Annotated in this window: 43 protein-coding genes and 3 pseudogenes (1 of these 46 cut by a window edge); 21 read left to right on the top strand and 25 right to left on the bottom strand. The window is 70.0% G+C overall.

The annotated features are described in order from the left end of the window. Positions 1-93: 93 nt before the first annotated feature. Positions 94-489 (top strand): annotated as a pseudogene (locus ACZ3IC_RS14600) (RNA-guided endonuclease InsQ/TnpB family protein); the annotation flags it as partial. A gap of 198 nt (positions 490-687) precedes the next feature. On the opposite strand, the gene ACZ3IC_RS14595 reads toward ACZ3IC_RS14600, so the two are convergent. From ACZ3IC_RS14595 to ACZ3IC_RS14585, 3 genes are read right to left on the bottom strand one after another with little or no spacing between them, the layout of a single operon-like run. Beyond that, positions 688-1,542: an ABC transporter ATP-binding protein gene (locus tag ACZ3IC_RS14595; RefSeq protein ID WP_467416066.1), complete on the bottom strand. Its 855-nt coding sequence runs from the start codon at positions 1,540-1,542 to the stop codon at positions 688-690. Beyond that, positions 1,539-2,618 carry a FecCD family ABC transporter permease gene (locus tag ACZ3IC_RS14590; RefSeq protein ID WP_467416063.1) on the bottom strand — a complete coding sequence of 360 codons (1,080 nt, stop codon included), beginning with the start codon at positions 2,616-2,618 and terminating at the stop codon, positions 1,539-1,541. The genes ACZ3IC_RS14595 and ACZ3IC_RS14590 overlap by 4 nt, the downstream gene beginning before the upstream one ends. After that, positions 2,615-3,625: a FecCD family ABC transporter permease gene (locus ACZ3IC_RS14585; protein ID WP_467416060.1), complete on the bottom strand. Its 1,011-nt coding sequence runs from the start codon at positions 3,623-3,625 to the stop codon at positions 2,615-2,617. Before ACZ3IC_RS14585 ends, ACZ3IC_RS14590 begins: the two co-directional genes overlap by 4 nt. A gap of 131 nt (positions 3,626-3,756) precedes the next feature. On the opposite strand from ACZ3IC_RS14585, the gene ACZ3IC_RS14580 reads away from it, so the two are divergent. Together ACZ3IC_RS14580 and ACZ3IC_RS14575 are read left to right on the top strand one after the other, a co-directional pair. Further along, a complete protein-coding gene (locus ACZ3IC_RS14580; protein WP_467416058.1) occupies positions 3,757-4,383 on the top strand; it encodes an HAD family hydrolase in 627 nt (208 codons plus the stop codon). A gap of 229 nt (positions 4,384-4,612) precedes the next feature. Further along, entirely contained in the window at positions 4,613-6,571 is a 1,959-nt protein-coding gene (locus tag ACZ3IC_RS14575; protein WP_467416055.1) for a transglycosylase domain-containing protein, read from the top strand. A gap of 50 nt (positions 6,572-6,621) precedes the next feature. On the opposite strand, the gene ACZ3IC_RS14570 is transcribed toward ACZ3IC_RS14575, so the two are convergent. Beyond that, positions 6,622-7,368, bottom strand: a complete 747-nt coding sequence (locus ACZ3IC_RS14570) for a class I SAM-dependent methyltransferase (RefSeq protein ID WP_467416054.1) — start codon at positions 7,366-7,368, stop codon at positions 6,622-6,624. An 87-nt stretch (positions 7,369-7,455) separates the two neighbouring features. Here ACZ3IC_RS14570 and ACZ3IC_RS14565 point away from each other — a divergent pair, with 87 nt between their 5' ends. After that, complete coding sequence (locus tag ACZ3IC_RS14565; RefSeq protein WP_467416052.1) at positions 7,456-7,893, top strand: DUF5753 domain-containing protein; 438 nt, start codon at positions 7,456-7,458, stop codon at positions 7,891-7,893. 11 nt (positions 7,894-7,904) lie between these two features. Continuing rightward, positions 7,905-8,096, top strand: a complete 192-nt coding sequence (locus ACZ3IC_RS14560) for a DUF397 domain-containing protein (protein WP_467416049.1) — start codon at positions 7,905-7,907, stop codon at positions 8,094-8,096. Here ACZ3IC_RS14560 and ACZ3IC_RS14555 read toward each other — a convergent pair. The 3 genes from ACZ3IC_RS14555 to ACZ3IC_RS14545 all read right to left on the bottom strand — a co-directional run bounded on the left by ACZ3IC_RS14555 (position 8,071) and on the right by ACZ3IC_RS14545 (position 9,222). Beyond that, positions 8,071-8,253, bottom strand: coding sequence for a hypothetical protein (locus tag ACZ3IC_RS14555; RefSeq protein WP_467416046.1), 183 nt, complete (start codon positions 8,251-8,253; stop codon positions 8,071-8,073). The genes ACZ3IC_RS14560 and ACZ3IC_RS14555 overlap by 26 nt on opposite strands. Positions 8,254-8,441: 188 nt before the next feature. Next, positions 8,442-8,693 (bottom strand): hypothetical protein, encoded by a 252-nt coding sequence (locus ACZ3IC_RS14550; RefSeq protein ID WP_467416043.1) that lies wholly within the window; start codon positions 8,691-8,693, stop codon positions 8,442-8,444. 304 nt (positions 8,694-8,997) lie between these two features. Continuing rightward, a complete protein-coding gene (locus tag ACZ3IC_RS14545) occupies positions 8,998-9,222 on the bottom strand; it encodes a hypothetical protein (protein ID WP_467416041.1) in 225 nt (74 codons plus the stop codon). Positions 9,223-9,432: 210 nt separating this feature from the next. Between ACZ3IC_RS14545 and ACZ3IC_RS14540 the strand changes: the two genes are divergently transcribed. Continuing rightward, the gene (locus ACZ3IC_RS14540; protein WP_072485776.1) at positions 9,433-9,816 is read left to right on the top strand and encodes a cold-shock protein; all 384 of its coding nucleotides are present in this window, start codon (positions 9,433-9,435) and stop codon (positions 9,814-9,816) included. 13 nt (positions 9,817-9,829) lie between these two features. Here ACZ3IC_RS14540 and ACZ3IC_RS14535 read toward each other — a convergent pair whose 3' ends face one another. From ACZ3IC_RS14535 to ACZ3IC_RS14520, 4 genes are read right to left on the bottom strand one after another with little or no spacing between them, the layout of a single operon-like run. Beyond that, positions 9,830-10,699, bottom strand: a complete 870-nt coding sequence (locus tag ACZ3IC_RS14535; protein WP_467416038.1) for a 1,4-dihydroxy-6-naphthoate synthase — start codon at positions 10,697-10,699, stop codon at positions 9,830-9,832. Then, positions 10,680-11,432 carry a futalosine hydrolase gene (locus ACZ3IC_RS14530; RefSeq protein WP_467416035.1) on the bottom strand — a complete coding sequence of 251 codons (753 nt, stop codon included), beginning with the start codon at positions 11,430-11,432 and terminating at the stop codon, positions 10,680-10,682. Before ACZ3IC_RS14530 ends, ACZ3IC_RS14535 begins: the two co-directional genes overlap by 20 nt. Positions 11,433-11,462: 30 nt before the next feature. Next, positions 11,463-11,942: a DUF2771 domain-containing protein gene (locus ACZ3IC_RS14525; protein WP_467416033.1), complete on the bottom strand. Its 480-nt coding sequence runs from the start codon at positions 11,940-11,942 to the stop codon at positions 11,463-11,465. A 27-nt stretch (positions 11,943-11,969) separates the two neighbouring features. Continuing rightward, complete coding sequence (locus tag ACZ3IC_RS14520; RefSeq protein WP_467416030.1) at positions 11,970-13,388, bottom strand: MFS transporter; 1,419 nt, start codon at positions 13,386-13,388, stop codon at positions 11,970-11,972. Positions 13,389-13,821: 433 nt separating this feature from the next. Between ACZ3IC_RS14520 and ACZ3IC_RS14515 the strand changes: the two genes are divergently transcribed. The 3 genes from ACZ3IC_RS14515 (at position 13,822) to ACZ3IC_RS14505 (ending at position 19,594) form a co-directional block, all read left to right on the top strand. Beyond that, entirely contained in the window at positions 13,822-14,757 is a 936-nt protein-coding gene (locus tag ACZ3IC_RS14515) for a DUF3027 domain-containing protein (protein ID WP_467416028.1), read from the top strand. Positions 14,758-15,278: 521 nt separating this feature from the next. Beyond that, positions 15,279-18,485 (top strand): sacsin N-terminal ATP-binding-like domain-containing protein, encoded by a 3,207-nt coding sequence (locus ACZ3IC_RS14510; protein WP_467416107.1) that lies wholly within the window; start codon positions 15,279-15,281, stop codon positions 18,483-18,485. 227 nt (positions 18,486-18,712) lie between these two features. Next, positions 18,713-19,594 (top strand): calcium-binding protein, encoded by an 882-nt coding sequence (locus ACZ3IC_RS14505; RefSeq protein ID WP_467416025.1) that lies wholly within the window; start codon positions 18,713-18,715, stop codon positions 19,592-19,594. A gap of 186 nt (positions 19,595-19,780) precedes the next feature. On the opposite strand, the gene ACZ3IC_RS14500 is transcribed toward ACZ3IC_RS14505, so the two are convergent. Both ACZ3IC_RS14500 and ACZ3IC_RS14495 read right to left on the bottom strand, forming a co-directional pair. Continuing rightward, a complete protein-coding gene (locus ACZ3IC_RS14500) occupies positions 19,781-22,261 on the bottom strand; it encodes an HAD-IC family P-type ATPase (RefSeq protein ID WP_467416022.1) in 2,481 nt (826 codons plus the stop codon). Positions 22,262-22,675: 414 nt separating this feature from the next. Continuing rightward, positions 22,676-22,999: a DUF2530 domain-containing protein gene (locus ACZ3IC_RS14495; protein WP_467416020.1), complete on the bottom strand. Its 324-nt coding sequence runs from the start codon at positions 22,997-22,999 to the stop codon at positions 22,676-22,678. Positions 23,000-23,219: 220 nt separating this feature from the next. Here ACZ3IC_RS14495 and ACZ3IC_RS14490 point away from each other — a divergent pair, with 220 nt between their 5' ends. After that, complete coding sequence (locus ACZ3IC_RS14490; RefSeq protein WP_467416018.1) at positions 23,220-24,674, top strand: NCS2 family permease; 1,455 nt, start codon at positions 23,220-23,222, stop codon at positions 24,672-24,674. Here ACZ3IC_RS14490 and ACZ3IC_RS14485 read toward each other — a convergent pair. Further along, entirely contained in the window at positions 24,667-24,882 is a 216-nt protein-coding gene (locus ACZ3IC_RS14485) for a ribbon-helix-helix protein, CopG family (protein ID WP_189280946.1), read from the bottom strand. The genes ACZ3IC_RS14490 and ACZ3IC_RS14485 overlap by 8 nt on opposite strands. Before the next feature lie 146 nt (positions 24,883-25,028). Between ACZ3IC_RS14485 and ACZ3IC_RS14480 the strand changes: the two genes are divergently transcribed. Further along, positions 25,029-25,469, top strand: coding sequence for a MarR family winged helix-turn-helix transcriptional regulator (locus ACZ3IC_RS14480; protein WP_467416014.1), 441 nt, complete (start codon positions 25,029-25,031; stop codon positions 25,467-25,469). Positions 25,470-25,563: 94 nt separating this feature from the next. Continuing rightward, positions 25,564-26,898 (top strand): MFS transporter, encoded by a 1,335-nt coding sequence (locus ACZ3IC_RS14475; RefSeq protein WP_467416011.1) that lies wholly within the window; start codon positions 25,564-25,566, stop codon positions 26,896-26,898. Positions 26,899-26,975: 77 nt separating this feature from the next. On the opposite strand, the gene ACZ3IC_RS14470 is transcribed toward ACZ3IC_RS14475, so the two are convergent. Beyond that, complete coding sequence (locus ACZ3IC_RS14470) at positions 26,976-27,560, bottom strand: Uma2 family endonuclease (RefSeq protein ID WP_467416008.1); 585 nt, start codon at positions 27,558-27,560, stop codon at positions 26,976-26,978. 100 nt (positions 27,561-27,660) lie between these two features. On the opposite strand from ACZ3IC_RS14470, the gene thpR reads away from it, so the two are divergent. Next, positions 27,661-28,233, top strand: coding sequence for an RNA 2',3'-cyclic phosphodiesterase (gene thpR, locus ACZ3IC_RS14465; RefSeq protein WP_467416006.1), 573 nt, complete (start codon positions 27,661-27,663; stop codon positions 28,231-28,233). Between the two features lie 238 nt (positions 28,234-28,471). Here thpR and pip read toward each other — a convergent pair whose 3' ends face one another. Beyond that, positions 28,472-29,449, bottom strand: a complete 978-nt coding sequence (gene pip / locus ACZ3IC_RS14460) for a prolyl aminopeptidase (RefSeq protein ID WP_467416004.1) — start codon at positions 29,447-29,449, stop codon at positions 28,472-28,474. A 67-nt stretch (positions 29,450-29,516) separates the two neighbouring features. Between pip and ACZ3IC_RS14455 the strand changes: the two genes are divergently transcribed. Beyond that, positions 29,517-30,026 carry a hypothetical protein gene (locus ACZ3IC_RS14455; RefSeq protein WP_467416002.1) on the top strand — a complete coding sequence of 170 codons (510 nt, stop codon included), beginning with the start codon at positions 29,517-29,519 and terminating at the stop codon, positions 30,024-30,026. Positions 30,027-30,617: 591 nt separating this feature from the next. Further along, complete coding sequence (locus ACZ3IC_RS14450) at positions 30,618-31,469, top strand: putative RNA methyltransferase (protein ID WP_467415999.1); 852 nt, start codon at positions 30,618-30,620, stop codon at positions 31,467-31,469. 254 nt (positions 31,470-31,723) lie between these two features. Here ACZ3IC_RS14450 and ACZ3IC_RS14445 read toward each other — a convergent pair whose 3' ends face one another. From ACZ3IC_RS14445 to ACZ3IC_RS14425, 5 genes and pseudogenes are all read right to left on the bottom strand, one after another. Continuing rightward, on the bottom strand, positions 31,724-32,107 hold the full coding sequence (locus ACZ3IC_RS14445) for a VOC family protein (RefSeq protein ID WP_467415997.1): 384 nt from the start codon (positions 32,105-32,107) through the stop codon (positions 31,724-31,726). A 422-nt stretch (positions 32,108-32,529) separates the two neighbouring features. Beyond that, positions 32,530-32,739: pseudogene (locus ACZ3IC_RS14440) on the bottom strand (hypothetical protein); the annotation flags it as partial. 5 nt (positions 32,740-32,744) lie between these two features. After that, the gene (locus ACZ3IC_RS14435) at positions 32,745-33,137 is read right to left on the bottom strand and encodes a hypothetical protein (protein ID WP_467415994.1); all 393 of its coding nucleotides are present in this window, start codon (positions 33,135-33,137) and stop codon (positions 32,745-32,747) included. A 508-nt stretch (positions 33,138-33,645) separates the two neighbouring features. Beyond that, positions 33,646-33,825 (bottom strand): DUF397 domain-containing protein, encoded by a 180-nt coding sequence (locus ACZ3IC_RS14430; protein WP_467415991.1) that lies wholly within the window; start codon positions 33,823-33,825, stop codon positions 33,646-33,648. Further along, a complete protein-coding gene (locus ACZ3IC_RS14425) occupies positions 33,822-34,598 on the bottom strand; it encodes a helix-turn-helix domain-containing protein (protein WP_467415990.1) in 777 nt (258 codons plus the stop codon). Before ACZ3IC_RS14425 ends, ACZ3IC_RS14430 begins: the two co-directional genes overlap by 4 nt. Before the next feature lie 118 nt (positions 34,599-34,716). On the opposite strand from ACZ3IC_RS14425, the pseudogene ACZ3IC_RS14420 reads away from it, so the two are divergent. Together ACZ3IC_RS14420 and ACZ3IC_RS14415 are read left to right on the top strand one after the other, a co-directional pair. Next, positions 34,717-35,130 (top strand): annotated as a pseudogene (locus ACZ3IC_RS14420) (hypothetical protein); the annotation flags it as partial. Between the two features lie 281 nt (positions 35,131-35,411). Further along, positions 35,412-36,020, top strand: coding sequence for a hypothetical protein (locus tag ACZ3IC_RS14415; protein ID WP_467415987.1), 609 nt, complete (start codon positions 35,412-35,414; stop codon positions 36,018-36,020). A 46-nt stretch (positions 36,021-36,066) separates the two neighbouring features. Here ACZ3IC_RS14415 and ACZ3IC_RS14410 read toward each other — a convergent pair whose 3' ends face one another. Together ACZ3IC_RS14410 and ACZ3IC_RS14405 are read right to left on the bottom strand one after the other, a co-directional pair. Then, entirely contained in the window at positions 36,067-36,735 is a 669-nt protein-coding gene (locus ACZ3IC_RS14410; protein WP_467415986.1) for a class I SAM-dependent methyltransferase, read from the bottom strand. Positions 36,736-36,789: 54 nt separating this feature from the next. Then, complete coding sequence (locus ACZ3IC_RS14405; protein WP_467415984.1) at positions 36,790-37,533, bottom strand: class I SAM-dependent methyltransferase; 744 nt, start codon at positions 37,531-37,533, stop codon at positions 36,790-36,792. 657 nt (positions 37,534-38,190) lie between these two features. Here ACZ3IC_RS14405 and ACZ3IC_RS14400 point away from each other — a divergent pair. Both ACZ3IC_RS14400 and ACZ3IC_RS14395 read left to right on the top strand, forming a co-directional pair. After that, positions 38,191-38,829, top strand: a complete 639-nt coding sequence (locus tag ACZ3IC_RS14400) for a TetR/AcrR family transcriptional regulator (protein ID WP_467415982.1) — start codon at positions 38,191-38,193, stop codon at positions 38,827-38,829. Positions 38,830-38,877: 48 nt separating this feature from the next. Further along, positions 38,878-39,537: a helix-turn-helix domain-containing protein gene (locus ACZ3IC_RS14395; protein WP_467415979.1), complete on the top strand. Its 660-nt coding sequence runs from the start codon at positions 38,878-38,880 to the stop codon at positions 39,535-39,537. A 45-nt stretch (positions 39,538-39,582) separates the two neighbouring features. Here the strand turns inward: ACZ3IC_RS14395 and ACZ3IC_RS14390 are convergent, their stop codons facing one another. Continuing rightward, positions 39,583-40,269 carry a GDSL-type esterase/lipase family protein gene (locus ACZ3IC_RS14390; RefSeq protein ID WP_467415978.1) on the bottom strand — a complete coding sequence of 229 codons (687 nt, stop codon included), beginning with the start codon at positions 40,267-40,269 and terminating at the stop codon, positions 39,583-39,585. 58 nt (positions 40,270-40,327) lie between these two features. Here ACZ3IC_RS14390 and ACZ3IC_RS14385 point away from each other — a divergent pair, with 58 nt between their 5' ends. Both ACZ3IC_RS14385 and ACZ3IC_RS14380 read left to right on the top strand, forming a co-directional pair. Then, complete coding sequence (locus ACZ3IC_RS14385; protein ID WP_467415977.1) at positions 40,328-41,329, top strand: WD40 repeat domain-containing protein; 1,002 nt, start codon at positions 40,328-40,330, stop codon at positions 41,327-41,329. A gap of 60 nt (positions 41,330-41,389) precedes the next feature. Next, a complete protein-coding gene (locus tag ACZ3IC_RS14380) occupies positions 41,390-41,917 on the top strand; it encodes a GNAT family N-acetyltransferase (protein WP_467415975.1) in 528 nt (175 codons plus the stop codon). A 107-nt stretch (positions 41,918-42,024) separates the two neighbouring features. Here ACZ3IC_RS14380 and ACZ3IC_RS14375 read toward each other — a convergent pair whose 3' ends face one another. Beyond that, positions 42,025-42,370 carry the 3' portion of a Uma2 family endonuclease gene (locus tag ACZ3IC_RS14375; protein ID WP_467415974.1) on the bottom strand. It continues 266 nt past the right edge of the window, so only the last 346 of its 612 coding nucleotides appear in the window; the start codon falls outside the window, past its right edge — the gene reads right to left on this strand; its stop codon occupies positions 42,025-42,027.

Genomic DNA, 42,370 nt, shown 5'->3' with positions numbered 1-42,370 from the left:
AAGCCCCAGAGGCTTGCTTGAGCCGGATGCGGTGAAAGTCGCACGTCCGGTTCTGAGGGGGCCGGGGCGCAGCAATGCGCTCCGGCTACCCGACTCGCCGTGGAGGACCTGGCGGTGAAGGGGCTCGCCCGCACGCGCCTGGCCAAGTCCGTCCACGACGCCGGATGGTCGGCGTTCGTGAGCATGCTGGAGTACAAGGCCGCCCGGTACGGGCGGATCTTCATCCGGATCGGCCGCTTCGAGCCCACCAGTCAGGTGTGCTCGCAGTGCGGCGTGAAGGACGGCCCCAAGCCCCTGCACGTCCGCACCTGGACGTGCGGGGCGTGCGGGGCCGTCCTGGACCGGGACATCAACGCGGCGGTCAACGTCGCCAGGGCGGCCGGACTGGCCGTGTCAGCCCGTGGAGCGCTGGTAAGACCGGGACTCGTCCCGGCACCGCGCAGCGAAGCGGGAACCCACCCGACACCACAGCCTTCAACGGCACGGTAGACGGGAATCGCCGTCCTTCAGGGCGGCGAGGATGTCAACGCTGAGCGATTCTCATGGTGGTGGGCCCCGCTCCCTACTTCGTCGGATTCGTCACCGTCTTGGTCGTGCCCGCTTTCTCCGGGTCGCCGTACGTCGACGCGCCGGGCGACCGCCCCGGCGGGCGCCCACCCGGGCCGGGCCGGAAACCGGGACGCAGGTTCACGACGCCGGCGTGGCCTGCCAGGGAGCCCCCGGTACCACGAGCGGCGAACCCGTCACCGGGCACGGGACGATCACCGCGTCCAGGCCGAAGACCTCGCGTACGAGACCGGTGGTGACGATGTCCTTCGGGTGGCCCTCGGCGACGATCCGGCCCGCCTTCATGGCGACCAGATGGTCCGCGTACCGGGCGGCCTGGTTGAGGTCGTGCAGCACGGTCACCACGGTCCGGCCGCGGGTGCCGTCCGCCGCCGGGGCGGTGAGCCGGCGCACCAGGTCCAGGACCTCCACCTGGTGCGCGATGTCGAGGTACGTGGTCGGCTCGTCGAGCAGCAGCAGATCGGTCTCCTGGGCGAGCGCCATCGCGATCCAGACCCGCTGGCGCTGCCCGCCGGACAGTTCGTCCACCGACCGGTCGCCGAGCGCGGTGATGTCCGTACGCTCCATGGCGTCCGTCACCGCCCGCTCGTCCTCCTCCGACCACTGCTGCCACCAGTGCTGATGCGGCTGGCGGCCGCGGGCGACGAGGTCGGAGACGGTGATCGCCTCGGGGGCCACCGGGGTTTGTGGCAGCAACCCGATCGACTGGGCGATCTTTCGCGTGGGGATCTTCGACAGCTCGGTGCCGTCCAGGAGCACGGCCCCGCCGCGCGGCTTGAGAAGCCGGCCGAGCGCGCGCAGGGTGGTCGACTTGCCGCAGGCGTTCGGGCCGACGATCACGGTGACCCGGCCGTCGGGAACGGCGAGGTCCAGCTCATGGACGACGGTGCGGTCCTCGTACGAGAGCGTCAACTCCTGCACGGTGAGCCGGCTGGTCGCGGTCGCCGCGGTGTCGGACGTACGGGTCGAGCTCATGCAGTGCCTCCACTACGGCCGCGACGGCCACCGTGACCGCGGATGATCAGCCAGATCAGATACGGGGCGCCGACCGCCGCCGTCAGAACGCCCACCGGCAGCTCGGTGGGCGAGAAGAGCCTGCGCGCCAGCAGATCCGCGAAGACCACGATCACCGCACCGAGCAGCGCTGAGCAGAACAGCGGAATCTGCGCGGTGCGGGTCATCCGGCGGGCGATCTGCGGGGCGAGCAGCGCCACGAAGTCGACAGGACCGGCCGTCCCGGTCGCCACGGACGCCAGGATCACACCGAGGGTGACGAGCCCCAGCCGTACCCGTCCCAGACGCACCCCGAGGGCCGTCGCGGTGTCGTCGTCCATCGAGACGGTGCGCTGGGCCCGGGCGGCCCACAGGACGGCCGGCAGGAGGATGAGCAGCGTCCAGCCGATCGGCGCGGCCTCGGCCCAGCCGCGGCCGTTGAGCGAGCCGGACATCCAGACCTGCGCCTGCTGGGCGACCAGGTAGTCGCCCTTCGTCAGGAACAGCGTGGTGACCGACCGCAGCGCGATGGCGATGCCGATGCCGATGAGGACGAAGCGGGTGGCGTGCAGCCCGCCGCGCCAGGCGAAGACGTAGACGAGCGCCGCCGCGGCCATCCCGCCGAGCACGGACAGGTACGGCAGCACGGTGTACGAGGTGATGCCGAAGGTCATCGCGCCGACCGTGAGCGCGCTCGCCCCCTGGCTGATGCCGATGATGTCGGGGCTGGCCAGCGGATTGCGGGCGACGGTCTGGATCAGCGCACCGGCGATCCCGAACGCCGCGCCGACCAGCAGCCCCACGACCATCCGTGGCAGCCGCAGCGTGCCGACGACCAGCTCGTCCGGGGACGGCTGTCCCAGGATCACCTTCACGACCTCACCGGGCGCGACGAAGCTCTCGCCGACGCAGAGGTAGGCGACACAGACGGCGGCCAGCGAGGCGACGAGGACGGCGGCGACGACGGCCGACCGCCGGTGCAGCAGGAACCGGCCCCGCGCCCCGATCCGTACGACGTGGTACCCGGCGGGCCTTACCCGGACAGTGGTGTCGTTCATGCGGGCACCGCCTTCCGGCGTACCAGTGCGACCAGGAACGGAACGCCGATCAGCGCGGTCATCACGCCCGCCGGGACCTCGCTCGGCGGGAAGAGGACGCGGCCTATGACATCGGAGACGAGCAGCATGACGGGCCCGATCAGTGCCGCCATCGGCAGCACCCAGCGGTGGTCGTTGCCGACGATCGCGCGGGCGATGTGCGGGACGGCGAGTCCGATGAACGCGATCGGGCCGGCCGCCGCGACGCCGGCACCGATCAGCACGGTGGCCCCGATGCCGCCGACGATCCGTACCGTCGCGACGTTCTGGCCGAGCCCCTTCGCCACGTCCTCGCCGAGCGCCAGCGCATCGAGCCCGCGGGCGACGGACAGCACGAGCACGGTCCCGATCAGCATGAACGGCCAGATCTGCTGGACCACTTCGACCTCTCGCCCGGCGATCGAGCCGGCCTGCCAGAAGCGGAACTCGTCCAGCGCGGACGCCTTGGTCGTCAGTACCGCCGTCGTCACCGCCACCAGCAGTGCGTTGATCGCGGCGCCGCCCAGCGCGAGTTTTACGGGGGTGGCGCCCCCGCGTCCGCTGGAGGCGATGGCGTACACGGCGACGGAGGCGATCGCGGCCCCCGCGAAAGCGAACCACACGTACCCCGTCAGGGTGTGGATCCCGCCGTACGCGATGGCCAGCACCACGCCCGCCGACGCGCCCTGGCTGATGCCGAGGATGCCGGGGTCGGCGATGGGGTTACGGGTGATGCCCTGGAGCACCGTGCCGGCGAGGGCCAGTGCCGCGCCGACCATCAGCCCGATCAGGGTGCGCGGCACCCGCAAGTTCCGGACGACTTCGGCGGAGTTGGAGTGCCCGCCGTGCAGCAGGGCGTCGAACACCTCGGACGGGGGTATGGAGCGGGCCCCCACGGCCAGGCTGAGAAGTACCGCCACCAGCAGCGCCGCGACGGCCGCCGCCGTCGCGAGTGCGCGTCTGGTGCGGCGTGGTGCGGCGGCTGACATCGGACCCAATCGAAAGACGAAGCAAAGTTAGGCTTGGCTAAGTCTAAGCACCCCCGATTTCGAGCCCGAGGCCCGTACCGGGACGGGTGTGACGTTCCGGTGCCGTGTCCGGCCCGGCGACAATGGACTCCATGCCCTCGCGCCCCCTGACGGTCGGCTTCGACCTCGACATGACGCTCATCGACACCCGACCCGGCATCAAGGCCGCCTACCTGGCGCTTTCTTCCGAGACAGGCACGCCGATCGACACGGATCTGGTGGTGAGCAGGCTCGGCCCGCCGGTCGACGACGAGCTGCGGAACTGGTTTCCGGCCGATGTGGTGGCCGCCACCGCCGACCGCTACCGCGAGATCTATCCCACACACGCCATCGTCCCGAGCCCCGCGCTGCCGGGTGCCCGGGAGTCGGTCGCGGCGATCCGTGAACGGGGCGGCCGGGCGATAGTCGTGACGGCCAAGCACCTGCCGAACGCCGAGCTGCACCTGGCGCACCTCGGGATCGAGCCGGATGCGGTGATCGGCGGTCTGTGGGCGGAGGCCAAGGGGGAGGCGCTGCGCGAGCACGGGGCCGGTGTGTACGTGGGCGACCACACCGGCGACGTACGGGGCGCCCGCACGGCCGGGGCGCTGTCGGTGGCGGTCACCACGGGCCCGTGCGACGCGCAGGAGCTCCGGGCGGCGGGAGCGGATGTCGTCCTGTCGACGCTGGCGGAGTTCCCGTCCTGGCTGGACGGGTACCTGGACGGGGACGCGGCGTAGGGCCTTCGGAGGGGGCGGATTCACTGAGCGCCGGGCGACCATGCCCCCGGACGCTCCCGCGGCGGGCTGACGACCCCGATCCACCTGGCTGCCGACGGCCGCTGTACTTCGTCCTCGGTTCGCCACCCGTGTCGGACGGGGCTCCGAGACAACCCGATCGCGATCCGGAACATCTCCTCTCACAAGCCCGCACCGCACCGGTGCGGGACGGTGAACGAGGAGCCGGAACATGGCCCGACGCCCCATCCGCCCGATCCGCCTTCGCAGGCTTCGTGTCGACTACCCCCGCCGGGGGAGAAGCAACTGGCGCCGCTGGGTCCCATCGTGGCGGCAGGCGCTGAGCGGGATCCTGCTCGGATCCGGAGCGCTGGCCGGGCTGTTCGCCGTGGTCTACGCATCCGTCGACATCCCGGACGAGAACGCCGAGGCGCGCAGGCAGGGCACCGTCTACTACTGGGCGGACGGCAGCCAGATGGTGAGCGTGGGCGCGGTCGATCGGCAGAACGTCACGCTCGCCGGCATACCCGATTCGGTGGAGCACGCGGTCATCGCCGCCGAGAACGAGACCTTTTACTCCGACTTGGGGGTATCGGCGAAGGGGATCGCCCGCGCGGCCGTCAGCATGGTCAAAGGCGGTGAGACCCAGGGCGGCTCCACCATCACCCAGCAGTACGTGAAGAACACCTATCTCAGCCAGGAGCAGTCGGCCACCCGGAAGTTCAAGGAGTTCTTCATCTCGCTGAAGCTGAGCAACAAGCGGAGCAAGGAGGAGATCCTTCAGGGATATCTGAACACCAGTTGGTTCGGCCGCGGCGCCTACGGCATCCAGGCAGCGGCGCACGCGTATTACGGAATCCCCGCGAAGGACCTCGACCCCAGCCAGGCGGCGCTGCTCGCTTCCCTGCTCAAGGGGGCGGAGCAGTACGACCCCGCAGGCGGCAAAGGCAACCACGAACGCGCCGTCGACCGCTGGGAGTGGATCCTCGACCGGCAGGTGGAGACCGGCACGATGACGAAGGCCGAGCGGGCCGCGTACCAGAAGTTCCCCGAACCGAGGCCGGCCGCCAAGCCGACCAGTCTCGGCGGCCAGACCGGCTATCTCGTCGACATCGCCAACAAGTACATCAAGAAGCGCTCGGGCCTCACCGACAAGGACCTCTTCCGGGGCGGCTACCGGGTGCACACCACCTTCGACAAGGCCAGGGTGGGGCAGCTTGAACGGGCCGTGCGGAGCGTGCGCAAGCGCGACCTCGACCCCAAGAAGCGCCCCGAGGACAAGTACGTCGAGGTCGGCGCCGCATCCGTGCGGTCCGACGGGGCCGTGGTCGCGGTGTACGGCGGAGCCGACGCGGTCACCCACTTCGCCAACAACGCCGACACCGCGGGCGTTCCCGTCGGCTCGGCCTTCAAGCCCTTCGTGCTGGCAGCGGCCCTTCAGCACGGCGACGGGATCACCCTGGACAGCGGCTACGACAGTGAGGGGCGTTTGATCAAGGACGGCCCGTACGCGGCACCTCCCGCCCCGCCGGGTGCCGGTCCCGGCCAGGTGATGGTCACGGCGCCGACGCCCCTGCGCGATGCGCTGATCAAGTCGTCCAACGCCACCTTCACTCTGCTCGGCAAGGACATCGGGCTGAAGAAGGTGAAGGAACTGGCGGTATCGGCCGGGCTGCACAAGGAGAGCCTGGCCCGTTTGGACAAGTCCTTTCCCCTCGGCACGTCCACACCGAGCGCGGTCAGGATGGCGGACGCGTACACCGCCTTCAGTAACGAAGGTATGAGGGCCGATCCCTACTCGGTGACCAGGATGACCCGGGACGGCGAGGCGGTCGAGGGCTTCGGGGAGCCCGAGCCGCGGCGCGCGATGGACGCCTCGGTGGCCAACGATGTGAACAACACCCTGGGGATGGTGGCCTGGACGCGGCTGAATCAGGACGGGAAGTTCGGCACGTTCGCCAGGACCAAGGCTGCCGACGACCTCTCGGCGGGCGCGACCGGCGAGGACGACCGGATGAAGTCGGCCTGGTTCATCGGCCACAGCAAGGGGCTGACCACGGCAGTCACGATGTTCCGCAGCAAGCCGGGTACCCCTCAACTGCTGGGAATGCAGGGCGTGGGCGGACCTGATTCGGAACGCGGCAATGTCTTCCCGCTCCGGATCTGGAGCGCCTACGCCATGGGGACGTAGGCCCACCCGCGTACGCGATCCGCGAAGGCCGTCAACGTGTCGCAGTGCCGTCAACAGGTGGCGACAGCCAAGCTGACCACGTAGTGCTCCTCGACCATCCGGTTCGGGAAGACCTCGACCAGGAGGTCGCGCTCCTTGGCAATAAAGGTGTTCGTCGCCTCCTTGCCGAGGACGAGGAAGTCGGAGTAGCTGGCGAGGTTGGCGAGATGCATGTCGAGAGGAACGCTTCGGGTCCACGGCACGTGCCGGTGGATGAAGCCGAACTCGGGCGGCAGTCCGCGGAATCGGGCCATGGGGTCGTGAGGGGTGTCATCGGCACCGAAAAGTCGGCGCAAGCGCGCGTCCTGGTCGGCGATCCACGGAATGGTGCTGTCCGAGTCGTTCCACCAGAGGGCAAGTGCACCACCGGTGCGCAGGACTCGGAGAGCTTCCGGGACGGATTTGCCCTGGTCGGTCCAGTGCCAGGCTTGGGCGTATGTGAGGACGTCGATGGAGGCGGAGGCCAGCGGCAGGTGGTTGCCGTCTCCGATCACAAGGGGGACCTCGGGCAGGCTGAGACGGAACTGAGAGGCCATCCCGGGGCCGGGCTCGACCGCGATGACGTTCGCACCGCGGTCCCGGAGAAGCATCGTCGCCAGTCCGGTGCCGGCCCCGACGTCGGCGACGCGGGCGCCCTCCAAGGGGAAGCCGGTGAGTTCCTCGACCGCGTCGAGCAGTTCGGACGGGTATGAAGGACGGTTCGCAGCGTAGCTGGCGGCATCCGTGTCGAACGAGCGGGCCTGCGAAGTGATGGTCATACGAACATTGTTGACGGCTGCAGGTACTTGGTGCCGTACTTTTATGCTCTTCCCCCGACGGTAAGTAGTCACCGGGAACGTCGGCGGATGCACCAGCGTGAGGCTCGCCGCCCACGTGAGGGCGGCGAACGGCGTGAGCACGACGAGAAGACGGCCGGGGCCGAGGCGATCCCGTACCAGGCACTCATTCATGAGGCCGCGCTGCGTACCGAAGTCGGCGGTCCGAAGACGGCACGGTCGCAACTGCAGCATCTCCTCGACATGAGCGAGCGGGACCACATCACCATCCAGGTCATCCCGTTCAAGGCCGGAGCCATCCCCGGCTCCGGCCAGTCCATCTACTACGCGTATGGCCCGGTCCCCGAGCTCGACACGGTCCACCTCGACCAGTCCCACGGCCTCGCGTTCCTCGATGCGGACACACAGCTTCGGAACTACCGGACCCTGTTCAGCAGAATCGAGGACGCGGCGCTGTCGCCGGAAGGCACCCGGGATCTCATCCACCACATCAGCCAGCACCTGTGAGGAGAGCATTCATGCCCACGTACGACCACTGGCAGAAGTCGTCCTACTGCGCCCAAGGGGACTCGTGCATCCACGTTGCCGCGCGTAACAGCACGATCGATCTCACCGAGAGCAGCGACCCCGCTGGGGCGATACTCCGCACCACGCCCGCTGCCTGGGCCGCCCTCGTACGTGCCGTCAAGGAGAGTCACCGCCATGGCTGACCCCCGCATCCCCGCCGACCTCACCTGGATCCGCGCCGCCCCCGAGGGCGAGGAGGGCCCCGGCCCCTGGAACGAGGCCGCAGTCGGCGACGGCGTCGGGCCCCAGTGTGAGGCTGAGGGGTACGGGCGGCGGCTCGTAGTGGGCCGGGGTGGTCACATCCGCCGCGCCTCAGTCCACCACACGGGCGACTCCGCGTGCACGCTCGACCCGAGCAACCGGTCCGCCTCACCCGGGACGTGGAGGTGCCTGGGTGCTTCGACCGACACAGTTCCTGTCCAGCAGCGGTGTACAGCTGAATGACGGACCCACCTGCCTTGGGTGGGCGCCCTCTGCTGCGCGAGTGTTCAGGCGGCCATGACGATGACGGGCAGGAGGAAGCCGAACAGCCCAGTGCACAGTCCCAGGGTGCAGGAGCGGCGAGAGGTTCCGGCGAAGAAGCCGATGGTCGCGAGGGTGACCGCCAGGGCGCCGAAGATGACGGGGATGCCGCCTCCTATGTAGCCGGCGGTTAAGGAAGTGAGGCAGGCGAGGATGCCGAGGGCGGACGAGGCGCCGCCGTAGAGCGACGCGGGGCTGTCGGTTTGTCCGGTGGACATTTCACTGCCCTTCTCTGCGGGGCTGCTACGCGGGAGCGGTATCCCGTGAGTCCCATCCTGGCAGTGCGGAGGGCCGCCTGCTGAGCAGTCAGGGATTTGCGGTGCTGCGGACGTCTTCGAGTCGTACGGCGGTGGTCGACCGTTCGATGACTGACCAGGGCATCACCACCGCGACTGGGACCTTCTCCGAAGCTGGTCGCCACCAAGACGGCCAGCGGCAAGGACCCGTCCGGACCTGGCCCCGCGCCGAAGACCGGGACCCGTCCGGCGCGAGGCCGAAACGGCCCGCCGGACGACCCCGGCATCACCGCTTCGGCGCCCCCGCCCGTACCGACCGCACCACGCCCGCCGCGGCGATCAGGAAGCCCACGCCCATCAGCATGCACAGCGACCACGCGATGGGCGGAAGCGGAGTGGTTCCGAGGAACAGCGGGGCCATCGTGACCAGCGTGGCCAGTGCTCCGATGAAGAAGACGATCGCGCCGATCCGGACGAGCCGGTCACCTGCGCCGGAAGAAGTAGTGCTCACCCCGCCAGGGTAGTTCCCGACACCGACGGCCCATCCTGCGGCCCGCGACGCGCAAGACAGGCACCGTTTCTGGACAGCAGTCCGGATGACCAGGCTTGACGAGGGGTACTCCACCTGGGGAGGCTTCTGCCAGCAGGGGAGCACAACCACTGGATAGCCTGACCTGCTGAGGCTTTGTTCCGGCATATGGGTTGAGATGGGGTGCGTGCTTTGCCGACTGGCAAGGTCAAGTGGTTCAACAGTGAGAAGGGCTTCGGCTTTCTCTCCCGCGACGACGGCGGTGACGTCTTTGTGCACTCTTCGGTGCTTCCCGACGGCGTCGACGCACTCAAGCCCGGCCAGCGCGTCGAATTCGGCGTCGTCGCAGGTCAGCGCGGTGACCAGGCGCTCTCGGTGGCGATCTTGGACCCGACCCCGTCCGTCGCGGCCGCGCAGCGCCGCAAGCCGGACGAGCTCGCGTCCATCGTGCAGGACCTGACCACCCTGCTGGAGAACATCACGCCGATGCTGGAGCGCGGCCGCTATCCCGACAAGGCGGCCGGCAAGAAGATCGGCGGCCTGCTGCGCGCGGTCGCCGACCAGCTGGACGTGTAGGTCCGGGCGGATCTCAGACGAACGACAGCGCATCCGGGCCGAGGGGCGGTACCAGCCCCTCGGCCGCCGCGCGGGTCAGCAGTCCGCGGATCGCCGCGTAGCCGTCCTCGCCGAGGTCGGCGGTGAACTCGTTGACGTACAGCCCGATGTGCTGGTCCGCCACGGCCGGGTCCATCTCCTGGGCGTGCTCCAGCACGTAGGGCCGTGACGCCTGAGGGTCGTCCCAGGCCATCCGTACCGAGCTGCGCACCGACTCGGCGAGCAGCTTCAGCATGTCCGCGCCCAGGGACCGCTTGGCGATGATCGCGCCGAGCGGGATCGGCAGCCCGGTCGTCTCCTCCCAGTGCCGGCCCATGTCGGCGAGGTTGTGCAGCCCGTAGTTCTGGTACGTGAAACGGGCCTCGTGGATGACGAGACCGGCGTCCACCTTCCCGTCGCGCACGGCGGGCATGATCTCGTCGAACGGCATGACGACGATCTCGCCGACCCCGCCCGGCACCACTTCCGCCGCCCAGAGCCGGAACAGCAGATACGCGGTGGAGCGCTCACTCGGCACGGCGACGGTCTTCCCCGTCAGGTCCGTGCCCGCCTCCTTCGTGAGGACGAGCGGTCCGCAGCCCCGCCCCAGCGCCCCGCCGCACGGCAGCAGCGCGTACTCGTCCAGCACCCAGGGCAGCACCGCGTACGAGACCTTGAGCACGTCGAGTTCGCCGTGCTCGGCCATGCCGTTGGTGATGTCGATGTCGGCGAAGGTGACATCGATGGCGGGCGCGCCGGGGACCCTTCCGTGCGCCCAGGCGTCGAAGACGAAGGTGTCGTTCGGGCAGGGCGAGAAAGCGATGTTCAACGGGCTGTGGAACGGCTTACGCGTCGTGTCGGTCATGGTGGGTCCAACCTTCCAGTACGGGTGCGAGCTTCCCGAACGCCCCAGTGAGCGCGGCCAGCGCGTCGCCGATGCGCCAGGCGTCCCGGTCGCGCGGGCCGACCGCGTTCGAGACCGCCCTCAGTTCCAGCACCGGTACGCCCGTCCGCTCGGCGGCCTCGGCGACACCGAAGCCCTCCATGGCCTCGGCGGCGGCCTGCGGATGCGCGGCGACCAGGGCGGCGGCGCGTTCGGCGCTGCCGGTCACGGTGGAGACGGTGAGGATCTCGCCGGTGAGCGCACCGGTGGCGGCGGCCACGTCCCGGACCAGCGCGGGCGAGGGCGTGAACCGGTCGCGGCCGAAGCCCAGACCGGTGACGGGCACGAAACCCTCGGGCGTCTCGGCGCCCAGATCGGCGGCGACGATGCCGCTAGCGACGACGAGCGAGCCGACCGGAGCGACGGGCACGAACCCGCCGCCGATGCCGGCCGAGACGACGAGGTCGTACGGGGCGGAGGGGGACGGGCCGGGCGGCATGGCCGCGGCGGCAAGACCGAAAGCCGTCGCGGCGGCCGCGGCGGCCGGTCCGGCGCCGCCCGCGAGCACGTCGACGACGTCGGAGCCACCGGGGCCGGCCACGCGGTGCACCTCGGCGCCGGGCACCTTGTGCACGGTCACGTCCGCAGCGTCTCCGAACGCGCGCGTGACCGCGTCCCGTTCTGCTGGGACAGCGGTCACGACGAGCACATGCACGGGGGAGGATCCTCCGGGGTCAGGAGGGGGTCAGGAGACCTTCTTCAGCTCGAACTGCCAGACGCCGGTGAGCTCCTTGCCCTTCGTCTCCACGATGCTGATCTGCGTCTTGTTCGTGGTCTCGCCGGTCTGGCTGGCGAAGAAGGCGCTGCCCGGGATGGACCGGTAGGTCTTCTTGTACGGCTCCTGCTCGGCCTGCTGGCCGTTGATGAACAGGGTCCAGCCGTTGTCCGCGATCTCCGGGTCGACACCGAAGCGGACCTTGTCGTCCATGGCGACCTCGACGGACTTCTCCGCCTTCTTGTTGAGGCAGTCCTGGATGTCGGACGTTTTGAGGGCATCGCCGTCGTTGTAGCAGGACGCCTCGGTGCTCACCGTGTTGCTGCCGACCGTTACGGTCGCGAGCGGCGTCGGCTTGCTGCAGGCGGAGAGGACAAGGAGTCCTGCGGACACGGCACCAAGAGCGACGCCGATTCGGCGGCCCTTACCGGAGAAGAACGCAACGGTCATGGGCCGAAGGTTATCGGTCGCTCCGGCTCATGCCACGCGGGGGTGCGGCGAGCCGCGCCGCGCGGCGCTCAGCAGACCCCGTACGGACGTGGCGGCACCCACGGTGAGGATGCCTGCGGCGACCGACATGCCCAGTACGCCGTTGAGGGGGAGGACGATGCCGATACCGCCACCGATCACCCACGCCATCTGGAGCACGGTCTCGGACCGGGCGAACGCGGATGTCCGTACCTCTTCGGGCACGTCGCGCTGGATCATCGCGTCCAGCGAGAGTTTCGACAGGGCTTGTGTGAAGCCCGCCGTCGCGCCGAGCGCGGCGACCATGACCGTGCTGAAGAAGAGCGCCGAGAGCACGGCGACGCCCAGGGCCAGGGCCAGCACCGAGACGACGATCACCTCCGGGCCGCGGGCCCGGAGCCAGGAGCCGACCGCCGTGCCGAGCGCGTTGCCCACACCGGCCGCCACGCCGACGATGCCGAGCGAGACGGCGGCGCTCTGCCCGGCGAGTGGCTGCTCGCGCAGCAGGAACGCCAGGAAGAAGATCAGGAAGCCGGAGAGCGCGCGGTGCGCGGTGTTGGCCTGGAGTCCGTTCAGTACGGATGGCCCCACGGACCGCAGCCCGGGCCGTTTCTCGCCGTTCTTCTCCCGTCCCTTCGTCCTCCCGTTCCCCCTTCCTTTCGCTTCGGGCCGGAGGGACGTCACGCCGTGCGGTGGCACCAGCTGGGCCTTGCGCTCACCCTTCGCGGAGTCGACCTTGTGCGGAAGCGTGAAGGCGAGGACGGTTCCCCCGATGAAGATCGTGCACGCGCCGTACAGCGGCCAGGCGGGCCCGATGGTCTGGAGCCCCGCCCCGATCGGGGCGGCGACACCGGTCGCCAGGAGCCCGGCCAGGGTGACCCGGGAATTCGCCTTCACCAGGGAGAAGCGGGGTGGCAGCAGGCGCGGCACGACCGCGCTGCGTACGACTCCGTACGCCTTCGAGCAGACCAGGACGCCCAGCGCGGCCGGATACAGCTCCAAACCGCCGGTGGCGACCGCGCCCGACATGGTGAGCGCGAGCACCGCACGGGCCAGCATCGCGGCGGCCATCGCGGCGCGGCGGCCGTGCGGCAGATGGTCGAGGAGCGGGCCGATCACGGGCGCGAGGAGGGCGAAGGGCGCCATGGTGATGGCGAGGTAGAGGGCGACGCGGCCTCGGGCCTCGTCCGTCGGTACGGAGAAGAAAACCGTCGAGGCGAGCGCAATCGTGATCATCACATCGCCCGCGCCGTTCACGGCGTGCAGTTCGATCAGCTTGCCGAGCCCGGACTCCCCGGCGCCGTGGGCGTGCGTCGCCTTCCGGATGCCTTTCGCGGTGCCGGTGAACGGGGTGTGGAGGGCATGACCGATCGTCCGGCCCGTCCTGCGGAGCGGGCCGGAATCCTTGTGCGACCTGGCGGAAGTCACTTCGTCATAGTGCCCCAGCCATGGCGGTCACGAACCGGGATCGGTAGGGGGCACGGTGCACTCCGCCCTGTCGGGCCAGTGACCGGCCCGGTCCGGGCGCGGCCGGCCCCGGGCAGTCCGGCCGGCGATGGTGAGGGCTCCGAGGCGTTCTTCACACGGGGCGCGGCGCCGGATACGGCTTTGTTTGGGACGGGCAGGTGGGCGGGGGGCGGCAGAGAGGGTAGCGTGCGTAGCGCGCCACCGGCGGTTGTTCTCGGCCGCGCGCCTATCGGCGATCCCGCAGAATGGGTAGCAGAAGGTGCGCCTGAGGCAGGCACAACGGGTGTGGACGTCGACGCGGCCCCCAGGTCCGCTCCGCCCGCAACTGTGATAGCCGAAATCGATGGATGTGCTGGCGCGCTCGTGAGACTGGCGTAGGAGAGAAGCGAGACCTGTGAGTGCTGCGACGACGCGAAGCCGTACGGCCCGTACCCCTGTCCCCGACCGTCTGTGCGCCGAGGCCGTAGACCTCGCCCGCGCGGCGGCCGAGGAAGCAGCCGCGCCCGGGGTCGTCGGTGAGCATGTGGCCGTGGTCTCCGAGGGAGACCGGGTCGTCACGCACTTCTTCGAGTGCGAGGAGCCCGGCTACCGGGGCTGGCGCTGGGCGGTGACCGTCGCCCGGGCGTCCCGCGCGAAGAACGTCACCCTTGACGAGACGGTTCTGCTGCCCGGCAGCGACGCGCTCCTCGCCCCTGAGTGGGTGCCGTGGAGCGAGCGGCTGCGCCCCGGGGACATGGGGCCCGGCGATCTGCTGCCCACCGAGGCGGACGACATCCGCCTGGAGCCCGGCTACACCGGCGAGGACGAGCCGCCGCCGAACTCCGCGGTCTCCGAGGTGTCGCAGGAGATGGCCGATCTCGTCGACGCGGAGGACGCGGAGCTGACGACGCGTCCCGCGACGGCGAGCCGGGGCTCGATCGCGGCGCTCGCGGACGAGCTCGGTATGCGCAGGGCCCGGGTGCTGTCGCGGTACGGGCTGCATACGGCGGCCGACCGGTGGGACGAGGCGTTCGGTGCGAAGACGCCGATGGCTCAGGCGGCTCCGGCGTCGTGTGTCACCTGCGCGTTCCTCGTGCCGTTGGCGGGTTCGCTGAAGCAGGCGTTCGGGGTGTGCGCGAACGAGTTCGGTCCGGCGGACGGGCATGTGGTGTCGCTGTCGTACGGGTGCGGTGGGCATTCGGAGGCGGCGGTGATGCCGAAGCCGCCGAAGCCGACGCCGCATGCGCTGGACACGATGCAGGTGGACGAGTATCCGTTGCGCCCGGCCCGGGACTCCGGCTCGGTCCCGGCGGAACCGGACGGCCCGACGGAGGACCTCGGCCACTCGTGACGGGGCCGGGGCCTCCCCGGCGCACCCGCTCACGGAGCGCGCGGGCCTGTCTGGCGTACGGCTTTGTCCTCAAGCACCGGACGGGTTTAGGTCAGCGTGCGGGCCTGCCTGGCGTACGGCTTTGTCCTCAAGCACCGGACGGGTTTGGATCAGTGTGCGGGCCCACCCGGCGAACGGTTTCGTCCTCAAGCGCCGGACGGGTTTTGGTCAGCGTGCGGGTCCACCCGGCGAACGGATTTGTCCTCAAGGGCCGGACGGGCTTGATGGTGCCGCCCGGGAAATTTCAGCTTGCCCGGGCACACCCCACCCGCACGGTCAGCCCCAGCCCGTCCCCGGCCACCCCCAGCCCGTCCGGCGATTGAGGACGGAACCGGGGCCCCGGTCGGCGGGGGCGGACGCGGCGCCCGCTGCGTGGAGCACCGCTCACGGCACCCCGTCCGGCGAGATGACCCGGTACCTTCAAGCGCACACTGGCGGCACGGGTAATGCGTAACCGGAAAGAGCGGAGTCAGAGCGTGAGCATGAATGCGACCGAGGGGGCCGATCCGTTCGGGACCGCACGGCTGCGGCGTGGCGTGCTCGACGCCTGGGGCGCCGGCCCCGCCAGATTCCGCGAGGACGCCAATGCCGAGGAGGACCTCGCGCTCGGCGGCTACCGCGACCGCCTCGTCGTCGAGCTGGCCCAGAACGCCGCCGATGCCGCCGCCCGCGCCCAGGTCCCCGGCCGGCTCCGCCTCACCCTGCACCCGGCGACCGCGGACGCCCCCGCCGTCCTCGCCGCCGCCAACACCGGCGCGCCCCTCGACGCGACCGGCGTGGAGTCGCTCTCCACCCTGCGCGCCTCCGCGAAACGGGAGGGTCACGAGGGGGCCGTCGGCAGGTTCGGCGTCGGGTTCGCCGCGGTGCTCGCGGTGAGCGACGAGCCCGCCGTCGTCGGCCGGCACGGCGGCGTCCGCTGGTCCCTCGCCGAGGCCCGCGACCTTGCCGCGCGTGCGGCCGTCGCCAGCCCCGGCCTCGGCGACGAGCTCCGTCGCCGCGACGGCCACGTACCGCTGCTGCGGCTCCCGCTGCCCGCCGAGGGCACCGCACCCGACGGGTACGACACCGTCGTCGTCCTCCCGCTGCGCGACGGCGGCGCGGAAGACCTCGTCGTCCGGCTGCTCGACGCGGTCGACGACGCGCTCCTGCTCACCCTGCGCGGCCTCGACGAGATCGTGATCGAAACCCCGGACGCCGTACGGACGTTGCGCCGCTCGCAGCACGGCCCGTACACCCACATCGAGGACTCCGCACACGGTACGCACCGCTGGCGCACCGTCGCCCACCACGGCCCCGTCACGCCCGCCCTGCTTGCCGACCGGCCCCGCGAGGAACGGCTGCGCCCCCACTGGTCGGTCACCTGGGCGGTCCCGGTGGACGCGGAGGGCGCCCCGGTGCGCCCCCGTACCGCCTCCGTCGTCCACGCGCCGACCCCCACCGACGAACCCCTCGGCATCCCCGCACTGCTCATCGCGTCGCTGCCGCTCGACACCACCCGCCGCCACCACGCGCCGGGACCGCTCACGGACTTCCTGGTGCAGCGCGCGGCCGACGCGTACGCCGAACTGCTCGCCGACTGGCAGCCGGTGTCCATCGACACCATCGACCTCGTCCCCGGACCGCTCGGCAAGGGCGAACTGGACGGCGCCCTGCGCGGCGCGATCCTGGAACGGCTGCCGCGCGTCGCCTTCCTGGAGCCCGCCGCCCCGCGCGGCGCCATCACCGAGACGCACCGGTGGGACACCTGGGACGCGGAGGCGGACGGTATCCGCGAGACGACCACCACCGCGCTGCGGCCCATCGAGGCCGAGGTGCTGGAGGGCGTCGGTGCCGAGACCGTACGGGTGCTTGCCGAGGTCCTGCCGTGTCTGCTGCCCGCCGGACTGGAGCGCCGCAGCGAACTGCGCACCCTTGGTATCGGCCGCGTCCCGCTGACCGAGGCGATCGACCGTCTCGCCGGTCTGGAGCGCGACCCCGGCTGGTGGCGGCGGCTGTACGACAGCCTGTCCGGCATCGACCCGGACCGTCTCTCCGGCCTGCCCGTCCCGCTCGCCGGTGCGCCGGAGGCACCGGACTCCGAGGTCACGGCCGCCCCCCGCACCACCATCGGCCCACGCCAGGTCCTTCTTCCGCTCCCCGACGCGCTCACCGGGCCCGTTCTGGAACGCCTCGCCCGACTCGGACTGAAGGTCGCGCACCCGGACGCCGCCCATCCGCTGCTGGAGAAGCTGGGCGCTCTGCCCGCCACGCCGCGCGCCGTGCTGACGACCCCTCAGGTGCGGGCCGCCGTCGCCGGATCGCTGGACGCGGGCGAGATCTGGGACGAGGACGCGCTGGACGCGGACGAGCTCGCCGAGACCGTCCTCACCCTCGTGCGGGACGCCGAACTGGCACCCGGCGACGAACCCTGGCTCGGCGCGCTCGCCCTCCCCGACGAGGACGGCGAGCCCGCACCCGCCGGTGAACTCGTGCTGCCCGGCAGCCCGTTCGCGGCCATCATGCGGCAAGGCGAACTCGCCCTCTGTAGCGAGGAGTTGACCGATCGCTGGGGCGTGCAGCCGCTCACCGCCTGCGGGGTGCTCGCCACCTTCGCCCTGGTGCGGGCCACCGATGTCGTCCTGGACCCGGACGAACTGGAGCCCCGTGAGGGCGACTTCGCCGAACCCGACGACGCCGGACTTCTCGACGCCGTGGACGTGTGGTGCGAGGACATCCTCGACCAGCTGCCGGACACCCCCGTGCCGCCGGTCGCCACCGAACTCGTCGCCGTCCGCGACCTGGACCTCGTCGACGACGACGCCTGGCCGCAGGCGCTCGCCCTGCTCGCCCAGCCGCCGCTGCGCGACGCGCTGACCCAGCCGGTGCGGGTGCTGCTGCCCGACGGCACGACGCGGTCCGTCCGCCCGTACACGGCCTGGTGGCTGCGTGACCATCCCGTACTCGACGGCCGCCGTCCGGCCGGTCTGCGGGCGGCGTCCGGCGACCCGCGGTTGGCCGGACTGTACGACTCCGCCGACGCGACCGGGTTCGACGATGCCCAGGTGCTGCGCGCCCTCGGCGTACGGACGTCCGTGACCGCGCTCCTCGACGAGCCGGGTGGTGCCGCCGAACTCCTCGGCCGGCTCGCGGACGAGGACCGTGAGGTCGGCCCCGTACAACTGCACTCCCTGTACACGGCCCTGGCCGATCTCGACCCGGAACAGGTCACGCTCCCCGACGAGTTGCGGGCCGTGGTCGACGGCGAAGTGCGGGTCGTCGACGCGGCGGACGCCGTGATCGCGGACGCCCCGGATCTGCTGCCGCTCACCGGAGGACTCCCGTTGCTCCCGGTCGCCCCGGCACGCGCGGCCGATCTGGCCGAGCTGTTCCAGGTGCGCAGGCTCGGCGAGAGCGTCGAGGCGGAGGTGACGACGGAGGGCGAGGAGCACCGGGTGCCGGACTCGGTACGGATCCTGCTCGGCGCCGGAACCCCGGACGCGTACATCGAGCACGGCGAACTGCGTGCGGGCGGCGTCGATCTGGACTGGCGCCGCACCCCCGACGGGACGGTGCACGCCGCCACACTGGAAGGCGTCGCGGCGGGCCTGGCATGGGCGGCGGGGCAGTGGCCGCGCCGCTTCGAGGTCGCGGCGCTGCTGGAGGACCCGTCCCGTACGGAGGAGCTGGCCCGGGACCGCTGGTTCGACTGAGAGCCTGTCGGGTGACCTCTGATCGGGCGATCGAAGGTCACCCGACAGGCTCCGAGACGAGGAGCCCCCGGCCACGGAAGGGGGATCTTCACAAGAAATTCAGCTGGCGTACAACCCTTCACCTGTGTCGCAGGTCTGGTCTTTCGAGTCAGCAGACTCACAGACCGAACGAGCCCCGTCCGGGTCGCACCACATACTCGCGGGGCCTTTCTCCACTGGGGAAACACATGCGCATTCGTGCCACTGTCGCTGCCGTTACCGGCGCCCTGGCTCTGTCCGCCCTGGCCGTCCCGGCCGCCCACGCGGATGGCCGGTCCGCTGCGGACCTGCACAAGCCGACGTCGGCCGCCGAGGTCTTCGGCACCACCGCCAAGGGTTCGTCGAAGGCCGCCGCGGCCACCACCGCGGCCACGGCGGAACCCGTCATTTCCAAGGTCGTCGTCAACGGCGGCAAGGACGTCGTCCTCGGCACCACCGCCTTGAAGACGATCTCCATCTCGCTCACCGCGTCGCACCCGGACGGTGTCGTCGACGCCTACGCCGACCTGTGGCACGGCACGGACCCGTCCTCGGAGGACACCATCGACGGGGCCATCCTGCCGAACGACGAGGCGACGTGCACCAAGGTCAACACGACGACCTCGACCTGCAAGCTGACGTTCACGATCGACCCGCGCTACCACCTGTGGAAGAACTCCCTGGCCGGCACCTGGCACGTCTCCGCGGGTGCCCTCGCCGGTAACTACACCGACGTCGCCTACACCGACTTCTACAGCACCGCCCGCGTGCAGCGGCTGTCGAGGCTGACGGTCAATGCCGCTCCGGAGCCCGTGAGGAAGGGCGGGACGATCACGGCCACGGGCAAGCTGTCGCGGGCGAACTGGGAGGACTACCAGTACCACGGCTACGTCGGCCAGTCGGTGAAGCTCCAGTTCCGCAAGAAGACCAGCAGCACCTACACTACGGTCAAGACGATCAAGACGAACAGCACCGGCAACCTGAAGACGACGGTCACGGCGTCGGTCGACGGTTACTGGCGCTACAGCTTCGCCGGTACGTCCACCACCCCGGCCATCACGACCGCGGGCGACTTCGTCGACGTGCGGTAGTTCCTCCGTACGCATAAGCACCACCACGCACCACTCCGGGCCGTGTCCGGGGGACGGATTCCGTCCTCCCGGGCACGGCCCGTTCGCGTCCCGTACCACCAGTTCGTCGAGTGAAGTAAGCAGGGGCATGAAGCAGCCGCACGACCAAGCAGCCGCACGACGAAGCAGCCGCACGACGACGAGGAACTACGCCGGGAAGCGGCGGCCGACCAGCCGCCAGGCGTACTCCAGGCCGACCGCCGCCACCGCCGCGATCCCCACCGCGGCCCACGGCATCGTCGTTCCCACCAGCTTCAGGGCGAAGAAGTCCTGCAGCCACGGCACCACCAGCACGATCAGGAACGCCAGCCCCATCGCCGCCACCAGGCAGATCCGCCACCAGGTGTACGGGCGGGCGATGATCACCAGCACCCACATCGAGACCAGGAAGAGCGTGAGCGTGGCCGCGCTGGTCTCCGCGCCCAGCTCGCCCGGACCGGAGTAGTGATCCCGGGCGATCAGATACGTCACGAAGGTGGCGGCGGCCGCGATGACGCCCGACGGGATCGCGTACCGCATGACACGGCGCACGAAGTGCGGATGTGCCCGTTCCTTGTTGGGGGCGAGGGCGAGGAAGAACGCCGGGACGCCGATCGTCAGCGTCGACAGCAGGGTCAGATGGCGCGGCAGGAACGGGTAGTCGACCTGGAAGCAGACCACCAGGATCGCCAGCAGCACCGAGTAGACGGTCTTGGTGAGGAACAGGGTGGCGACCCGGGTGATGTTGCCGATCACCCGGCGGCCCTCGGCGACGACGGACGGCAGTGTCGCGAAGCTGTTGTTGAGCAGCACGATCTGGGCGACGGCCCGCGTCGCCTCGGAGCCCGAACCCATGGAGACGCCGATGTCGGCGTCTTTCAGCGCCAGTACGTCGTTGACGCCGTCGCCGGTCATCGCGACGGTGTGGCCGCGGGACTGGAGGGCTGCGACCATGTCCCGCTTCTGCTGCGGGGTGACCCGGCCGAAGACCGCGTTCTCCTCCATGGCCGTGGCCATGTCGTCCGGGTCGGTGGGCAGCGTGCGCGCGTCCAGGGTGTTTTCGGCGCCCGGCAGGCCGAGCTTTCCGGCGACCGCGCCGACGGAGACCGCGTTGTCGCCGGAGATGACCTTCGCGGCGACCTGCTGGTCGGCGAAGTAGGCCAGGGTCTCCCCGGCGTCCGCCCGCAGCCGCTGCTCCAGGACGACCAGTGCGCTGGGTACGGCTCCGGCGGCGATGTCCGGCCCTTCGAGCTCGCCCTGTGCGCGGGCCAGCAGGAGCACCCGCAGCCCCTGCTCGTTGAGCTGCTCGATCTCGGTGAGCGCGGGGTCCCGGTCGGGCAGCAGCACATCGGGGGCGCCGAGCAGCCAGGCCGACGCCCGGCCGCCGCCCTCGTCGAACGCGGCGCCGCTGTACTTGCGGGCCGAGGAGAACGGCAGCGCCTGCGTACACCGCCACCGCTCGCCGTCCGGGTAGGCGTCGACGATGGCCTGGAGGCTGGCGTTGGGCCGGGGGTCGGACGCGCCGAGGGCGCCCAGCACGCGGTGCAGGTACGTGTCGTCCGCACCGTTCAGTGCCCGCACCTCGGTGACATCCATGCCGCCCTCGGTGAGGGTGCCGGTCTTGTCCAGACAGACGATGTCGACGCGGGCCAGTCCCTCGATGGCGGGGAGTTCCTGCACCAGGCACTGCTTGCGGCCGAGCCGTACGACCCCGATGGCGAAGGCGACCGAGGTGAGCAGCACCAGGCCCTCGGGGATCATCGGGACGATGCCGCCGACGGTCCGGGCGACCGACTCCTGGACATTGTTGCTCTCGACGACGAGCTGGCTGATGATCAGGCCGATCGAGGTCGGCACCATCATCCAGGTGACGTACTTGAGGATGGTGGAGATGCCGGTGCGCAGCTCGGACTGGACGAGAGTGAAGCGGGACGCCTCCTCGGCGAGCTGTGCGGCGTAGGCCTCGCGGCCGACCTTGGTGGCGGCGAACGAGCCGCCGCCCGCGACGACGAAGCTGCCGGACATCACGGGGTCCCCGGGCTGCTTCAGCACCGGGTCCGCCTCGCCGGTGAGGAGCGACTCGTCGATCTCCAGGCTGTCGGCCTCGGCGACCGTGCCGTCCACGACGACCTTGTCGCCGGGGCCCAGTTCGACGAGATCGCCGAGGACGATCTCGGAGGTGGAGATCTCGGCCGAGACGCCGTCGCGCCGCACCGTGGGTTTGGCCTCGCCGATGACCGCGAGGCTGTCGAGGGTCTTCTTGGCCCGCCACTCCTGGATGATGCCGATGCCGGTGTTGGCGATGATCACGAAGCCGAAGAGGCTGTCCTGGATCGGCGCGACGGACAGCATGATCAGCCAGAGCACGCCGATGATCAGGTTGAACCGGGTGAAGACGTTGGCGCGGACGATCTCGGTGACGGAACGGGACGAGCGGACGGGTACGTCGTTGACCTCACCGCGGGCGATCCGCTCGGCCACCTCGGCCGCGGTCAGCCCACGGGTGTTCACGGCCGCGGTCGGCAGCTTCATCGGGTGGACCGGATCGAGCTCGGACCCGGCGTCGATCAAGGCCGGCCCGGGACGGTCGAAGGGGCCGGATGCCTCAGGGGTCTGCTCGTCGAAGGAGTGGGTTGCCCGCTGCGTCATGGATCCGACGGTACGGGTGGATCGCCCGATTCACCCATCGGGGGTCCGAAGATCAGACCGGGGGAGGAGAGGAACGGTCCTGCGGCGGTGCGAGGCCCCGGCACCGCATGGCGTCGGCGTCTCGCGCTCCGGGGGTGCCGCATGGTGTCGGCGTTTCGTGCTCCGGGGGTGCCGCATGGTGTCGGCGTTTCGTGCTCCGGGGGTGCCGCATGGTGTCGGCGTCTTGCGCTCCGGGGGTGCCGCATGGTGTCGGTGGTTCTTGCGCTCCGGGGGTGCCGCACGGTGCCGGTGGTTCTTGCGCACCGGAGGCGCCACATGGCGTCGGCGCCTCGCGCTCCAGTAGCGCCGCATGGTGTCGGCGCCTCGCGCCTCGGGGCCCCGCGCGCCTCGGGGCCCCGCGGGCGCCGTAAGGCGTCAGGCCGTGGCGCCCGAGGTGCCCTCGGTGTCCGTACCGGTGCCGGATGCCGAAGCCCCGGCCGACTTCTCGGCGGCCCCGGCCGCCGTCCGCTTGATCGCCGCGTCGCGCCCCCGCACGTACCAGATGCCGATCAGGCCGAGTCCCGCACCGGCCAGACAGGTCCACACCCACCACAGATGCCCGTGGTCGTCGAACCAGCCGTAGAACGGGAGCTGGACCAGGAAGAGGACGAACCAGAGGATCGTGCCGCCCGTGATGGTGGCGACGACGGGCCCCTCCAGGGGTTCGGGTGCCTCGTGCTTCGGTGTCCACTTCGCCATGACCTCAGTGTATGGGGCCTCCTGTGGACCCCTTCCGTACCCCGTAAAGACGGCATACACAGAGGCCGTCGGGCTGGGCGGTCCAAGGGTCTACGCGCGGAGATAGCGATCTTCGCCTTATGTATTCATACTGAATCCGCTTGTGGCTGTCCCGAATTATTCGTGTAAAAGTCCAAAGCTGACCACTTTTTCTACTCCCTACGTACGACTGAGGTCATACATGTCCCCCTCGGCCACCGCTTCGGTCGATTCCAAGCAGCCGCCGGCCCCTCAGCCGCGAAACGGCCTGGATCGTTTCTTCAAGATCTCCGAGCGGGGGTCGACGGTTGCGCGAGAGATCCGCGGCGGATTCGCCACGTTCTTCGCCATGGCGTACATCATCGTGCTGAATCCGATCATTCTCGGCAGTGCGAAGGACATGTACGGACACCAGCTCGACGGTGGCCAGCTGGTCACCGCCACGGTGCTGACCGCCGCGTTCTCCACGCTCCTGATGGGCGTCATCGGCAATGTGCCGATCGCGCTGGCCGCCGGACTCGGCGTCAACACCGTCGTGGCCCTCCAGCTCGCCCCCAGGATGAGCTGGCCGGACGCGATGGGCATGGTCGTTCTCGCGGGCTTCGTCGTCATGCTGCTGGTCGCGACCGGGCTGCGCGAACGCGTGATGAACGCCGTACCGACATCGCTCCGCAAGGGCATCGCGATCGGTATCGGTCTCTTCATCCTGCTGATCGGCCTGGTCGACTCGGGCTTCGTCTCCCGCATCCCGGACGCCGCGCACACCACAGTGCCGCTCCAGCTCGGCGGTGACGGCCACCTCAACGGCTGGCCGGTCCTGGTCTTCGTCCTCGGTACGCTGCTGACCCTCGCGCTGATCGTCCGCAAGGTACCGGGCGCGATCCTGATCTCCATCGTCGCCATGACGGTTGTCGCGATGATCATCGACGCGATCGCCGATCTGCCGAGCGGGGCCTGGGGTCTGACCGTTCCGCAGTGGCCGGGCAACCCGGTCGCCACCCCCGACTTCGGGCTGATCGGCGAGGTCAGCCTGTTCGGCGGCTTCGAGGAGGTCGGTGTGCTCACCGGCATCCTGTTCGTCTTCACCGTGCTGCTGTCCTGCTTCTTCGACGCGATGGGCACCATCCTCGGCGTCGGCGACGAGGCCAAGCTGACGGACAAGGACGGCAAGTTCCCCGGCATCAACAAGGTGCTGTTCGTGGACGGCATCGCGGTCGCCGCGGGCGGTGCGAGCTCCTCCTCCGCCTCGACCTGCTTCGTGGAGTCCACGGCGGGTGTCGGTGAGGGTGCGCGCACAGGCCTCGCGAGCGTCGTGACGGGTCTGCTGTTCACCGTGTCGCTGTTCCTGACGCCGCTGGCGACCATGGTCCCGTCGCAGGCGGCCACCCCGGCGCTGCTGGCGGTCGGCTTCCTGATCATCGCGGGTTCGGTGCGGGACATCGACTGGAGCGATTACACGCTCGCCATCCCGGCCTTCCTGGCCATGGTGATGATGCCGTTCACCTACTCGATCACCAACGGCATCGGCATCGGCTTCATCGCCTTCTCCGTGCTGCGGGTGGCGGCCGGGCGCTGGCGCGAGGTGCCGGTGGCCATGTACGCGGTGTCGGCGGTCTTCGTCTTCTACTACGCGATGCCGGCCCTCGGCCTCACGTGACCTCTTCCGCCCTGATCCCCGCGGTCCCTTCCGAACCGTAGAACTTCTCCGTCTCGTCGACGGCCGCCTTGAAGCGCTCGTCGAAGTCATCGCGAATGAGCGTCCGGACGACATAGTCCTGGACGCTCATTCCGCGTTTGGCGGCATGCTGCCGGAGCCGGTCGAGCAGCTCACCGTCTATCCGCAGGCTGAGCACAGTCGATCCCATGGCAAGCAAGGGTTACGGTCCACGAGGTCGTTTCGCGTCACTTTCCGGATGCGACTCACTCGTTCGGGTGATCGATTAGGTGATGTGGCTCTCGCGCGTGTAACACGAATGGTCTTTAGGGTAGGTAATGAGGTACGCTAATAAACATGCCTGACCTGATCCACGACGGCGACAGTGCGGCCGCCGTGAGCTCCCTTCGTTCCGCCGTGATGCTGCTCAGCCGGCGCCTGAAGCACCAGCGCGTCGACGAGTCGCTGAGCCCCACCGAGATGTCGGTGCTCGGCACACTCGCCCATTGCGGTTCGGCCACGCCCGGTGAGCTGGCACGCAAGGAGCATGTGCAGCCCCCGTCGATGACTCGCATCGTCGCGCTGCTGGAAGCAAAGGGACTGGTCAGGCTGGAACCGCACCCCGATGACCGTCGCCAGAAGATGGTCAGCCAGACCGAGCAGGCGGAAGCCATGCTGGAGGAGAGCCGCTCCAAGCGGAACGCCTGGCTGACCACCCTCGCCGAGGGCCTGGACGAGGACGAGTGGGAGACGCTGCGCAAGGCGGCGCCCGTGCTGGAGAAGCTCGCCCACCTGTAGCGGAGCGGACCGCCGGACCGCAGCCGGCGCACCGCCCGCACCGCCGCATCCCCGTCAGTCAGCGAAATGTATGCGCCCGAGGAGGCGAACCCTTTTGAGTACGGGATCCGGAGCAGACTCCGCCCCCGCACCGACTTCCACCCACGAGAGCAAGCCCGGCGGGACCTTCTCGTCGCTGAAGATCCGCAACTACCGCCTGTTCGCCACGGGCGCCGTGATCTCCAACACCGGTACCTGGATGTCCCGCATCACGCAGGACTGGCTCGTCCTGAGCCTCACCGGGTCCGCCACCGCCGTCGGCATCACCACGGCCCTCCAGTTTCTTCCGATGCTCCTCTTCGGCCTGTACGGCGGCGTCATCGCCGACCGCCTCCCGAAGCGGAAGCTTCTTCTCGTCAGCCAGGCGGCCCTCGGCCTGTGCGGGATCGCCCTCGCGGTGCTCACGCTCTCCGGTGTCGTCCAGGTGTGGCACGTCTACCTCATCGCGTTCCTGCTCGGCATGGTGACGGTCGTCGACAACCCGGCCCGTCAGTCGTTCGTCTCCGAGATGGTCGGCCCCGACCAGCTGCGCAACGCGGTCAGTCTCAACTCGGCGAACTTCCAGTCCGCCCGGCTCATCGGCCCCGCCGTCGCGGGTGTCCTGATCACCACGGTCGGCAGCGGCTGGGCCTTCATGCTCAACGGCCTGTCCTTCGTGGCCCCGCTGATCGGCCTGATGCTGATGCGTACGAGTGAGCTGCACAAGACCGCCGTCGTGCCACGCGCCAAGGGTCAGCTGCGGGAGGGCCTGCGCTATGTCTCCGGCCGCCCCGAGCTGATGTGGCCGATCGTCCTGGTCGGCTTCGTCGGCACGTTCGGGTTCAACTTCCCGATCTGGCTCACCGCCTTCGCGGACGAGATCTTCCACGGCGACGCCGGGATGTACTCGTTCTTCAACATCCTCATGGCGGCCGGCTCCCTCGCCGGCGCCCTGCTCGCCGCCCGCCGTCGCTCCTCGCGGCTGCGGCTGCTGGTGGCCGCGGCCGCGGTGTTCGGTCTGCTGGAGATCGTCGCGGCCCTGTCGCCGTCCGTCTGGCTCTTCGCGATCCTGCTGGTCCCGATCGGCATGATCGGCCTGACGACCAACATCATCGCGAACACGAGCGTCCAGATGGGCGCCGACCCGGCGATGCGCGGCCGGGTCATGAGCCTGTACATGATGGTCTTCGCCGGTGGTACGCCCGTGGGCGCCCCGATCGTCGGCTGGATCAGCGACGCCTACGGGGTCCGTACGGGCATGGTGGTCGGCGGGGCGTTTTCCCTGGTGGCCGCGCTCGGCGTCGGCTTCATGCTGGCCCGCGTGGGCGGCCTTCGCCTCAAGGTCGACCTCCGGCCGGGCCGCCCGCACCTGCGGTTCGTCCGGCGCGAACAGCTGGCCACGGCGGCCTGAGGGCCGGTCGTACAGCACGTGCCACGGGCCCCGACCGGTATCGACCGGTCGGGGCCCGTGGCACGTACGGGGACGTGTCAGTCGCGGGGGAACCCGCCCGTCTCCAGGCGGAGGCCCACAAGGGTCGCGGTGAGGTCGATCGGGGTGCCGAAGTCGAGGCTCAGCACGCTGCGGTACTCGTCGTCCTTCGGGAGCGTGTGGAGGTGCCACGTGCCGGTGTACGGGTCGACGATGACGTACACGGGTACGTCGGCGGTGGCATACGTGGCCTTCTTCGACCCGTAGTCGTTGGCGGCGGTGTTCTTGGAGATCACCTCGGCCACGAACTCGATGTCCTGGTAGCGGCAGCGGCCGTTGGCGTCCTCGGTGGCATCCTCGGCCAGGGCGACTACGTCGCAAGCGAAGCCGTTGAGGAGGCCTGGGAAGTCGATACGCACGTCGGACAGCAAACTCTCCCGCGGGTACCTTGCGCGCAGCTGTTCGATGATGTCGAGAATGATCCGCCAGTGTGTGCGCCGCTGCGGCGACATGTAGATGTTCCCCTCGACGATCTCGACCTTGAATCCCTCGGGGGTGGGCTCAAGCCACTCGAACATCATGTCCAGAGTGCGCTCGTCGCTGATGTCGGCCATCTCGATCCTGTCGGTGTCCACGACGGTCATCGTGCCGCTCCTCCCCGCTGCCGCGCGGGCGCGGGGCAGCCGCGTAGTACAACGATACGCACGGAGCCCGGGCACGCCGTTACGGTGCGACACTCTGCCCATGAGCCGCCTCAGACTCTTTGTCGCCGTGTCGCCGCCCGACCGGGCGCTCCAGGAACTGCGCCGTGCCGTCGACCCGCTGCGCGCGCTCCCCGGTGCCGGGAGACTGCGCTGGACCGGTACGCCCAGCTGGCACTTCACGCTCGCGTTCCTCGGGGACGTGGACGAGGAGGTGCTGCCGGAGCTGCGTGCGCGCCTCGAACGGGCGGCCTGCCGTACCGAGTCCTTCCCGTTGCGCATCCACGGCGCCGGCCGGTTCGGCGGGCGGGTGCTGTGGGTGGGGGCCGCGGGAGGGATCGATACGCTGCGGCTCCTCGCCGAACGCGCGGACGCCGCCGCCCGCCGCGCCGGCATCCCGATGGAGGAACACCGCCGCTACAGCGCGCACCTCACCCTCGCCCGCAGCCGCACCGACGCCGACCTGCGCCCCTTCGTCGAGGCTCTCGGAGGCTTCGAGGGCACCCCGTGGGAGGTCGGTGAGGTCGCCCTCGTACGCAGCAACCTGCCGGTCTCCGGGGTGCCGGGCGAGCAGCCGCGATACGAGGCGATCGCATCCTGGTCGCTGGGCCACTGAGATGGGCGGTTAGGCTCGGAGGGTGGATCCGAAGACCAGAAACCGCATCATGGCCGCCGTGCTCGTGCTGATGTTCGCCGTCGTCGCCGTGGCAGGCGCCCTCGGAGCGTGACGTCAGCGGCCGTGTCGCAGGCGGCCAGTCCGGCGACGGAGACGCCCCAGCGGCCGGCGCGCAGCGAGACCGATGCGGCGGCGGTGTTGCCCGCCGGTCATCGGGCGCCACGAATTCCGCGTTCGTTCACTGCCGGGCAAACCGGTCCAGCGCCGCCAGCACGGCCCTGCTCGTCGCCGCACCACCCAGATGCCCCGCACCGTCGATCACGGTCAGCTCCGCGTCCGGCCACGCCTTCGCCAGCTCCCACGCCGTGATCAACGGCCCGCCCAGGTCGAACCGCCCGTGCACCAGCACACCCGGAATCCCCGCCAGCCGTCCCGCGTCCCGGATCAGTTGCCCCTCCTCCAGCCAGGCGCCGTGGGAGAAGTAGTGCGAGCAGATCCGCACCAGCGCCTGCTGCGCCCGGCCGGGGCGACCGCTGTACGGCGGCGGCCCAGTGTACGACTCCTGGGAGAGCACCGCGTCCTCCCAGGCACACCAGTCGGCCGTCGCCTTCTCGCGTATTTTGGCGTCGGCGCTCTCCGCCCGCCGGGCGTACGCGGCGAGGACGTCCGGGGTCGCGTCCCCCTCGGCCTCCGGCACCCCGGCCCGGAACAGGTCCCACGCCTCGGGGAAGATCCGGCCCACTCCCCGGTACAGCCAGTCGATCTCGGAGCGTCGGGTCGTCGTGACGGCCGGGATCACGATCTCGGAGACCCGCTCCGGGTGCTGCTCGGCGTACGCGAGGATCAGCGTCGAACCCCAGGACCCGCCGTACAGCAGCCAGGTGTCGATCCCCAGGTGGCCACGCAGCCGCTCCATGTCGGCGATCAGCCGGTCGGTCGTGTTGTACCGCATGTCGGTGGCCGGGTCGCTCGCGTGCGGGGTGGAACGGCCGCAGCCCCGTTGGTCGAAGAGGACGACGCGGTAGCGGTCCGGGTCGAAGTACTGCCGGGGCCGCTCGGTGCACCCCGAACCCGGACCGCCGTGCACGACGAGTGCGGGTTTGCCGTCCGGGTTGCCGCACACCTCCCAGTACACGAGGTTGCCTTCCCCGACATCGAGCATGCCGTGCTCGTACGGTTCGATCGGCGGGTACTTCTCGTCGGGCTCGCGGTCCATGGCGCGGTGGCTCCCTCGTGCTCGGCGGGCAAAGGGGCCAGCGTAGGGCGGGCGTAGCCTGACTGCTGTGAATTCCGTACCCCGGGTACTGGCCGTACTCGACGACCTGCTGACCGCCGCCGCCCACGACGCCCGCGGTGCCCTGTGGCAACTGGCCGAGCAGGGGCGCGAGTTGGACGCCAATCTGGTGCGACTCCCGCCCGGATCCGAGGTCGGTGAGCATCAGGAGGACGTCCTGGACGTCCTCCTCGTCGTCGTCGCGGGCAGCGGCCGGGTCGTCACCGGGGGCGGCGGCTCGCTGGAGCTGACCCCGACGACGGCCGTCTGGCTGCCCCGGACGTCCCGCCGCGCCCTGGCCGCGGGGCCGGAGGGCCTGGCCTATGTGACCGTCCACCGCCGGCGCCCCGGCCTGAGCATCAAGCCCCCGCCCGCGTCGTCGGCCGTGCCGTCGGTGGCGTACGAGGGCGGCGAGGCACCCTGCATGCTAGACCGGGTCTGTCCCGAATGCGGCCGGCTCTCGCAGGACCCGGAGCCGGTGTTCTGCAGCCGGTGCGGGGAGCGCTTCGCGGAGCGCTGACCGCGGCGGTATCGCGCGACGCACTGCGCCCCGTGCCGCCGGGAGGAGGCGCGGACATCGTCGGCCGCCCGAGCGGGCGCGCACGCGCAGCAGTCTCCCCGCACCCCCTGGCGCGCACGCGTCGCCGCCCTCGCGAAGCACCCGGCCGGGACCGCCGGGTCTGCCGAGACCGCCCCCGGACTCCTGACTCCGACCTGAGCCGCAAAGCGGCCGCGGGGTAGCTTCCGGATGCTCAGGTCTCCCGTTTCCCTCCCGCCGACCGCCTTGTTGGGCCGAACGAGTGAGGTCAGGGGCGAGAAGAGGGGCCCGGCTTGCCGGGCGCGGCGACCTACGTAGTGTCTCTCAACTTCGGCTGGCGTAAAGGGCTTCGTCGAGGCTCGTAAACTCATGGCGTGGCATTCATGAGCACCCCGCACTGCTGCTTCCTGTGATTGGAAGACGTTGAGGGCGATGTCGGACGACGTCGCCCTCCTTGGTGTGCCTGCTACGTGAACCACGTTCCCGGCGCTGCCTGTTCCTTCCTGAGGCAGTGACCTTTCGTGCGCCCGTGCAGGCACGGTCTCTTCCCTTCGCCCTTGCCAGGAGTGCCTCGTGCCCGTGTTGCTTCCCCCTGCCCTCGAACTGTCCCTGGACCTGCTGCGCTGCCCGACGTGCCGCACGCGCCGCCTGCACCCCGACCGCGGTGCACTGCGCTGTCCGGTGGGCCATACCTTCGATATCGCTCGCCACGGTTACGCCGGCCTCCTGACCGGCAACCGTGCCACCAGCGGCGACGACACGGCCATGGTCCAGGCTCGGGACCGCTTCCTGGCCACCGGCAGGTACGCGCCCATCCGCCAAGCCGTGGCCCGCTTGGCGGCCGACTCCTTGCCTGCGCGGGGCACGGTGGTGGACGTCGGGTGCGGCACGGGCTACTACCTGGCCGGCGTTCTCGACCAGCTGCCCGGCGCCCGAGGTCTGGGCCTGGACACGTCGGTGCGCGCGCTGCGCTCAGCAGCCCGAGTCCATGAACGAGCCGCCGCGGCGACCTGGGATGTCTTCCGTCCCTTCCCGATGGCTGACGAGGTGGCTGACGTGGTGTTGGACGTGTTCGCCCCGCGCAATCCAGCCGAGTTCCACCGAGTACTCCGCTCGGCCGGCCGACTGATCGTGGTCCGTCCTACTGGGCGGCACCTTGCCGAGCTGCGCGGCCGGGTGCCTGCGATGGTGACGATCGACCCGGCCAAGGAACAGCGCCTGCACCGGGCGCTGGCCCCCTATTTCGAGGCCGTCGTCACCGAACAGGTGGAGTACTCGATGGCCCTGGTCAGGCCGGAAGCCCTGGACTTGGTGGGGATGACGCCGAGCGCACGCCACTTGAGCCGTGCAGACCTGAACGACGACGGCCTTCTGCCCGACCGGGTCACTGTCTCGGTGCTGGCCACTGCCTACAAGCCTCGGTGACTACGAGCGGGCGCCTGCGCCTGCTGACCGACGAGCAGTGAGCACGTCTGGTGCCCTGTCGTCCCCGCACATTGGGAAGACAGGACGCCCGTTCGCCGACCACCGTCGCATCATTCGGCCGCTCGCGCGGCGGGCTGCGGGGCAAAAGCCCATGTCCCTCGTGATCACGGCCGGGCAGCGGGGTCTCGTCGCGGCCATCAACGACTGGCTGTGACCAGCTGTCGTACGAAACCGGCCAGGACGGCGCGTGAGCGTCAGGCATGCACGGCGGCTCGGTCGGACTCACTGCGCAGAACGCAGAATTCGTTGCCTTCAGGGTCGGCAAGGACTGCCCAGCCTGAACCATCGGGATTCCGGTGATCGGCGACAAAGGTGGCGCCGAGGCCCAGCAGCCGGTCCACCTCCTGATCGCGCGAGGTCTCAGGGCGCAAACACAGATGGATCCGGTTCTTGATCGTCTTAGCCTCGGGCACCTGATTGAAATACAGCACCGGGCCCTCCGTCAGCAGCACCTGAGTCTCCAGATCACCCGGTTTGTCCTCCGGATGCAGCGGACGGCCAGTCGCACTGCTCCAGAACCGGGCCAGCTCGTAGGCATCCGCACAGTCAATCGCCACGTTCTGCAATACCGAGACCATGCGCGCGAGCCTTCCTGATCTCCACGCCAACTGCCACCGAGTTGCGCTCATTCTTCGCGCACACAGCTCAGGCACCTGGCAGCACTTTCGAACCCGACCCCGCCGACCCCGTCGCAACGTCATCACCCCCACCGGCCGCCGCCTGGAGCGCCTCGACACGCTCATCGCTGACGCTCAGCGCGAACTCACCTGTGTGCTCACCCTGACTGAGCATCACCTACCCTCGCGCCGCCGCCCGCACGACGCGCAGTAGCCCGTCCGCCCGCGCTGTCCCGAGCTTCGCCCCCACCGCCGACGGCCCCTCGGGGCGGGCATCCTCTGCGTTTGTCGGGGTGCCGGCGCTGATCGGGCAACGCTGATCGGGCCGACCTGGCCGCTGGACTTGGCGCTCACTGCTCACTGCTCACTGCTCACTGCTCGTGCACGTTCCAGCCGCGAGCTTCCAGGCCGGCGCGGAGCGTGGCGGCGATGTCGGCCATGGGCGCCGGGCTCTCGGTGGCGACATCGAGGTCCTGGCTGGGGCGGGTCACGAGGCGGTGCGCCCGCACGGCGTATCCACCGGTGAGAACCAGTGGATACGGGGAACCGAGGGCGATCACGTCCGCCAGGAGCCGCGTGTGCAGCTCCGGCATGTCCGTCACGCGGCTGCCCGGGTGTGGGAGGCGAGCTGGGGGAAGGTGTCTTCCCATACGGCGCGCACGGTGCGACCGACGAGGGTGCGCAGCACCGGCCATAGCTGGAGGAGCAGGTCCTGGTTGAGGTAGCGGGGCAGGTCGTCGCGCAGGCCCTCGTGCAGGACGGTGCGGTACAGGCCCATGCGCTGGCGAGGCTTGCTCATGTCGTACGAGGTCATCCCTGACCAGGCCATGTGCAGCGGCAGGTCCACGATCCCCTGGGTCGGGCCGTGCAACTCGCCCAACGACTCCGGCAGACGCCGCCGGAACTTCTCCCGGTACAGCGCGAGGTCCTCGGCGACCGCGCCCGAGAGGTCGCTCGGTGTGGGTGCGGGGTGCTGTGGGCTGGAGGGCACGACTCCATCATGGCGGCCGGAGAAGTGGTGAGGGCCGTGATGTGTGAGTCTCAGCGGGGTGCCGGCCTCCCTGCTGGGCCGTTCGCTTTCGGCGCGCTGCTGTGGCGCACCGACCCCGGACCCGCTCTGCTCGTCCGCCCCGACGGCTACACCGCCTGGGCGGTGGCCCCCGGGCCGGGGGCGGGGGTCACGAAGCGCGGTGGGACGGCGTCCTTGACCTCGTTCTCGGCAGCGGCCCAGTCGAACCTGGCAGCGGGGGCGGGGGATTCGGATGCCCCCCGGGGCCGGTGCCTGCCTCGGCACCTCTGGCCGGGGCTTCTCCATGGATGCGGGTGCCTGCGGTGCCTCGGGCGTCCCGGTCCCGTCGCCGGCCGGGGCGGGCATCCGCATCGCCCGCATCATGAGCGCCCGCGCCCCGCGTCCCTGGGCGCGTGCTGCAACGCGATGGCGGCCTCGGCGACGGCAGCCTCGCCCACGGAGCGGGGCCGACAGCGGGCGACGCAGCCGCCTACTGCGCGACGTAGGAGAGGAAGTCGGCCCAGGCGGCGGGGGAGAGGGTGAGAGCAGGGGCGGTGAGGTCCTTGGAGTCGCGGACGTGGACGGTGTGGGGGCACGTGGCGACCTCGACGCAGTTGCCGCCCTGGTCGCCGCTGTAGCTGCTCTTGAACCAGCTGAGGTCGGTGCTCATTCTTCGCCTGCCACCTCTTCGATCAGTTTCATGGACGCCTCCGGGCTGAGCGCCTGCGCTCGCAGAATGCCATACTTCCCGAACAGATCACCCAGGTCAGGCTGTTCAGTGACGAAGAAGCTGCCGCTCTGCCCTTCGACATAGGCAAGACGATTCCGCTCCGCCGTCTCCAGCAGGACGAACGGGCCGTTGAGTCCCGCATGCGTCGTCCGGTCCGGTGCCATCACCTGCACCTGTACGTTCCGCAACTGGGCGACATCAAGAATGTGATGAAGCTGCCTCTTGCGCGCCTGGCGACCCCCGATGGGCCGCGTGAGTGGGTGCAGTTCCAGCACAAAGCCGATGTCTGCCGTCGGCTTGCGGGTCAGTAACTCCTGCCGTTCCAGCCGAGCCGCAACCCGTCCTTCGATTTCGTCATCGTCGAGGGACGGATGGTGGTTGGTGAAGACCGCGCGGGCGTGCTCTTCCGTCTGAAGCAGGCCGGGAACCGCGTGAGTTTCATACTCGTGCCGTGCGGAGGCTCCCGTCTCCACCTCGGCGAACTCCTCGAACCACGAGGGCAAGTGGCTGGCCCGGAATTCTGCCCCCGCTGTCAACAGTGCACCCTGTGCACCCAGCACTTGGTCGGCTCGTGCGACGAAGTTCCCCTTCGGTGTGCGCTCTCCGCGCTCCACCATGGCCACCTGTGACTTGGAGAAGCGGATCTTCCCGCCCAGCGCTTCCTGCGAGAGCCCGGCCCGCTCGCGGAAGAAACGCAACAACGCACCGAACATCGCCGCGTTACCGTTCCCTTGGCCACCGGAGTGCACAACCCCACCTCCCGAGAACATAACCGTGCACAGACGCCCTGTGTCCCTGGTCACGGTAGGTGTCGACCGCGACGCTTTCCGCATGGAACGGAAAAGTTCACTCGGCCCGGTGCCCTCGTGGGTGCCCGCGTCCGGACATGCCCTGCGTCACGTCGGCGTTCACTTCGACGCGGTACGGATCTCCGGCGCACTCGGCGAACAAGTGGCCTACGAGATCATGCAGTTCACCGACTTCCAGGCAGGCCCGATCGTGCGTTCGGGGATCGGCGAGCGCAGCATGTACTTCCTGTTGCCACCGCGAAGCGCCCGCGTACACCGGTGGCCGTCGGGGGCGCAGTTGATGGGGTGCTACGGGCAGAACGCGGCGTTCGTCGGCGTGCCTGCGCTGAACGGGCTGACCTGGCCGCTCGACTGGCGCTCACTGCCCACGGCTGAGGCGCCGTTCGTGGACGCCGGCCTACTGCACGAACTGGTCCTGGGGGTGACGGTCAGGGAGGGTGAGGGCGTGATCCGGCGGCCCGGAGCTTTCTCGGGATCACCGGGCGGGCGTACCAGAAGGCCAAGAAGCAGCTGACCGAGCACGGTTTCGTGCATGAGCGGCGGCGGCAGGTGGGGCGGGGGCACTGGGCCACCGATCAGCTCTGCTCGAACGTCCCCCTCACGGTGGACCAGGCCCTGCGGATCCAGGACGGGCCGGTGGTGGCGCCTGGGCCGCGACCGAGTGCGCAGGAACGGGCGGTCGGTCGGCCGGGGACTCGGACGGTCGGTGACTTACCGGTGGAAGAAGAACCTGAGAAGAACTGTCCCCACCCACCCTCCGAAGCCGAGCCGGAGCCCGCGCCCGAGCCTGACGGCGACCCCGACCCCGAACTGAACGTGTCGGAACGGCTCCTGCTGTCACTGCGGCACACAACACCCCAGCTGTACCTGGGAGTCCGGGAAGCCCGGGGACTCGCTGGACTTGCCGCGGAGTGGCTGCGGCGCGGCATCACGACCGCCGACCTGCGACGGGTCCTGACCAGCGAACTGCCCCCGGAGGGCGTGCGATCAGCGGTCGGATTCCTGCGCCACCGCCTCGTACAGAAACTCCCGGAGCCTCCGGCACCCGCCACTCCGTCCCGTCCTGCGGCGCCGCCCCTCGTCGGGCCGCTCGTCCTGTGCGCCGGTCCCGGCGAGGATCACGTCTTCCGGGCGGCGGGGGACGAGACGCACTGCGCCCCGTGCCGCCGGGAGGAGGCGCGGACATCGTGGGCCGCCCGAGCGGGCGCGCACGCGCAGCAGTCTCCCCGCGTCCCCTGGCGCGCACGCGTCGCCGCCCTCGCGAAGCACCCGGCCGGGACCGCCGGGACCGCCGGGACCAGCCCCGGACTCCTCACTCCGACCTGAGCCGCAAAGCGGCCGCGCGGACAAGTCATCTCAGGGGGCCAGGAAGTCAAGCTGGCTCCTCGGTAGTCGGCTTGTAGGCCAGGAAACTGGCGAACTTCCAGTTCAGTTCCTCGTCGGGCTCCTGCGCCAGCTGAGCGGTGATGGTGAATTCGGCCTGGTTCAGCAGCTCAGCGAGCTGGTGTGTGGGCAGCCGATACGACGCGTAGGACACGGGGTGGCTGCCATAGGCGTGGGTCGGACGGCGGTGCTCACCGGTGCCTACGTGGCCAGCGAGGAGGAGATGTCCGCCGGGTGCCAGGGTGCGGTGGAACTCGGCAAACACGACCGGCAGCAGCTCCGGAGGTGTGTGGTGGGTGGAGTAGTACGCCAGGATGCCGCCGAGCGTGTCGTCCTCGATCTCCAGCGCGGTCATGGAGCCCACGGAGAAGCACAGGTCCGGATAAGTGCTTCGGGCCAGTTCGATCATCTTTGGGGACACATCGATGCCGAATGCAGGAACCCCGAGTCCGGCCATGTGCGCCGTCACTCTTCCGGGTCCGCAGCCCAGGTCCGCGACCGGTCCTCGGTCAGATGCCTGCACCAGCTCGGCGAAGGCGGTCAGCATCGAGCGTGACAGGGGGTCCAGCTCAGACGGGGTCTTGACGAGGGCGGCGTAGTCGTCGGCCACGGTGTCGTATGACTCCCGGACCGCGGCAAGGTAGGAAGGCTCAGTCACACGGTGAATCTAGACGGGTGCACTGACAGCGCCTGGGCAGCAGGAAATCGCTTGTCAGGACTCGGCGGTTCGGCGGAACAGGGCCGTCCAGAGGAAGGGCTCACCGAAGCGCGAGGACTCGGGCGGTTCGTCGCGCATGCGGCGCAGCTCGATCTCCGTCAGACCGGAGAAGATCCGGCGCAACGACTCCGGCGTGTACGCGAGACCGCCCTGCAGCCCGCCCCGTTCGTAGAAGGCGGCGTCGGGGAGTTCGGAGCCCATGCCCCCCTCACCGGCCGCGAAGCAGCTGAGGGCGAAGAGGCCGCCGGGGGACAGGACGTCGTCGAGGAGGCGGAGGTAGCTGATGCGGCGGTGGGGCGGCAGGTGGTGGAAGCAGCCGGAGTCGTGGATCAGGTCGTACGGGCCGGCCAGCTCGGTCGCCGTGAGGGTGAAGGCGTCGCCGCAGTGGAATCGGATGTCGGCCCCCGCCTCGCGGGCACGGTCCTCGGCCCATGTGATGGCCGCCCGGGACAGGTCCACCGCGTCGACCTCGAAGCCCAGGGAGGCGAGGTAGAGGGCGTTGCGGCCCGGTCCACAGCCCAGGTCGAGGGCGCGGCCCGGGGTGATCAGACCGCGGTCCACGTACGAGACGAGGTTCTCGTCGGGCTTCGCCACGAAGAACGGGATGGGCTTGGTCCGGTCCGCGTAGAAGCTGTCCCACCAGGAGGCCCCGTCTGCCGTCCAACGGTCGGCCTCCTGTGTGAACAGGCCGTCCAGGAGACTGAGTACGTCGTCCACCGTGCGTATGTTCCGGTCCATGCGGACCCCCTCTCCAGAAGAGAAATCGTAGATCCGCTCGGTGCGGCAAGCCAGTTCGGCGCCCTCCGGCAAAGGCCGTCGGGGCTTCCTGGTGACCCGGGGCGGGTGGGGCGGTAACCCCCCTCGTGTGTGGTCTCTTTGTGTGCGCAAGCACCCGTGGGGTGGCGTGAAGGGGGTGGCTTCGGTTCCGCCGGCGCCTGTTCTTCGGTGGGGCCCCGTGCTCCTGGTGCGCCGACTCGAAGGACGCTTCGTACGCGTCATACGTCGAGCTGTCCTCCGCCTTCACGAACGCCTCGTCGCTGTAGCGCAGGAAGTTGAACGTTTGCATGGCCGGGGAGTTGTACGTGTGGGCGAGTGATCGCCGGTTCGGGCGGAAGGTGTGCGGACCCGGCCGGTTTGTGTGACCGGCGCACTAGGGTCCGTGGTTGTGAAGCCGGTGGTACGGGTCATGGTGCTGCCGACGCCCGTGCAGGCGTCGGCGCTTGAGGCAACCCTGACCGCCTGCGAGCCCGGAACCTCGGTCCCGGGTCATTGGCGCGGTAGTAGCAACGGTTCGTTGGGCAATCGGACTTGACCGACGCGCCGCCCTACGTGTGCCCGAGTGCGGGGCGGAGCGTGGAGAGTGGGGGCAGCGGTACGGACGGCTAAGGAGGACCGATGGTGGGTGTCGTGGCGAACCGGCGGAGCGGGACGGTCGGACAGGTCATGGAGGGGCCGGGGGCGCGGGACCGAATCCTGTCGGTCGGGCGCCAGTTGTTCGCCGCGTACGGGTACGCGCACACGACCGTCGAGGATTTGTGCGCTCAGGCGAAGGTGCCCGTCCACGTCTTCCAGCAGGAGTTCGTCTCGCGGGAGGTGCTCCTGATGGCGATCTACGACGAGGTGGCGACCTACGGGCTGCGCGCCGCCGAGAACGCCCTGATGGCCGAGGGCATGGAGGACTGCCCGACGACGGAACGGGTCCGGCTGCTCTTCGAGGCCTATGTGAAGGCGGTCACCGAGGACCCGTGCGCGGCCCGGGTGGCGTTCGTCGAAGTGCTCGGGGTGAGCCGGGAGGTGGACAACCACCTCGCGACATGGCGGGCGATGTGGATCGAGTTCCTGACCTCCGAGGCCGAGCGTGCCGTGCGACGGGGCGAGGCGGTGGCGAGCGACCACACCGTGACCGTCACGGTGCTGAACCACTCGGTGGACGAACTCATGGCCCATCACGGCCGCCGCCCCAGGCAGGTCGACGCCGAGTGGCTGACCGATGAGCTGACCCGTCTCTCACTGGCCATGATCCTGCCGTCCTGACACACCCTGTTGCCGGGACGGCAGCCCGGGACGGCAAATAATGGAGACATGCAAGAAGCCGGGGAGCGCGGAGAGCGCGAAGAGCGCGGAGAACGTGCGGACGACGAGTTCTCTGCCGTCCTGACAGGCGTCGGGCCTCGGCTGCGCGCCCTGCGCCAGGAACGCGGCACGACCCTGGCGCAGCTCAGCGAGACGACCGGGATCTCCCTCAGCACCCTCTCGCGCCTGGAATCGGGTGGCCGCAAACCCACGCTCGAACTGTTGCTGCCACTGGCCAAGGCGTACGGGGTGCAGTTGGACGAACTCGTCGGCGCACCCGCCACCGGCGATCCACGTATCCATTTCCGCCCCTTCACCCGGGACGGCATGACCTTCGTGCCGCTCACCCGGCACCTCGGCGGGCTGCACGCGTACAAGCAGATCCTGCCCGGCGGTCGCGGGGCGACGGGGCCGCTGGAGCAGCGGGTGCACGAGGGGTACGAGTGGGTGTACGTACTGGCGGGGCGGCTGCGGCTGGTGCTGGGCGAGCACGATCTGGTGCTCACGGCCGGTGAGGTCGCCGAGTTCGACACGCGTACGCCGCATGCGTGGGCCAGTGCCGGGCCCGATCCGGTCGAATTTCTCAGCCTGTTCGGGCAGCAGGGGGAGCGGATGCATGTGAGGGCCCGGCCCACGGGGCGGAGCGCTGAGGTGCCGGAAGCCCGGTGACGGGCGGATTCTCAGAGACGGGTGCTGGGCGGGAAGCCCGGTCGGCTATGGGCGGGCCGCGTACGGGCCGCCCAGGCCCCACGCCTGGTGCATCGCGTCGGCGAACGCGGCCGCCAGTTTGTGTTCGCCGGTGGGGCCGGGATGCGTCCCGTCGTACGTGTCCTTGTGGATGTCGTACCCCGGCGGGCGGGAGGCCAGCAGGATCGGGGACATCGGGTGGTCGAGGTCGGCGACGGCCTTCGCCAGAAGCTCGTTGAAGCGGTCGCACTCGGCGGCGAACGGGGCGTCCGACTCGGCCCGTATGTTCGGTATCACGGGCAGGAGCACCATCTTGACGTGCGGGTTCGCGGTGCGGGCCGCCGTGATGAACGCCCTTGCGTTCAGGGCGGTCTGACCGCTGTCCGTATAGAACCCGAGGTCTATCAGGCCGAGCGAGACGAGCAGGATGTCCGTGCGGTGCTCGGTGACCGTGTCGGCGATCACCGGGGCCATGTGCAGCCAGCCCTCACCCCAGCCGGCCAGATGGGTGCGGGACTCGACGGGGAAGTCCGGTGCGCCGTACGCGTACGAGACAGGGGTGTTCGTTCCGGTGTCGTACAGCTCGCTGCGCGGGCCGACGATCGCGAACGGGGCATCGGAAGCGGAGGCCAGGTGCTGCCACATCCGGTAGCGCCAGGTGAAGTCGCCGGCGCGGCCGATCGTCATGGAATCGCCGACAAACGTGAAACGCATGGCGTCATCATCGCGGATCATTCATCCGACCTGCGACGTGACGATGGACACTTGTGTCATGCGTTCGTACCTGACTGTGTCCGGAGCCGCCACGCTGCTCCTCCTCGCCGGGGTGTCTCCCGCCGCGGCATCCGGAGACGGGGCCGATCGGAACTTCACGATCGAGGACCCCCGGATCACCGAGTCCAGTGGCCTCGCCGCCAGCCGCGCCCACCCCGGCATCTACTGGACGCACAACGACAGCGACGACGGGCCGTACATCTACGCCGTCGACTCCCGGACCGGGAAGACCGTCGCGACGATCACCATGCAGGGGGTGGGGCAGCCGCGCGATGTGGAGGCCGTCTCGATCGGGCCCGACGGCCATCTGTACGTCGGTGACATCGGCGACAACCTGAACGGAAGCTGGGACCACGTCTGGATCTACCGCTTCCCGGAGCCGAAGGAGCTGAAGGACGCGACGGTCCGGGCCACCCAGTTCGATGTGAAGTACGCGGACGGTCCGCGTGACGCCGAGGCGCTGATGGTCCACCCCACGACCGGGCGCGTCTACATCGCGTCGAAGAACGAGGACGGCGGCGGACTCTACGAGGGCCCGGCCGAGCTCACCGCCGGCGCCACCAATGTCTTCCGACGGGTGGGTGAGGTGCCGTGGGTGACGGACGGGTCGTTCTCACCGGACGGCAAGGAACTGGTGCTGCGCTCCTACTTCGGCGCCCGTGGCTACGCCTTCGAGGACGGCAGGCTCGGCGCCGACCACGCGGTTGAGGCGCCGTTCCAGCGGCAGGCCGAATCGGTGACGTACACGGCGGACGGCTCGGCGCTGATGTTCGGCTCGGAGGGGGCACGGAGCGATGTGGCACGGGTGGATGTGAGCGGGGGTGGAAGCGGAGGTGGCGGCGGTGATTCGTCGTCCCCAGGGGGCGACTCGTCGGCGTCGTCCGCCGGAGCGGGGGACGGGGGCGCCGGGGGCGGGAAGGGCATGACCCTGACCGGTGTGCTGGTGCTCGCGGGGATCGGCTTCCTGATGTTCATGGGGCGGCGGAAGAAGGGGAACTGACGGTCCGGTCCGCTGTCCGCCGTGGTGCGCGCGTAGGGTCCGCCTCCTATGAAGAACCGAATGATTCGTGGACCCGAGCCCTTTGCCACCGCCCGGCTGGACGCGCTGCCGCTGCGGGTCGCGTACGCGGACGAGATGGCAGCGGTGCTGGACGACCCGGCCCTGCACACCTACACGGGTGGTGCTCCGGAGACCGCCGACGGGCTGAGGGCCCGCTACGAACGCCAGACCGCCGGTTCGCCGGACCCCGGCGTCGGCTGGTGGAACTGGGTACTGCGGGTACGGGGCGAGGGCTGCCTGGCCGGTTACGTACAGGCGACGGTGCACGCGCGGGACGCGCAGGCGGAGATCGCCTGGGTGGTCGGGACGCGGTGGCAGGGGCGCGGGTACGCGAAGGAGGCCGCGGCGGGGCTGGTGGCCCACCTGCTCGGGGCACGGGGGGTGCGTACGGTCGTCGCCCACGTCCATCCGCACCACGACGCCTCCGCCGCTGTGGCCGCCGCGGCGGGGCTGGCGCCGACGGAGGAGTGGTGCGACGGTGAACGGCGCTGGCGCTGGCCGGCGCACGGGCGGCCTCGTACGCCATGACTGTGGTGTGGGTGCGCGCGAGTTCGAAGCGGGGGAGCGAGGAGCGGGCGGCGGGCATCACCCGGCTCCGGGAGGTGCTGGTGGCGGCAGGCGGGTGATGCCGGGGATCAGGTCCGGGGGCGGCCGGCTTGGATGAGCTCGGCCACATCGAGCGTCACCGGGGCGCCGATCGCATCGGGCAGCGTGACCGTTTGCCCGGGGGCGTACACCTGGTGAGTGTCGTAGCCGCCGCCCATGGGGTCGGTCAGCACATGCACCCGGCCGTGCTTGCGGTCGACGATCACGTACACCGGGATCTTGGCCTCGGCGTAGGCGGCGACCTTATTGCGCAGGTCGTTGTTGTAGTTGCTGGAGGTGACCTCCAGAACGAGGCGGAAGACGGCGGGGTCGTAGCAGTTGTTCTCGGCCGGATGCTCGTCGAAATCGGCGTCGACGACCGCAAGGTCGGGGATG

The organism is Streptomyces sp. NPDC002958 (genome assembly GCF_055563255.1).
Note: the sequence above shows the minus strand (reverse complement) of the source record. Positions and strands in the feature narration are given on the sequence as shown.

Excerpts from the sequence above, each read along its gene's own strand:
- ACZ3IC_RS14400 (WP_467415982.1), top strand. The coding sequence starts at position 38,191 with ATGGTGGGTGTCGTGGCGAACCGGCGGAGCGGGACGGTCGGACAGGTC.
- ACZ3IC_RS14430 (WP_467415991.1), bottom strand. The coding sequence starts at position 33,825 with ATGAGCACCGACCTCAGCTGGTTCAAGAGCAGCTACAGCGGCGACCAG.
- ACZ3IC_RS14575 (WP_467416055.1), top strand. The coding sequence starts at position 4,613 with ATGGCCCGACGCCCCATCCGCCCGATCCGCCTTCGCAGGCTTCGTGTC.
- ACZ3IC_RS14385 (WP_467415977.1), top strand. The coding sequence starts at position 40,328 with ATGCGTTCGTACCTGACTGTGTCCGGAGCCGCCACGCTGCTCCTCCTC.
- ACZ3IC_RS14525 (WP_467416033.1), bottom strand. The coding sequence starts at position 11,942 with ATGACCGTTGCGTTCTTCTCCGGTAAGGGCCGCCGAATCGGCGTCGCT.
- ACZ3IC_RS14500 (WP_467416022.1), bottom strand. The coding sequence starts at position 22,261 with ATGACGCAGCGGGCAACCCACTCCTTCGACGAGCAGACCCCTGAGGCA.
- ACZ3IC_RS14380 (WP_467415975.1), top strand. The coding sequence starts at position 41,390 with ATGATTCGTGGACCCGAGCCCTTTGCCACCGCCCGGCTGGACGCGCTG.
- ACZ3IC_RS14480 (WP_467416014.1), top strand. The coding sequence starts at position 25,029 with ATGCCTGACCTGATCCACGACGGCGACAGTGCGGCCGCCGTGAGCTCC.
- ACZ3IC_RS14510 (WP_467416107.1), top strand. The coding sequence starts at position 15,279 with ATGAATGCGACCGAGGGGGCCGATCCGTTCGGGACCGCACGGCTGCGG.
- ACZ3IC_RS14485 (WP_189280946.1), bottom strand. The coding sequence starts at position 24,882 with ATGGGATCGACTGTGCTCAGCCTGCGGATAGACGGTGAGCTGCTCGAC.
- ACZ3IC_RS14490 (WP_467416018.1), top strand. The coding sequence starts at position 23,220 with ATGTCCCCCTCGGCCACCGCTTCGGTCGATTCCAAGCAGCCGCCGGCC.
- ACZ3IC_RS14595 (WP_467416066.1), bottom strand. The coding sequence starts at position 1,542 with ATGAGCTCGACCCGTACGTCCGACACCGCGGCGACCGCGACCAGCCGG.
- ACZ3IC_RS14570 (WP_467416054.1), bottom strand. The coding sequence starts at position 7,368 with ATGACCATCACTTCGCAGGCCCGCTCGTTCGACACGGATGCCGCCAGC.
- ACZ3IC_RS14505 (WP_467416025.1), top strand. The coding sequence starts at position 18,713 with ATGCGCATTCGTGCCACTGTCGCTGCCGTTACCGGCGCCCTGGCTCTG.
- ACZ3IC_RS14585 (WP_467416060.1), bottom strand. The coding sequence starts at position 3,625 with ATGTCAGCCGCCGCACCACGCCGCACCAGACGCGCACTCGCGACGGCG.
- ACZ3IC_RS14445 (WP_467415997.1), bottom strand. The coding sequence starts at position 32,107 with ATGGTCTCGGTATTGCAGAACGTGGCGATTGACTGTGCGGATGCCTAC.
- ACZ3IC_RS14470 (WP_467416008.1), bottom strand. The coding sequence starts at position 27,560 with ATGACCGTCGTGGACACCGACAGGATCGAGATGGCCGACATCAGCGAC.
- ACZ3IC_RS14565 (WP_467416052.1), top strand. The coding sequence starts at position 7,456 with ATGCACCAGCGTGAGGCTCGCCGCCCACGTGAGGGCGGCGAACGGCGT.
- ACZ3IC_RS14550 (WP_467416043.1), bottom strand. The coding sequence starts at position 8,693 with ATGTCCACCGGACAAACCGACAGCCCCGCGTCGCTCTACGGCGGCGCC.
- pip (WP_467416004.1), bottom strand. The coding sequence starts at position 29,449 with ATGGACCGCGAGCCCGACGAGAAGTACCCGCCGATCGAACCGTACGAG.
- ACZ3IC_RS14405 (WP_467415984.1), bottom strand. The coding sequence starts at position 37,533 with ATGGACCGGAACATACGCACGGTGGACGACGTACTCAGTCTCCTGGAC.
- ACZ3IC_RS14425 (WP_467415990.1), bottom strand. The coding sequence starts at position 34,598 with ATGTTCGGTGCGTTGTTGCGTTTCTTCCGCGAGCGGGCCGGGCTCTCG.
- thpR (WP_467416006.1), top strand. The coding sequence starts at position 27,661 with ATGAGCCGCCTCAGACTCTTTGTCGCCGTGTCGCCGCCCGACCGGGCG.
- ACZ3IC_RS14495 (WP_467416020.1), bottom strand. The coding sequence starts at position 22,999 with ATGGCGAAGTGGACACCGAAGCACGAGGCACCCGAACCCCTGGAGGGG.
- ACZ3IC_RS14535 (WP_467416038.1), bottom strand. The coding sequence starts at position 10,699 with ATGACCGACACGACGCGTAAGCCGTTCCACAGCCCGTTGAACATCGCT.
- ACZ3IC_RS14390 (WP_467415978.1), bottom strand. The coding sequence starts at position 40,269 with ATGCGTTTCACGTTTGTCGGCGATTCCATGACGATCGGCCGCGCCGGC.
- ACZ3IC_RS14560 (WP_467416049.1), top strand. The coding sequence starts at position 7,905 with ATGCCCACGTACGACCACTGGCAGAAGTCGTCCTACTGCGCCCAAGGG.
- ACZ3IC_RS14395 (WP_467415979.1), top strand. The coding sequence starts at position 38,878 with ATGCAAGAAGCCGGGGAGCGCGGAGAGCGCGAAGAGCGCGGAGAACGT.
- ACZ3IC_RS14590 (WP_467416063.1), bottom strand. The coding sequence starts at position 2,618 with ATGAACGACACCACTGTCCGGGTAAGGCCCGCCGGGTACCACGTCGTA.
- ACZ3IC_RS14580 (WP_467416058.1), top strand. The coding sequence starts at position 3,757 with ATGCCCTCGCGCCCCCTGACGGTCGGCTTCGACCTCGACATGACGCTC.